General features: G+C 64.0%; 57 protein-coding genes (1 of these 57 cut by a window edge). 22 read left to right on the top strand and 35 right to left on the bottom strand.

The window, feature by feature from the left end; genetic code table 11:
- Nucleotides 1-322 precede the first annotated feature (322 nt).
- Together ACTJK6_RS23685 and ACTJK6_RS23690 are read right to left on the bottom strand one after the other, a co-directional pair.
- Nucleotides 323-1,042 carry a hypothetical protein gene (locus tag ACTJK6_RS23685; protein ID WP_440840294.1) on the bottom strand — a complete coding sequence of 240 codons (720 nt, stop codon included), beginning with the start codon at nt 1,040-1,042 and terminating at the stop codon, nt 323-325.
- 108 nt (nt 1,043-1,150) lie between these two features.
- Nucleotides 1,151-1,723 carry a DUF4337 domain-containing protein gene (locus ACTJK6_RS23690; protein WP_316871913.1) on the bottom strand — a complete coding sequence of 191 codons (573 nt, stop codon included), beginning with the start codon at nt 1,721-1,723 and terminating at the stop codon, nt 1,151-1,153.
- Between the two features lie 298 nt (nt 1,724-2,021).
- Between ACTJK6_RS23690 and ACTJK6_RS23695 the strand changes: the two genes are divergently transcribed.
- Both ACTJK6_RS23695 and ACTJK6_RS23700 read left to right on the top strand, forming a co-directional pair.
- Entirely contained in the window at nt 2,022-3,227 is a 1,206-nt protein-coding gene (locus ACTJK6_RS23695) for a sterol desaturase family protein (RefSeq protein ID WP_414562401.1), read from the top strand.
- Nucleotides 3,228-3,244: 17 nt separating this feature from the next.
- On the top strand, nt 3,245-3,763 hold the full coding sequence (locus ACTJK6_RS23700; RefSeq protein ID WP_260804151.1) for a cupin domain-containing protein: 519 nt from the start codon (nt 3,245-3,247) through the stop codon (nt 3,761-3,763).
- Here the strand turns inward: ACTJK6_RS23700 and ACTJK6_RS23705 are convergent, their stop codons facing one another.
- Nucleotides 3,764-3,895, bottom strand: coding sequence for a hypothetical protein (locus ACTJK6_RS23705; protein WP_260804153.1), 132 nt, complete (start codon nt 3,893-3,895; stop codon nt 3,764-3,766).
- Nucleotides 3,896-4,197: 302 nt separating this feature from the next.
- Here ACTJK6_RS23705 and ACTJK6_RS23710 point away from each other — a divergent pair, with 302 nt between their 5' ends.
- Nucleotides 4,198-5,076 carry a 2-hydroxy-3-oxopropionate reductase gene (locus tag ACTJK6_RS23710; RefSeq protein WP_440840295.1) on the top strand — a complete coding sequence of 293 codons (879 nt, stop codon included), beginning with the start codon at nt 4,198-4,200 and terminating at the stop codon, nt 5,074-5,076.
- 66 nt (nt 5,077-5,142) lie between these two features.
- Here the strand turns inward: ACTJK6_RS23710 and ACTJK6_RS23715 are convergent, their stop codons facing one another.
- From ACTJK6_RS23715 to ACTJK6_RS23785, 15 genes are all read right to left on the bottom strand, one after another.
- A complete protein-coding gene (locus ACTJK6_RS23715) occupies nt 5,143-6,546 on the bottom strand; it encodes an MFS transporter (protein WP_440840296.1) in 1,404 nt (467 codons plus the stop codon).
- A gap of 71 nt (nt 6,547-6,617) precedes the next feature.
- A complete protein-coding gene (locus tag ACTJK6_RS23720; RefSeq protein WP_414562409.1) occupies nt 6,618-7,718 on the bottom strand; it encodes a porin in 1,101 nt (366 codons plus the stop codon).
- A 175-nt stretch (nt 7,719-7,893) separates the two neighbouring features.
- Entirely contained in the window at nt 7,894-8,844 is a 951-nt protein-coding gene (locus ACTJK6_RS23725; protein WP_440840297.1) for a PDR/VanB family oxidoreductase, read from the bottom strand.
- A 21-nt stretch (nt 8,845-8,865) separates the two neighbouring features.
- A complete protein-coding gene (locus ACTJK6_RS23730; RefSeq protein ID WP_232039322.1) occupies nt 8,866-9,828 on the bottom strand; it encodes a VOC family protein in 963 nt (320 codons plus the stop codon).
- 41 nt (nt 9,829-9,869) lie between these two features.
- Complete coding sequence (locus ACTJK6_RS23735) at nt 9,870-11,372, bottom strand: aldehyde dehydrogenase (protein WP_440840298.1); 1,503 nt, start codon at nt 11,370-11,372, stop codon at nt 9,870-9,872.
- A 16-nt stretch (nt 11,373-11,388) separates the two neighbouring features.
- Nucleotides 11,389-12,192 (bottom strand): aspartate dehydrogenase, encoded by an 804-nt coding sequence (locus ACTJK6_RS23740; RefSeq protein ID WP_232040251.1) that lies wholly within the window; start codon nt 12,190-12,192, stop codon nt 11,389-11,391.
- Between the two features lie 32 nt (nt 12,193-12,224).
- Complete coding sequence (locus ACTJK6_RS23745) at nt 12,225-13,952, bottom strand: thiamine pyrophosphate-binding protein (RefSeq protein WP_440840299.1); 1,728 nt, start codon at nt 13,950-13,952, stop codon at nt 12,225-12,227.
- Nucleotides 13,945-14,748, bottom strand: a complete 804-nt coding sequence (locus ACTJK6_RS23750; RefSeq protein WP_440840300.1) for an SDR family oxidoreductase — start codon at nt 14,746-14,748, stop codon at nt 13,945-13,947. Before ACTJK6_RS23750 ends, ACTJK6_RS23745 begins: the two co-directional genes overlap by 8 nt.
- 2 nt (nt 14,749-14,750) lie before the next feature.
- A complete protein-coding gene (locus ACTJK6_RS23755) occupies nt 14,751-15,578 on the bottom strand; it encodes an IclR family transcriptional regulator (protein ID WP_260804160.1) in 828 nt (275 codons plus the stop codon).
- Between the two features lie 12 nt (nt 15,579-15,590).
- Nucleotides 15,591-16,493: an alpha/beta fold hydrolase gene (locus ACTJK6_RS23760; RefSeq protein ID WP_440840301.1), complete on the bottom strand. Its 903-nt coding sequence runs from the start codon at nt 16,491-16,493 to the stop codon at nt 15,591-15,593.
- Nucleotides 16,494-16,497: 4 nt separating this feature from the next.
- The gene (locus ACTJK6_RS23765; protein WP_024974097.1) at nt 16,498-17,034 is read right to left on the bottom strand and encodes a cupin domain-containing protein; all 537 of its coding nucleotides are present in this window, start codon (nt 17,032-17,034) and stop codon (nt 16,498-16,500) included.
- Nucleotides 17,035-17,066: 32 nt separating this feature from the next.
- Nucleotides 17,067-17,840 carry an SDR family oxidoreductase gene (locus ACTJK6_RS23770; protein WP_440840302.1) on the bottom strand — a complete coding sequence of 258 codons (774 nt, stop codon included), beginning with the start codon at nt 17,838-17,840 and terminating at the stop codon, nt 17,067-17,069.
- Nucleotides 17,833-18,900, bottom strand: coding sequence for a Rieske 2Fe-2S domain-containing protein (locus ACTJK6_RS23775; protein WP_440840303.1), 1,068 nt, complete (start codon nt 18,898-18,900; stop codon nt 17,833-17,835). Before ACTJK6_RS23775 ends, ACTJK6_RS23770 begins: the two co-directional genes overlap by 8 nt.
- A 79-nt stretch (nt 18,901-18,979) precedes the next feature.
- Nucleotides 18,980-19,285 (bottom strand): recombinase-like helix-turn-helix domain-containing protein, encoded by a 306-nt coding sequence (locus ACTJK6_RS23780; protein ID WP_260804164.1) that lies wholly within the window; start codon nt 19,283-19,285, stop codon nt 18,980-18,982.
- A 183-nt stretch (nt 19,286-19,468) separates the two neighbouring features.
- Nucleotides 19,469-20,035 (bottom strand): TetR/AcrR family transcriptional regulator, encoded by a 567-nt coding sequence (locus ACTJK6_RS23785; protein ID WP_260804165.1) that lies wholly within the window; start codon nt 20,033-20,035, stop codon nt 19,469-19,471.
- An 89-nt stretch (nt 20,036-20,124) separates the two neighbouring features.
- Here ACTJK6_RS23785 and ACTJK6_RS23790 point away from each other — a divergent pair, with 89 nt between their 5' ends.
- The gene (locus tag ACTJK6_RS23790; RefSeq protein WP_316881854.1) at nt 20,125-20,526 is read left to right on the top strand and encodes an AraC family transcriptional regulator; all 402 of its coding nucleotides are present in this window, start codon (nt 20,125-20,127) and stop codon (nt 20,524-20,526) included.
- Nucleotides 20,527-20,574: 48 nt separating this feature from the next.
- On the opposite strand, the gene ACTJK6_RS23795 is transcribed toward ACTJK6_RS23790, so the two are convergent.
- The 3 genes from ACTJK6_RS23795 to ACTJK6_RS23805 all read right to left on the bottom strand — a co-directional run bounded on the left by ACTJK6_RS23795 (nt 20,575) and on the right by ACTJK6_RS23805 (nt 22,334).
- Complete coding sequence (locus ACTJK6_RS23795; protein WP_316871926.1) at nt 20,575-21,051, bottom strand: nuclear transport factor 2 family protein; 477 nt, start codon at nt 21,049-21,051, stop codon at nt 20,575-20,577.
- A gap of 143 nt (nt 21,052-21,194) precedes the next feature.
- The gene (locus ACTJK6_RS23800) at nt 21,195-21,662 is read right to left on the bottom strand and encodes an N-acetyltransferase family protein (RefSeq protein WP_440840304.1); all 468 of its coding nucleotides are present in this window, start codon (nt 21,660-21,662) and stop codon (nt 21,195-21,197) included.
- Between the two features lie 420 nt (nt 21,663-22,082).
- The gene (locus ACTJK6_RS23805) at nt 22,083-22,334 is read right to left on the bottom strand and encodes a DUF2798 domain-containing protein (protein ID WP_232039310.1); all 252 of its coding nucleotides are present in this window, start codon (nt 22,332-22,334) and stop codon (nt 22,083-22,085) included.
- Nucleotides 22,335-22,440: 106 nt separating this feature from the next.
- Here ACTJK6_RS23805 and ACTJK6_RS23810 point away from each other — a divergent pair, with 106 nt between their 5' ends.
- From ACTJK6_RS23810 to ACTJK6_RS23820, 3 genes are all read left to right on the top strand, one after another.
- A complete protein-coding gene (locus ACTJK6_RS23810) occupies nt 22,441-23,361 on the top strand; it encodes a LysR family transcriptional regulator (protein ID WP_414562429.1) in 921 nt (306 codons plus the stop codon).
- An 81-nt stretch (nt 23,362-23,442) separates the two neighbouring features.
- Nucleotides 23,443-24,393, top strand: coding sequence for an alpha/beta fold hydrolase (locus tag ACTJK6_RS23815; protein WP_440840305.1), 951 nt, complete (start codon nt 23,443-23,445; stop codon nt 24,391-24,393).
- 96 nt (nt 24,394-24,489) lie between these two features.
- Entirely contained in the window at nt 24,490-24,798 is a 309-nt protein-coding gene (locus ACTJK6_RS23820) for a hypothetical protein (protein ID WP_232039307.1), read from the top strand.
- Nucleotides 24,799-24,846: 48 nt separating this feature from the next.
- On the opposite strand, the gene ACTJK6_RS23825 is transcribed toward ACTJK6_RS23820, so the two are convergent.
- Both ACTJK6_RS23825 and ACTJK6_RS23830 read right to left on the bottom strand, forming a co-directional pair.
- A complete protein-coding gene (locus ACTJK6_RS23825) occupies nt 24,847-25,401 on the bottom strand; it encodes a surface-adhesin E family protein (protein WP_440840306.1) in 555 nt (184 codons plus the stop codon).
- Nucleotides 25,402-25,466: 65 nt separating this feature from the next.
- Nucleotides 25,467-26,339, bottom strand: a complete 873-nt coding sequence (locus ACTJK6_RS23830; RefSeq protein ID WP_440840307.1) for a D-amino-acid transaminase — start codon at nt 26,337-26,339, stop codon at nt 25,467-25,469.
- A gap of 164 nt (nt 26,340-26,503) precedes the next feature.
- On the opposite strand from ACTJK6_RS23830, the gene ACTJK6_RS23835 reads away from it, so the two are divergent.
- Together ACTJK6_RS23835 and ACTJK6_RS23840 are read left to right on the top strand one after the other, a co-directional pair.
- Entirely contained in the window at nt 26,504-27,013 is a 510-nt protein-coding gene (locus ACTJK6_RS23835; protein ID WP_440840308.1) for a GNAT family N-acetyltransferase, read from the top strand.
- Between the two features lie 104 nt (nt 27,014-27,117).
- On the top strand, nt 27,118-27,459 hold the full coding sequence (locus tag ACTJK6_RS23840; protein WP_232039303.1) for a hypothetical protein: 342 nt from the start codon (nt 27,118-27,120) through the stop codon (nt 27,457-27,459).
- 18 nt (nt 27,460-27,477) lie between these two features.
- Here the strand turns inward: ACTJK6_RS23840 and ACTJK6_RS23845 are convergent, their stop codons facing one another.
- The 4 genes from ACTJK6_RS23845 to ACTJK6_RS23860 form a co-directional block, all read right to left on the bottom strand.
- Nucleotides 27,478-28,221 (bottom strand): ABC transporter ATP-binding protein, encoded by a 744-nt coding sequence (locus ACTJK6_RS23845; RefSeq protein WP_232039302.1) that lies wholly within the window; start codon nt 28,219-28,221, stop codon nt 27,478-27,480.
- An 11-nt stretch (nt 28,222-28,232) separates the two neighbouring features.
- Nucleotides 28,233-30,059, bottom strand: a complete 1,827-nt coding sequence (locus ACTJK6_RS23850) for a branched-chain amino acid ABC transporter ATP-binding protein/permease (RefSeq protein WP_232039301.1) — start codon at nt 30,057-30,059, stop codon at nt 28,233-28,235.
- 4 nt (nt 30,060-30,063) lie between these two features.
- Nucleotides 30,064-31,116: a branched-chain amino acid ABC transporter permease gene (locus ACTJK6_RS23855; protein WP_440840309.1), complete on the bottom strand. Its 1,053-nt coding sequence runs from the start codon at nt 31,114-31,116 to the stop codon at nt 30,064-30,066.
- Between the two features lie 114 nt (nt 31,117-31,230).
- Entirely contained in the window at nt 31,231-32,115 is an 885-nt protein-coding gene (locus tag ACTJK6_RS23860; RefSeq protein WP_440840310.1) for an IclR family transcriptional regulator, read from the bottom strand.
- A 276-nt stretch (nt 32,116-32,391) separates the two neighbouring features.
- Between ACTJK6_RS23860 and ACTJK6_RS23865 the strand changes: the two genes are divergently transcribed.
- From ACTJK6_RS23865 to ACTJK6_RS23875, 3 genes are read left to right on the top strand one after another with little or no spacing between them, the layout of a single operon-like run.
- On the top strand, nt 32,392-33,351 hold the full coding sequence (locus tag ACTJK6_RS23865; protein ID WP_232039299.1) for an MBL fold metallo-hydrolase: 960 nt from the start codon (nt 32,392-32,394) through the stop codon (nt 33,349-33,351).
- A 2-nt stretch (nt 33,352-33,353) separates the two neighbouring features.
- On the top strand, nt 33,354-35,033 hold the full coding sequence (locus ACTJK6_RS23870; RefSeq protein WP_440840311.1) for an FAD-dependent oxidoreductase: 1,680 nt from the start codon (nt 33,354-33,356) through the stop codon (nt 35,031-35,033).
- 17 nt (nt 35,034-35,050) lie between these two features.
- Nucleotides 35,051-35,254 (top strand): DUF2783 domain-containing protein, encoded by a 204-nt coding sequence (locus tag ACTJK6_RS23875; protein ID WP_440840312.1) that lies wholly within the window; start codon nt 35,051-35,053, stop codon nt 35,252-35,254.
- 92 nt (nt 35,255-35,346) lie between these two features.
- On the opposite strand, the gene ACTJK6_RS23880 is transcribed toward ACTJK6_RS23875, so the two are convergent.
- The 4 genes from ACTJK6_RS23880 to kduI form a co-directional block, all read right to left on the bottom strand.
- Nucleotides 35,347-36,399 (bottom strand): aldo/keto reductase, encoded by a 1,053-nt coding sequence (locus ACTJK6_RS23880; RefSeq protein ID WP_440840313.1) that lies wholly within the window; start codon nt 36,397-36,399, stop codon nt 35,347-35,349.
- Between the two features lie 102 nt (nt 36,400-36,501).
- A complete protein-coding gene (kdgR, locus tag ACTJK6_RS23885; RefSeq protein ID WP_440840314.1) occupies nt 36,502-37,341 on the bottom strand; it encodes a DNA-binding transcriptional regulator KdgR in 840 nt (279 codons plus the stop codon).
- Between the two features lie 83 nt (nt 37,342-37,424).
- Nucleotides 37,425-38,210, bottom strand: a complete 786-nt coding sequence (kduD, locus tag ACTJK6_RS23890) for a 2-dehydro-3-deoxy-D-gluconate 5-dehydrogenase KduD (protein WP_440840315.1) — start codon at nt 38,208-38,210, stop codon at nt 37,425-37,427.
- Nucleotides 38,211-38,214: 4 nt separating this feature from the next.
- Complete coding sequence (kduI, locus tag ACTJK6_RS23895) at nt 38,215-39,051, bottom strand: 5-dehydro-4-deoxy-D-glucuronate isomerase (protein WP_440840316.1); 837 nt, start codon at nt 39,049-39,051, stop codon at nt 38,215-38,217.
- Between the two features lie 280 nt (nt 39,052-39,331).
- Here kduI and kdgT point away from each other — a divergent pair, with 280 nt between their 5' ends.
- Genes kdgT through ACTJK6_RS23915 form a run of 4 tightly spaced genes read left to right on the top strand, consistent with a single transcriptional unit; the run spans nt 39,332 to nt 42,495 of the window.
- Nucleotides 39,332-40,348, top strand: a complete 1,017-nt coding sequence (kdgT, locus tag ACTJK6_RS23900; protein WP_343621343.1) for a 2-keto-3-deoxygluconate transporter — start codon at nt 39,332-39,334, stop codon at nt 40,346-40,348.
- 46 nt (nt 40,349-40,394) lie between these two features.
- Nucleotides 40,395-40,853, top strand: a complete 459-nt coding sequence (locus tag ACTJK6_RS23905) for a nuclear transport factor 2 family protein (protein ID WP_260804181.1) — start codon at nt 40,395-40,397, stop codon at nt 40,851-40,853.
- Nucleotides 40,850-41,608, top strand: coding sequence for an SDR family oxidoreductase (locus ACTJK6_RS23910; protein ID WP_260804182.1), 759 nt, complete (start codon nt 40,850-40,852; stop codon nt 41,606-41,608). The genes ACTJK6_RS23905 and ACTJK6_RS23910 overlap by 4 nt, the downstream gene beginning before the upstream one ends.
- A 38-nt stretch (nt 41,609-41,646) precedes the next feature.
- Entirely contained in the window at nt 41,647-42,495 is an 849-nt protein-coding gene (locus tag ACTJK6_RS23915) for an ureidoglycolate lyase (protein WP_260804183.1), read from the top strand.
- A gap of 3 nt (nt 42,496-42,498) precedes the next feature.
- On the opposite strand, the gene ACTJK6_RS23920 is transcribed toward ACTJK6_RS23915, so the two are convergent.
- A complete protein-coding gene (locus tag ACTJK6_RS23920) occupies nt 42,499-43,416 on the bottom strand; it encodes a LysR family transcriptional regulator (RefSeq protein ID WP_440840317.1) in 918 nt (305 codons plus the stop codon).
- Nucleotides 43,417-43,549: 133 nt separating this feature from the next.
- Here ACTJK6_RS23920 and ACTJK6_RS23925 point away from each other — a divergent pair, with 133 nt between their 5' ends.
- The 3 genes from ACTJK6_RS23925 to fahA all read left to right on the top strand — a co-directional run bounded on the left by ACTJK6_RS23925 (nt 43,550) and on the right by fahA (nt 47,948).
- Complete coding sequence (locus ACTJK6_RS23925; protein ID WP_440840318.1) at nt 43,550-44,950, top strand: MFS transporter; 1,401 nt, start codon at nt 43,550-43,552, stop codon at nt 44,948-44,950.
- Between the two features lie 63 nt (nt 44,951-45,013).
- Nucleotides 45,014-46,360, top strand: a complete 1,347-nt coding sequence (hmgA, locus tag ACTJK6_RS23930) for a homogentisate 1,2-dioxygenase (protein WP_440840319.1) — start codon at nt 45,014-45,016, stop codon at nt 46,358-46,360.
- 316 nt (nt 46,361-46,676) lie between these two features.
- The gene (fahA, locus tag ACTJK6_RS23935) at nt 46,677-47,948 is read left to right on the top strand and encodes a fumarylacetoacetase (RefSeq protein WP_440840320.1); all 1,272 of its coding nucleotides are present in this window, start codon (nt 46,677-46,679) and stop codon (nt 47,946-47,948) included.
- Nucleotides 47,949-47,990: 42 nt separating this feature from the next.
- Here the strand turns inward: fahA and ACTJK6_RS23940 are convergent, their stop codons facing one another.
- Together ACTJK6_RS23940 and ACTJK6_RS23945 are read right to left on the bottom strand one after the other, a co-directional pair.
- Complete coding sequence (locus ACTJK6_RS23940) at nt 47,991-48,629, bottom strand: FMN-binding negative transcriptional regulator (protein WP_440840321.1); 639 nt, start codon at nt 48,627-48,629, stop codon at nt 47,991-47,993.
- Nucleotides 48,630-48,733: 104 nt separating this feature from the next.
- Nucleotides 48,734-49,891 carry an acyl-CoA dehydrogenase family protein gene (locus tag ACTJK6_RS23945; protein WP_440840322.1) on the bottom strand — a complete coding sequence of 386 codons (1,158 nt, stop codon included), beginning with the start codon at nt 49,889-49,891 and terminating at the stop codon, nt 48,734-48,736.
- Nucleotides 49,892-50,004: 113 nt separating this feature from the next.
- Here ACTJK6_RS23945 and ACTJK6_RS23950 point away from each other — a divergent pair, with 113 nt between their 5' ends.
- Nucleotides 50,005-50,925: a LysR family transcriptional regulator gene (locus ACTJK6_RS23950; protein WP_440840323.1), complete on the top strand. Its 921-nt coding sequence runs from the start codon at nt 50,005-50,007 to the stop codon at nt 50,923-50,925.
- On the opposite strand, the gene ACTJK6_RS23955 is transcribed toward ACTJK6_RS23950, so the two are convergent.
- The gene (locus tag ACTJK6_RS23955) at nt 50,926-51,843 is read right to left on the bottom strand and encodes a LysR family transcriptional regulator (protein ID WP_260804188.1); all 918 of its coding nucleotides are present in this window, start codon (nt 51,841-51,843) and stop codon (nt 50,926-50,928) included.
- 124 nt (nt 51,844-51,967) lie between these two features.
- Here ACTJK6_RS23955 and metE point away from each other — a divergent pair, with 124 nt between their 5' ends.
- On the top strand, nt 51,968-54,289 hold the full coding sequence (gene metE / locus ACTJK6_RS23960) for a 5-methyltetrahydropteroyltriglutamate--homocysteine S-methyltransferase (RefSeq protein ID WP_440840324.1): 2,322 nt from the start codon (nt 51,968-51,970) through the stop codon (nt 54,287-54,289).
- Between the two features lie 659 nt (nt 54,290-54,948).
- On the top strand, nt 54,949-55,414 hold the 5' portion of the coding sequence (locus ACTJK6_RS23965) for an ankyrin repeat domain-containing protein (RefSeq protein ID WP_440840349.1). It continues 1,367 nt past the right edge of the window; 466 of the gene's 1,833 nt are visible here — the first part of the coding sequence; its start codon is at nt 54,949-54,951; the stop codon falls past the right edge of the window.

Below are 55,414 nucleotides of genomic sequence, written 5' to 3' on the forward strand. Positions count from 1 at the left end.
CTACCGCCAATCGCCAATCACACAATCGACCGCAAACCCGCTCCACTCCTGCTTCTCCACCACTCAACACCACCACCTCCACTTGCGTTTCGGCGCTGTGTTTTGCAGCGAGGGGCGAATACTAATGTGCGGAAGCGCAGCTGGCAAGCACTTTTGTGAGTCACTCGCAAAAATCTTGCTGCTGACTGGCCTGCGTCGCCATGCGCCGCAGGGTTATGGCGCAGGTTGAGGGGCCGACGAACGCCGCGTCCGGCCAACCTGAGACGCGGATTGGGCCGGGCCATCGCCCGCCGCCCCGTTTCTTATAGAGATGCAGCTGGCATCAATGCTTGCCCGACGCTTGGCACAGCTTCTGGTTGTAGAGAATCGCCTTGCTCATCGACGCGTAATTGTCGGCGTCGCACGGCGGCAGGATCAGTGTTGAGTCCTTCTGTGCCTTGATCGCTGTCGTCTCGGACAGCACAGCGAGGCATTGGGCGTTGTCTCCACGATGGTATTCAGTCACGGCAAGATCACTGCGAGCCTTGTCGCGCTCGATCCAGTCCATGAAGGGATCGCACTCGGAAAGCAGAAAACGCAGCGTTGTGCGGGCTGCATCGAAATCCTTGGCGGCGTATTGCTTGCGGGCCTGGCCGATGCGGGCTTGACGCTGGCGGTCTGTGCAGGCGACCGGCGCACGGCGGTAGTCGCCATCAAACATGGCGCGCATGCCGCAGAAATCTCGGCAGGCCTCGGCGGTGGCGGATGAATCCAGCTTAAGCGCGTCCTTGCTGCCCGACACGGCGATGTGGCACTTGCCCTCATCCTTGTCGACGCCAACGCGACCCCGGAATGTGCCTTCGATCGCGCACGTGTGGCAGTTGCCGCCAATCGTCGAGATGTTGAAGCTGTCGCCCTTGACCGTCATCGTGCCGCTCGCGCTGTCGCCCAGTATGTAGACGTACTCGCCCGGCTCGACGGCTGGCCCGGCCGCCATGGCGCACGCGCTAGCCAACCAGCTTGCAATCATCAACGCGCGCTGCGCCCAAATTACAAGGGCCATGGTGTTCGCTCCAGATTCATGTGGGAGGATGTCTGCTGCAAAAGCGCCATTCTGGTGACTGACTATGCCGGCACGCAAACATCTGGGCGAGCAGCGTGCCGTCGGCCATCAGATATGAAGCAGCGCCAGCACGGCCACGACACCACCGACAGCGGCCACACCGTACGACAGAACCTGCATCCAGCGCCGCCGGGAAAGCAACGTGATAGCCGCCAGCGCGATCGACACCTGAATGGCGACCACCGCTTGCGCCCACCGGTGATGATGGTGCACGGCAAGCTCGCTGGCGTCGTCGGCCTGTTTGGCCAGGCGCTCCTGGTCTTCAGCCTGCCGGCGAATGTCTTCCTTCTCGGCGGCGTAGCGCTGGGCTTCGCGCTTGGCGGCGGCCTGATCGGTGCCGGGCAACTGGGCGGTCAGCTCGGCAATCGCCTGCTTCTGGCCTTTGGCCTGGTAGTAGGCCCAGCGGTTGGCGGCTTCGGTCTTGTGGATGGCAGCTTCATTTTTGGCGAGTAGTGCGGCGTTTTGCGTGGCGCCGCCCTGGTAACCGAAGATGGCGCCGGCCGTCGAGAGAATCGCCGTCATGACGGCAATACGCCCGGCAAAGCTATCGGCGTGGCCACTTTCTGCCGCGTGCTCGAGCGCGTGGTCATGCGCGCCGTGCACGTGAAATCCTTCTGACATGGTTGCTCCTCTTCTAGTCTTGTATCGTCGGTCGCCCATCAAGCGCGGACCTCACAATGCATGGCCTTGCACGGAAAGGCAACGCCATGCGACGCGCATTCAACGTCGCAGATGCAGCTTCCTGACCCTGCCGCGCAGGGAGGAGGCGCGGCAATCGCAAATCATTTATACGCTGAGCAATTGCGCCGTTGAATACACGAAACCGGTCCGTATAATCGCGCAGCAATGCGAATCAGAGCCAATATTCCTTTGGTAATCGCATTGTTAATAAAACAAAACAATACCGCGAGTCAGATCCATGGATGCGTCCCAAAAGCCTTTGGCGCCATTGCCCGAAGAGGAACACCAACCCGTCATCGTCCGCGTGGCCGACGCGACGATCCGCGATGCCAATGCATTGCTGCATGCCAACGGCGGCCTGAAGTTCGGCCGAGGCATGATCGGCACCATCCTGGCGTTGGTGCTGAGCTTTCTGTGTTTGCTGGGCGTACTGGCGTTTCACTTTCCCCAGTATCTGACGACGCCCGAATTGCGACGCGCGTATTCGGTGGATGTGATTCGGCAGATTCTGTTTGTCTCTCTGCTGATTTCGGGCGGGTTATCGCTGGCGAATATCGTGCTGGATAACCGGCGACGCCTGAACGGTCTGGCGTTCCTGTTTGTGGTGATTGCCGTTGCGCTGGGCGGCTCGCGCGTGCCGGTGGGCGATTTTCCGGATCACACGCCGTATATCGGCATGGATTGGTTCATTCTTGACCTGCTCGGTTCGACGGCGATTTTCGTGCTGCTTGAGAAGCTGTTCCCGCTCTACAAGAAACAGCCGGTGTTCCGGGCGGAATGGCAGACGGACATGGTGCACTTCGCAGTGAACCACTTCATCGTGGGGCTGGTGCTGCTGGTGGTGAACTTCCTGATCCACCGCGTGTTCGGGTGGATGGTGCATGCGGACTTCCAGCAAATGGTGCAGCACATCTGGTTCATTCCGCAGTTGCTGCTGTGCATGCTGGTGGCCGACCTGATGGAGTACGTCACGCACCGCGCGTATCACGAAGTGCCGTTCCTCTGGCGCTTTCATGCCGTGCATCACAGCGTGAAGACGATGGACTGGCTGGCCGGCTCGCGTCAACACATTCTTGAACTGATCGTCACGCGGGTGGCTGTGCTTGGGCCATTGTTCGTGCTGGGCTTCGACAAGGCCGTGGTCGATGTCTACATCATCATCGTGGGCTTCCAGGCGGTGTTCAATCACGCCAACGTGCACCTGCCGTGGGGGCCGTTGAAGTACATCTTCGTGACGCCGGATTTCCATCATTGGCACCACTCGTCGGAAGACGAAGCGATCGACAAGAACTACGCCGCGCATTTCGCCTTCATTGACTATCTATTCGGTACCGCGGTCAAATCGAAGAAGGCCTTCCCTGAGAAGTACGGCGTAGTAGGTGACTACATGCCCGACGGCTTCGTCAACCAGCAGCGCTTTCCGTTCCGACGTCAGCAGAACTGAGTCGAAGGTTTCACGTCATGCCCCTCGCCGCCGCTGCTCAGCACCTCATCGCCCGCCTCGGTCTCGAACCGCACCCGGAAGGCGGCTTCTATCGCGAAACCTATCGCAGTGAGGAACGCATCCAGCGAGGCATCCCGCCCGTCGAACGTGCGGCTGCCACCGCCATCTATTACCTCTTGGCGGATGATGCATATTCCGCCTGGCATCGGATCCAGTCGGACGAGTTGTGGCACTTCCATGCGGGGGACTCACTCAATGTGCATGTGTTGGAGGACGACGGAACGGTGAGCACGCATCGTCTGGGCAATGCGGCCGACGACGCGATGGCGGTGTACCAGGCGGTGGTTCCGGCAGGCCGCTGGTTTGCGGCCGAGCGCGTGCCCGGTGAACATGGCTATGCGCTCGTCGGCTGCACCGTTGCGCCGGGGTTCGAGTTCAGCGAGTTCGAACTGGCCGACGATGGCGCGTTGCTGGCAAAGTATTCGGCACATGGCGATCTCATCCGAAGGTTGCTGCCCAAGCCTGCGGTACGTTAGTCAGCACCACACCACGCTTTCATAGCCGACCGTGCGGCGGTAGACGCTGATACCCCGCCACGTGCTGTACTCCATGTACGCGCATGTCAGGACGACGATCCAGTTGGCTGCTGCGGTGGCTGTGGTGGACATATCCCCTCCCCTCTCGGCGTGCCCGATAGCTGTCTTATCGGCACGTTTTCAGTCTATGAGAGGGGGCTTCCAAACCATTGCACGAGCAATGACGCTTCTCGGCCCTTATTTCCGGGTCTCATCTCCGTATGGGCATCGCGCGTCGCAAAGGCCTGCCGGGCGCGGCGCCAATGCATCCTGGAGCGCACAGCATGATAGCCATGGCTGGTCTTCATCGGTGCGTCGATCTACGCTTGTGAGACGCGCTGCGGCGTGACTCACGCTACCCACCCACTTCACCCAGACGCCTTCGGAAGAACATCATGGCTACCATCGGATTCATCGGTCTTGGCATCATGGGCGCTCACATGGCCCGCAACCTGCTCAGGGGCGACCACACGCTGATCGTCAGCGGCAAGCATTCCGTGCCGGAAGATCTGCGTTCGCGCGCGAAGGTGGTCGCCAACTCGGCGGCAGTGGCGCAAGCCGCGGACATCGTCATCGCGATGGTGCCGGACACGCCGGACGTGGCTGATGTGCTGTTTGGCGAGGCCGGTGTCGCGCAGGACTTGGCTGGGGGCAAGCTCTTCATCGACATGAGCTCGATCTCGCCGATTGAAACGCAGGCTTTTGCCAAGCGCGTCGAAGCGCTGGGCGCGGATTACCTTGATGCGCCCGTTTCAGGCGGTGAAGTCGGTGCACGTGACGCAACACTCACGATCATGGTTGGCGGCAAAGCAGCCGCGTTCGAGCGTGCCAAACCGCTGTTCGCCTTGATGGGCAAGAACATCACGCACGTGGGCGACTCCGGTGCTGGTCAGACCTGCAAGGTGGCCAACCAGATCATCGTGGCATTGACCATCGAAGCAGTGGGCGAAGCGCTGCTGTTTGCGTCCAAGGCCGGTGCCGACCCGGCACGTGTGCGCGAGGCGTTGATGGGTGGCTTTGCCTCCTCGCGCATTCTCGAAGTGCATGGCGAGCGCATGATCAAGCGGACGTTTGACCCGGGCTTTCGCATCGAGCTGCACCAGAAGGATCTGAACCTGGCGTTGGAAGGCGCTCGCAAGCTCGGCATCGCCCTGCCGAACACCGCGGCCGCACAACAGCTCTTCAACGTGTGCGCCGCTCACGGTGGCAAGGCATGGGACCACTCAGCCATGGTGCGCGCACTGGAACTGATGGCGGATCACAGCATTGCCTGAGCCAAAACGGGGGCGTGCCCAGGCGAGCACCACCCGCTCCGTTTTACGACCGTCGACGGCGTCGGCTTACAACTCAAGTTGCTCGAGCACTTTCCCTTTGGTTTCGATGCCGAGGAAGTAGATGGTGATCGCGGCCAGTATAGGGACCAATGCCAGCAGCAGGAACGCATTGCTGACGTTGCCCGAGCCGATAGTCGAACCGATCAGCATCGGTGAAAAGATGGCGGCAATCTTCAGCCACGCGCCGCCCATGCCGCAACCGATCGCGCGGATGTTGGTCGGATACAGCTCCGGCGTATAGACATAGGCGGTGATGAAGCCGCACGCCATCAACCCCAGCGCCAACGAGCACAACCCCGCCACCACATAGAGCGACTGCTCGTGCAGCAGCCCAGCCAGCGCCAGCGAGACGCCGCACAGTACGAACGAGACCACCATCACCGGCTTGCGGCCCACCTTGTCGACGATCATCGCGCAGACCAACGAGCCGACCACACCCAGCACCGAAGCCAGCGCCGCCAGGTTGAGCGCCAGTTGCAGTGGCGCGTGATAGATCGTCTTGTATACCGTCGGCAGCCATGTCGACAGACCGTACTGGATGAAACCGCACGTCGCCCACAGCATGGCCACGACCACCGTGCGCCTGATGTACACGGGGCCGAACAGATCGCGCATGCCGCGTTTCGGGTGGCGATGCGACATCTGCTCGAAGGCCGAGGTGTCACCCAGCGGCGGCAGCGGCTCCTTCGATTTGGCTTCAAAGCGCGCCTGCGCGGCGTCAGCTTCGGCCATGCGGCCATTGGTCGCCAGCCAGCGCGGGGACTCCGGCACGGCCTTGGGCAGCGTGAAGAACAGCACCAGCGGTATGCCGCCGAGGAAGTACATCACCTCCCAGCCGAAATGCGGTACCAGCCATGCGCCCAGCGCGTTGGACACCAGCAGGCCGATCGGGAATACCACCTCGTAGAGCAGCACGAAGCGCCCGCGACCATGTGCGCGCGTGACCTCGTTGATGTACGTAGCGGCCACGGGCAGCTCGCCGCCCAGGCCGATGCCTTGCACGATACGCAGCGCTGCAAACACGGCAAAACTGGGCGCCACGCCGCACAGCAGGCTCATCAAGCCGATGATGCCCGCGCTATAGCCGATCATGCGCACGCGGCCAAATCGCTCGGCAAGCATGGGGAACACCAATGCGCCGATCAACTGACCGATGCCGGGCGCGCCAATCACAAACGCAATCTGTGCCGGCGTCAGGTGCCATTGCGCAATCAGCAGCGGCAGCGTAGCCGCGATGACGATCACGTCAAAACCATCGAAGAACGTCGCGAGCCCGATCAGCAGGCGCGCGCGCACGTGCATGCCGTTGCTCTTGAGCCGCTCGATGCGGGCAACGATCTGGCCCAGGCTCATCCCGCCCAGCGGCCCATCGTGATCAATTCCGTTATCAATCAAAACACCTGGCTTCATGTGAAGCTCCTTCCGGAGGAAGTTGATGCGCCACCGGGTCGCTGCCCAGCGGCGCGCGTTGGGTCAGGACGTCAGAACGAGTGATGCACGCCGGTGCTGACAACCAGTTGGTTGCGCTGCGCCGCCACACCGACGCCATTGATGGCAGCGGACTTCGCGTCGCCAGCGGCACGCTGGTAGGTACCCTGAACGTACACCTGCGTGCGCTTGGAGAACGCATACACGTTGCCCAGGCTGAACTGGTTCCAACGGGCACCTTCGTACTTGCTGAAGGTATAGCCCACGTTGAGCGTGTTGGCGGCGCTGTAATGCCAAGCCGTGCCCAGGTCGACGTTCTGAGCGCGGGCATTGGCGCCGCCCAGCGTGATACGCGTTTGCGTATAGACCGCGTTGATCTGCACCGGCAGGCTGCTGAACTGATACAGCGCGCCGGTACCGAATGACTTGACCGAGCTCATCGGCGTCATCACACCCGGCACGAGCGTCGTGCCGAGCGTGTTGGTGATACCCAGGCGACCAGCGATGTCCAGCGCGCGGTCATTGGACGCGGTATAAGCCGCAGCCGCACGGAAGCCGCCGTTGGTGTAGTACGCGCCCAGGCTGTAGCTGCGACTCTTCGACGGCGAACCCGGCACCTCGCCAAAGCCGTACATGCCGCCCAGTTGCAGCCCACCGAAAATCGGCGACACGTAGCGCACGGCATTGTCGATCTGGAACTGGTTGGCCAGGTTGTCGAAGTTGCCGGGGTGGAACAGGTAGAAGTTGGTGAGCTGGAAGCCGTTGCTCAGGCGCCCGAGGTAATCGAACATGAAGTCCGCCTGGTGGCCGAGCTGGATGTTACCCAGGCGGTCGTTGGTGAGGCCCACCCACGCCGCTCGGTTGAACAGCTTCCCGGCCACCACGCTGTTGCCGGTGTCACCCAGAAAACCCGACTCCAGCTGGAAGATGGCCTGCGTACCACCGCCCAGATCTTCCGAGCCGCGCAGGCCGAAACGATCCGGCTGCATGGTGCCGGGGTCCATGCGCAGGGCCGAGCCGCTGGCGGCGCCGCTCTTGAGGCTGTTGATGTAGGCCACGCCTTCATCAATGCTGCCGTACAGCGTCACGTTGCTCTGGGCCGCCGCCGTGCCAGCCAGGCTCATCGCCGCAAGGGCGAACAAAGTTGTCTTCATTTGCTGTTTCCTCCACTGGACAAGGTGTCCGCCCCGCCAGTTGTTATCGCCGTCTTGGTGGACGAGCTGGTTGTGGTGCTTGCTTTGTTTCGTATACGAAACGTCGTTTAAAAGAAAAACACGGCGCAAAAAAGAGGGCGCGGCTGGTCAGGCCCGCGCCTAAGCCATCCTGCGCTTACAAATCAATCACCAGGCGCTTGCCCTTGCAGCCGGATACGCAAACCATCATCGTTTGGTTCGATGCACGCTCGCTCTTGGAAAGCACGCTGTCACGGTGGTCGGGCTGGCCTTCGAGCACGCGCGTTTCACACGATCCGCACACACCTTCCTTGCAGCTGTGTTCAACCTCGACGCCAATCTCCAGCAGCGCGTCGAGCAGCGACTTGCCTGCCGGTACGCACAGCTCAGCGCCATTGCGCGCGAGCTTGACCTGGTACTCCCCGTCCTGCACCGACTCCACACCGGGATCCGCCGCAAAGCGTTCGATATGGACGTTGGTGTAGCCCAGCGCTTCGCAGGCGGCCTCGAATGCCCGCAGCATCGGGCCGGGGCCGCAGCAATAGAAATGCGTATCGGCCGGATGCCCCGCGAGCAACGCTTTCAGATCGGGCGGCCCACCGGCTTCAGAGTCCAGGTGAAAACGCACCGCCTCGCCATGGGCGGCCAGCTCATCGGCAAAGGCCGCTTCGGCACGCGAGCGCGCGCAGTACAGCATCGAGAATGTCTTGCCTTGCTCGGCCAGACGACGCGCCATGCATACGATGGGCGTCACCCCAATGCCACCCGCGACCAACACTGTGCGCGGCGCGGTTTCGTCCAGCTCGAAGTGATTGCGCGGCCCGCCGATCTTGAGCATTGAGCCCACGCGCAACTGCTCGTGCACATAGCGCGAGCCGCCGCGGCTGTTGCGGTCGAGCAGCACGCCGACCACATAGCGGTCACGCATCTCCGGCGCGCCGCACAGCGAATAGCTGCGCACCAGCCCGTTGCCGAGATGCAGTTCAATATGCGCGCCGGGTGCGTACTCGGGCAAGGTCTTGCCGTCGACATCGCGCAGCTCCACGCTCACGATGCCTTGGGCTTCGTAGCGCATGGCATGCACGCGCAGGTTGAGGGGGGAATTCATAGCACGTCTCTCTGCAACGTTTCAGCGCTTTTCCGTCAGGAACTTGCCTTCCGGGCCGACGACGTTTTTCTGCCGGCGTGTGTTGCCGTCAATGCCACCGTCGATGGCCCATTCGGCAAACACAGTCGGGCCGGGCTCGAAATCGCGCGGCTGCCAGTCGGCGTCGAGCTGGTCTTCGTCCGCGTAGTACTCGATCAGGCCGCCGGCCGGGTTCTTGAAGTACCAGAAGTACGCCGACGAAATCGGGTGGCGGCCCGGGCCCAGCTGCGTATCCCACCCACAGCGCGACACATGCATGCCGCCGCCGAACACTTCATGGATATCGCGCACGGTGAAAGCCACGTGGTTGAGCCCGCTCTTGGCCTGCGGCGTCTGCAACAGGAACAGGTCGTGATGGCCGCCTTCGGGCTCGCAGCGCAGGAACGCACCCCGCCCCGGGTAGTGGTCAGATGGCACAAAACCAAGCTTGTCGATATAGAAGCGCTCGGTGGCCGCCACGTCCTTCACGAAGAAGACCACGTGACCCACTTCAATGGGCGTGGCACGTTCATAGATCGGGCTGGGCTGGTTGCGGCGCGGTTTGTCCGTCCACGTGTTCATCGCGGCGCACTGCACGTCGATATCGCGCTTGGTGGTCAGCTGCACGCGCACTGCAAGGCCGTTCGGGTCAGTGCAACCGACCCGGCCGTCGACATGAACGTAGCCTGGCTGATCGGCCAGCATGTCGACCAGGCGGTCGAGTACAGCTTGCGAATCGGCGCCCCAGATCACTTCGCGCAGCGTCGGGCCGGCCTCCATGGCGGGCGGCAGCGTGGCATCGTCGCTACGCTTGACGCGCACGCGGCAGCCGTTGAGCGTTTCGAAAAGCAGGCCGCTGGCGTCTTCCGATTGCAGGGCAAGGCCCCAATCCAGGAAGAACTGCTTGCAGGCGGCGAGGTCGTCGGCACCGTAGACGATTTCGTCGATGCCTCGAATCGTGTTCATCTTCATCTCCTGTGGTCCGGGCGTTTGATTGCGCTTCCGCTTCAGTTGGCGTTGGCCCAGGCCAGCGGTTGTTCATTCAGGCCCCAGTAGAGGCTCTTCTGCTCCATGTACTGCAGGATGCCGAGGCGGCCCTTCTCGCGGCCCAGGCCGCTGTCGCGCCAACCGCCAAACGGCGTCGAGATCGAGAACTGCTTGTAGGTGTTGATCCACACGTTGCCGGCCTGCACCGCGCGGCCGACGCGCCAGGCGCGCTTGTAGTCGCGCGTCCAGATGCCGGCGGCCAATGCGTAGACGCTGTCGTTGGCTTGCTCAATCAATTCGTCTTCATCGTCGAACGGCATGGCGACGAGCACCGGGCCGAAGATTTCTTCCTGGCAAATGCGCGCGCTGTTGGTGAGGCCTTCGATGATGGTCGGCGTGTAGAAGTAGCCCGACTCGCACCCGGCGACGTGCGGACGCAAGCCGCCCGTGCGCAGGTGGCCACCCTCTTCCACGCCCATTGCCACGTAAGATTCGATCGACTCGCGGTGCCGGTCGGTAATCAGCGGGCCCATCTGCGTGGATTCATCGGCCGGATTGCCGACACGCAGGCGTGCTGCGCCAGCGGCCAGGCGATCCATGAACGGTTCATACAGTGAACGCGCCACAAACAGACGTGACCCTGCGATGCACGACTCGCCCGACGAGCTGAAGATGCCGTACAGCACGCCATTGACCGCATGGTCGAGATCGGCGTCGTCAAACACCATCGTCGGCGACTTGCCGCCGAGTTCCAGCGACACCGGCATCATCTTGTCGGCGGCAATGTGCGCGATATGGCGGCCCGTGTTCGTACCACCCGTGAACGACACGCGACGCACCAGCGGATGCTTCGTAATCGCATCGCCAATGACGGAACCCTTGCCCGGCAGCACGCTGATCATGCCCTTGGGCACGCCCGCTTCCTCACAGATGGCGGCAAGCTCCAGCGCCATCAGCGGCGTGACTTCTGCCGGCTTGACGACGACGGCGTTGCCCGCAGCTAGCGCAGGTGCCATCTTTTGCGCCTCGCTGGCGATGGGCGAGTTCCACGGCGTGATGGCCGCCACCACGCCCATGGGCTCATGCACGCTCATCGTCAGGCAATCGCCACGCGCGGGCGTGAGCGCCTCTTCCAGCGTCTCGCATGCAGCACCGAAGAACTGGAACGTGGCGGCAGCGCTTGCCACCAGGGCGCGCGTCTCGTTGATCGGTTTGCCGTTATCCAGCCGCTGGCGTTGGGCCAGTGCTTCGCTGCGCGAGCGGATCAGCTCCGCCACGCGATACAGGACGGCGGCGCGCTCGTGCGGCTTGCGCTGCGCCCAGCCGCTGGACAGAAAGGCGCGGTAGGCACCGGCCACAGCCTCTTCCACATCGGCGACGCTGGCAGCGTTGAGTTCAGCCACCACTTCGCCCGTGGCGGGGTAACGGGTGACATAGCGCTCGCCAGTGCCAAGCCGCCATTCGCCAGCAATGCAGATGGGCAACACGGACGTTGCGGTTGCGTTCGGGTTGGAAACAGTCATGGCGCAATGGCCTCGCTTAAATCGAAACGGCGTGCGCGCGGTTGCCCAGCGCACGCACCACGCTGAACACCGTCAGCGCAGAAGTCTTGGGATTGGCCGCCAGCGGCTTGCCGCGCATCGTCAGCTCGAAGCCGCCAAAGGCGCCGCGCGCCTCGACGTGATGGATGTTCTCGTCCACCGTCGGATCGGCCAGCAGCTTGACGTGCGTGTGCTCAAGCCCGAGGCCCGCCAAGGACAGCGTGGCCGCCACGTTGGCGTTTTTTGGGAACAAACGCGCGGCTTCACGGGCGTTGCCTTCAAAGATCACGGTCGGCTCGCGCAGCGCATCGAGGTCGAACTGCTGATCGGCCGGCGTGTCCTTCCAGGCGCGCGGCGGCTTGCGGCCGGTGTAGACCACCGCATCCAGGCCGCCCACGCGCGCAGCGGCCAGTGCATCGATGGCCCCGATGGCACCCGACAGCAGCTGCACTTGCGCGTTGCCACGGCGGGCCGCGGCTTCCAGCCGTTCGGCCACGCCGGGTTCGGACAGCGCACCCACCGATACCACCAGGCAGTCGATGCCCTGCTCCAACGCCGGCAACACATGCTCTTCAAGCGCATCGTGGCCAGCACATTCGACCAGCAGATCAGGATGGGCGTCCGCCGACAGATGCGTCGTGACACGCGCATTCGGCGCGAACGGGGCGATGGCCTCGCGCGCCTTGTCCATCGCGTGCTCGGGCACGATCACGGCGTCAAAGCACACATCCGGATCGCTCTTGAGCAGTTCCAGTACGCCTTGCCCGATCGCTCCGCACCCGACCATCGATACATGCAGCATGTCCGGCTCCTTGAATTGGCTCAGTTGCGCGTTCACGCCACCACCGTCGTACGCTCGGCGGCCCGTTCGCCCTGGCCATCCTTGGCTTGTTGATTGACGGGCGGCCCTGCAAAGATGGTCTTGAAGCTGCCGATGGAGAGCATGTCGATCTCCATCAGGAACGGCCCCTCGCTGCTGGTGGCTTCCTTCAATGCGCTGCCCACGTCGGCCAGATCCGACACGCGGCGATGGCGCAATTGCAGCGACTGCGCGAGCGCCGCGTAGTCCGGCGTGTGCAGATCCACGTAATGGCGGCGGCCGCCGTACTGCGCGTCCTGAATGTTCTTGATGACACCGTAGCCCTTGTCGTTCATCAGCACGATGACGAGGTTGGCACGCTCCTGCACGGCGGTCGCCAGCTCACCCAGGTTCAGGATGAAGCCGCCGTCACCGGCCAGACAGAACGTGGTCTTGCCCGATCCGGCTGCTGCCGACCCGATGGCCGCGCCAATGCCCATCGCCAAACCCTGGCCGATGCCGCCACCCAGCGCATGCACGCCGGCGCGCGAATCAAAAATGCGGAGTTGGCGATTGCCCCACGTGCTGTTCGACACCGTCACGTCGCGCACCCAGTTGAACTCGCGGCCCACTGCGGCTTGCAACGCCTCCACCAGCTTGGCGTACGGGCCGAGGCCATCGATCAGCCCGCGCACCGCAGTCTCGTGTGCGGCGCGCAGGTCGGCAGCGAACGTCGCATCGATCTGCATCTTCTGTTCCAGCCGATCGGCCAGGCCATCCAGCGCAAGCGCCGAATCGCCGCACACGAAGTAATCGCTGGCGTAGCAACGGCCTTCCGCCGACGCATCCGCATCGATGCGGTACAGCGGGCGCGGCAGCTTGAGTTCGTACTTGAGCGTTTCGTTGCCGCGCAGGCGCGAGCCGACAACGACCATTGCATCGCACGTCTGGTAGAACGCTTCGACCGGCTTATGCAGGTTGAATGCGCCCAGCGAGCGCGGGTCATCTTCCGGCACGATGCCGCGGCCCTGCGTGCTGGTGACCACGCCAAAGCCCAGATCCATCAGGCGCTTGACCTGCTTCGCGGCGTGGCGGGCGCCACCACCGAGCCACAGCATCGGGCGGCGCGCGCGCGACAGGCGTTCAGCCAGTTCGTCCAGCGCGTGGGCCGACGGCACATGCTGCGGCACCTGCAGCGGGCGCAGGTCGTCCGGCATCGGGATCAGCGCGGCTTGAATATCGATAGGAATCTCTACGCTCACCGGGCCCGCCGGCGCCGTCAGCGCGGTCTGTACGGCCAGCTTCATCGTGCTGATGGCGGTATCGGCGCTGCGCACGCGGAAGGCCGCCTTGGAAACGGCCTTGAGCATCGTGAGCTGGTCCGGCGCTTCGTGGATGTACGCGAGGCTCTGGTCCAGATAAGGCGTTTCGATCTGGCCCGTGATGTGCAGCAACGGCGTGCCGGCGGTCAGTGCTTCGACCATGGCGCCCGCGGCGTTGCCAGCCGCGGTACCGGTGCTGGTCAGGCAGACACCGAGGCCGCCCGTGGTACGGGCATAGGCGTCGGCCATGTTGGCGCCGCCGGCTTCACCGCGCGCCATGATGAAGCGGATCTTGCCGCGCTCGCCCATCGCATCGAGGATGGGCATGTTGTGGATCGAGATGACACCAAAAGCGGCCTTGACCTCGCAGGCCTCCAGGAAGGCTGCAATCGCGTGGCCCACCGTGACCAGTTGCGGTTCCTGTTGTTGTCTATTAAGCATGACGGGAGTGTCCTCCGGAGATATCGATGTGGCTGCCCGTGGTGTACGAAGACAACGGCGAGGCAAGGAACAGAATGGCGCGGGCTGCTTCTTCCGGCAGGCCCAGGCGTCCAAGGGGAATATGTTTTTGCGCGGCCAGGCGGCGCGTCCACGCGGCCCAGTCGAGATGGCGATCTTCTTCGGGGCGAGCCTCGAAGCGGCGGCGCCATTGGCCGGATTCCACCAGCCCGATCAGGATGCCGTTGACGCGCACGCCCTTCGGTGCAAATTCGGTCGCCATCGAGCGCACGAGGTTGAGCACACCAGCACGTGCGGCCGAGGTGGCCACCATGTGCGGCTCGGGCTGCTGCGCCAGCAGCGAATTCACGCAGACGATCGCGCCGTGCTCCGAGCGCTCGAGTTGCGGCAGGAAAGCGCGCGTCGGATGGATCACCGAGAAGAACTTGAGATGCAGCTCCTGCGTCCACGCGGCATCGTCGGTATCGGCAAACGTCGAGACGCGGCCCTGGCCGGCGTTGTTGACCAGCATGTCGACGGGGCCCAGCGCTTGCGCCACGGCATCCGCAAACGCGGCCGTCTGCGCGGCGTCGAGCACGTCGCACGTTGCAGCAAACAGCCGGGCGTTTGGGAAGCGGCTACGCAGACCTTGTTCGGCTTGCGCGAGACGTTCGGCATTGCGCCCGCACAGCGCCACGGCGGCACCGGCTTCCAGCAGCAGTTCAACGGTGGCCAGGCCGATGCCGGAGGAGCCTCCGGTCACAACGGCGGTCTTGCCAGTGAGGTCGATCATCGGCATGGTCATTCGCGGAACAGGTTGACGACCTTGCCGCCGGCGGGGCGGTAGTCCAGCAGGTAGGACAACTCGCCGGCGGCGGCGCGCACCTTGTCGATCATCAGATCGAGCTGTGCCGCGTCGATGCGCGGCGACGGAATGGTCGTGCCGAGTGCAGCCACCACCTTGCCGGCGCGATCCAGGACGGGCGCAGCAATCGTCGAGATGTTGGCTTCGAAGAAGCCTTCCTGCAGCACGTAGCCGTGTTCGCGGTCGCGCTGGACCATCTCGAACAGCTCTTCCACCGTGCGCGGCGTGTTGGCGGAAAACACTTCCAGCTGCGGCTCCGGATAAAGCTGGCGCAGCTCAGCCAGCGATAGATCGGCCAGCAGCACTCGACCCAGCACCGTGGCGTGAGCCGGCAGGCGCGTACCGACATTCACCGAACTGGTAAACGGCGTGGGCGCCACCGACTTCGCTACATAGACGATCGACCGGCCATCGCGCACGACGAGGTTGCACGGATAGTGAATCTCGTCACGCAGGCGATCGAGCAGCGGGCGGCCCAGCTCGGTGAGCTCCAGCGAGGCGAGATATTCAAAGCCCAGGCGCAGCACCGCCATGCCGAGACGGAAATCGCGACCGCCGTCTACGCGCTCGATGAAGCCCATCACTTCAAGTGTGGTCAGCAGGCGGAACACCGTGGAGCGCGGCACCTTCAGGCGGCGCGCCAGTTCCGGCGCCGACAGGACGCGGTCTTTGTGGCTGAATTCGCACAGGAGGCGCAGGCCGCGTTCGAGGCCCGGCACGATGTACTTTTCCTGCACGTCTTCTGAAATGAGGTCGTTGCTCATACGTCTTGGCGCTTAGGCGTTTTGAGATTGGGAGAGAACGGCGTGTTCGATCCAGCCTGCGACAGCGTCAGGCGCATCGATATAGGAGGCATGCCCCGCAGCCGGTACCAGCGCAAAAGGCAGACCGAACGTCTTGGCCAGCGCTTCGCAGCCTTGCGGCGGCGTGATGCCATCCACATCGCCGCAAGCGACTTGTGCCGGCGTCGATGCGGGGCGTTTGCGCAGATAGGCACCGATGTCGTCGCCGCTGAGCATCGCCACGGCCTGGCGGTAACCGCCATCGTTGAGGCGCTTCATGTTCCAGCGCACCCAGGCACGCTCTTCATCGGTGGCATTCGGGCGCAGCAGGTGCGCGTGGCGCGACTCCGCCATGCCGGCGATGCCAAGCTGGTCCAGCGTTGAAAGACGCTGCGCTTGCACGGCGCGCGACTTGTCTTCCTGCCCCGGCTGGCCGTAGCCCTGTGCAGGGTTCAGAAGCAAGAGGCACTTCGGCTGCATCGCCGCTGGCGCGGCGGCCACATACGCCGAAGCCATCAGCGCGCCCAGCGAGTGACCGACGATCACATCGGGCGTCACATCCAGCGCGGCAAGCCACGCCTGCAGCCGCACCGCGTAGTCGGCGGCGCTCGGCGTAGCCTGCTCAAGCGGCGTGGAATTGCCGTAGCCCGGCGCATCCCATGCCAGCACGCGCATGTTGTGCGAAAGAACCTGCGCGCAAGGCAGCCATGACGCGGCGCTGGAGCTGATGCCGTGCAACAGCACCACCACCGGCCCGCGCTCGCCCCATTGCCGATAGCCGATGCGATCGCCACGCACGCTGATCGCGGCGGTGTGTTCGGCGAAGTCGCCGCCCAGCACGGCAAGCGCGTCGGCAACACGGAACGGATGGGAAGACATGACAGCCTGCACGCTCATGGTATCAACGCTTGATCTTGGCGAGCGGGTGCTCGGGCGGGTACGTCGGTGTGATCGGCTTCTTGGCGCCGAGCATCACGCACATCAGCGCGTCTTCATCGCCGATGTTGATTTCTTCGCGGTACACGCCGGGCGGCACCGAGACGAGGTCGCGGTCGGTCAGGATGGTCTCAAAGCGCTCACCGTCCTTCTCCAGCACCAGCTTGAGCTTGCCGCGAATGACGAAGAACACCTCCTCCACATCGGTGTGCAGGTGCGACGGGCCTTCGTGACCGGCCGGAATGACCATGGTCGAAAACGTGAAGTGCTCGGCCGGCACCGTGTTGGTGTCAGCCGCCACGCCCGTGCCGCCCGTGCCGAGGTAGCGCATTTGCGCACGGCGGTATTTCGGGTCGAAGTCGGCCTGGAACTTGAGGGCGTCCCAGTCGTAGCGGCGGGTGGAAAAACGCGCCACGCGGCTGTTCATCCAGTCTTCAAACGACGCGCCTTCCGGGCGGTCCCACGTGCGTTGCACTTGCTGTTGTTCGGAGAGATCGCTCATCGAATACCTCTTCTGAATGGTGTGTGGATGCATTACTGCATGACGAAACCGCCGTTGACGGCCAGCGTCTGGCCCGTCACGAATCGGGAAAGGTCGGACAGCGCGAACAGCACGGCGCCGCACACGTCGTCCGGCAGTTGATCGCGCGAGATGGCACGCTGGTCGCGGTACAGCGCATGGCGGTGCGCCGGTACGTATTCGGTGGCTTCCACCAGCGTCAGGCCCGGCGCAATGGCGTTGACGGTGATGCCGTCTGCGCCGCATTCGCGCGCCAGAGACTTCGTCATGCCGATGACGGCGCTCTTGCTCGCCACGTAAGCCAGCAAGTTCGGCGCGCCCCACAGCGGAGTGTCCGACGACAGGTTGACGATGGCACCGCGGCCCGATGCCTTGAGCGCCGGCAGGCAAGCCGTCGTCATCAACCATGTGCCGCGCACGTTGACGTTCATCACGCGGTCCCAGGTCTCGACGTCGATCGACGATGCGTCGCGCCCGCCCGAGTTGGTGATGGCCGCGTTATTGACGAGACCATCGAGACCGCCCAGCGCTTGCACCGCAGCGGCGGCACAGGCCAGAATCGAAGCCGGCTCGGCCAGATCAAGCGCGAAGCCATGCGCATCGAAACCTGCCGCACGCAGCGCCGCCGCTTCCTCCTGCACGCGCTCGCCAAGAACGTCGGCCAGCGCAACCGCGCCACCGGCTTCGGCAATCGCCTTGGCAAAGGCCAGACCCAGTCCGCGCGCAGCGCCCGTCACGAGCACCTTGCGGCCGGCCAGCAATCCGGCAGTTGAATTGCGCTCAGGCATGTTGAGCTTCCGTGGGAACAGGCTTGAGCATGGCGACAGGCGCATCGGCCAGTTCAGCGGCGGCGCGGCGTGCCAGCACGCGGCGGATACGCGTGATGCCGATGTCGTGCTGATACAGCGTCTCGTGATCGCGCGCTTCAGGCGCCATCGATTCGAGCACCACGCGATCCTGCTCCAGCACATCCCAGTGCAGGCCTTCCAGGCGGTTGCGATACAGGAAGCGCCACACGTCGCGCTGCCAGCCCTGTACGTGGCGCGTGCGCCAGAAATAGACGATGCAGTGCTCCTCATCCACCGGCGTCACGATGCCGATGATGGTGAACGGGCCGCCCGGGCCAACCTTCGGTTGATACGGAATCGACAGGCGCAGCCACATCGTGCCGGTCTCGCCAAACTCGGTCCAATCGAAGTTCACGCCGCGCTGGCCGGTCTTCTGGAACATGATCCCGTGGTCGGTTTCCACCACTTCCATCACGGCCTTCTTCTCGCCGCTGGCCATCGAATGCGACACGGCGTGCAGGTAGGCGCCGTGCATCGGATCCATGACGTTGTCGATGGCATAGCGGTAGTTGACGTTCCAGTGCGCGAAGCAGAGGAAGTGGCTGTGCTCGTCGCTGGTCAGCTCTTCAGGCAGCCGCAGCGTGCCGACGGCGTCGTCGAACTCCGACGGGGCCTTGTCGCCAAACCAGAGGAAGATGGTGCCGGCACGCTCCTGCACCGGGTAGCTGCGCACGCAGGTCTTGCCCTCCATGGGGCAAGCGTCGACAGCAGGTACGCTCGTCACCGTACCCTGGCCGTTCACTTCAACGCCGTGGTACCAGCAAGCCACGTGGTCGCCCAGGTTCCAACCCATCGACAGGCGCGCACCGCGATGCGGGCAGCGGTCTTCCAGCGCATGCACCTGGCCAGCGGTATCGCGCCACAGCACGATGTTCTGGCTCAAGCGGGTGATGCCCACCGGCGCGTTCTTCACATTCCACGACGCCGCCACCGGATACCAGTAGTTGCGCAGACCGGTGTTGATGCGCGCTTCCTTCTGCGCTTCCTTGTTGCCTTCCATTGCATGCCTCTTCTGATTGGGTTGAGCCGGGCGCCTCTGCGGGCGACGCGGCGTCGAATCGTGTTGGTGCCAGCCCGGCTCAGGCGCCCAGGCGGCGCATCTCGGCCAGGAATGTGTCTTCCGTCCAGGTCTCGCCGCCGGCGGCATTGCGCGGGCCACGCTCGTTCAGCACGGCGACGATGTCGGCGGGCGTTTGCGCGCCACCCAGGAATGCCGCTTCCAGCGAATCGGCCAATTGGTTCTCATAGGCGGTCGGCTCGGCAGCGCGCGTCTGCCACACCAGATTGGCGACGTGACCAGGGCGCTCGACACGGCCCTTGCCGGCGACGTTGTTCGGAGAAATCGGCTCCCACGGAGCGAGGTCTGGGTTGTATAGCGGTTGCATGTCTGTCGACTCCATCACGTTTCGCTTGTTTTACCTATGAAACGTCTGTTAATATCTGGAACACGGGTGTAACTATAGACCGCGTCTTCGAAATCGAAGATGCGGGATTACCCTATGGTCTCCAAAAAAGGAAGACTGCGTCACACGTCGGCCAGGCGGCCGACAAAAGCTTGGGGCATCGAGCTAGCGCAGGCGCGCGAGCAGACGTCGGCCAGCATCGACGACCGAGCGCTCGCCGGTCATCTGGTACCGCACGATCATCCCCTCGACGCATAGCAGCGCTTCTTCGGCGATCGCCTTTGGGCGCGGATAGCCGAGACGCTTGGCCAACTCCGCCAGATAACTCGCCAGCTCGGCCTTATGCAGGACGGCCTTTTCCACCAACTGCGCGTCACCGGTTTCCGTACCGGATTCGGCAACGAGGTTGATGAACGCGCAACCGCGATACGTTTCGGTGTCGAACCACGTGGCCAACACGTCCGCCAGCACGTCGAGGTCAGCACGCCTGGCAAGGCGCGCTTCCGTCGCCTCACGAAACCACGCCATCCACCGTTCGTGTCGTGCATCCAGGAAGGCTGCGATCAAATCGCTCTTTGACGGGAAATGCCGGTACAGCGACATCTTTGCCACGCCCGACTCAGCGATGATTCGGTCGATGCCGGTGGCACGAAACCCTTCCTGCAGGAACAGCCGCTCGGCGGTTTCCATGATGCGATCGCGGGCGGAGAGGATTTCGGCAGTCTTGGCCATGTCGATGAACGTGAAGGCAATGCTTCAGTATGGTCTTGACAGACAGACCTGTCTACTCAATGATGTAGACAGACCTGTCTCATAAAACCGTGACTTCTGCTTTTCCGACCCCTCATGATGATTGCCGCCCTGCTCGAGCGGCGCTCTCGCCGTTGCCGCTGTGGCGCCTGCGGCTGGCAACGGCTTATATCGAAGAGAACCTTGGCAGGTCGGTCCGGCTGGAAGACGTTGCACGGGCGACGGGCCTCACGCGCATGCACTTTGCTGCCCAGTTCCGCGCGGCCACGGGAGTGCGTCCGCACGCGTATCTTTTGCATCGGCGCATCGAGCGCGCCAAGACCTTGCTGATGAGACTGGACGCTACGGTGGTCGAGATCGCGCTGGAAGTCGGCTTTCAGAGCCAGGCGCACTTCTCGACGGTATTCAAGCGGCTCGCGGGCGATAGCCCGTCGACCTGGCGACGACGCGCGCTGGATCAACTGCATGGCTGAATGCACGACGCCCGGCCAAGACCGGGCGCCTCTTTTTGGCCGACCGCGTCACAAACCCAGCGCAGACAGCCCCGGGTGATCGTCCGGGCGACGCCCAAGCGGCCAGAAGAACTTACGCTCCTCCGCCTGGATCGGCAGGTCATTGATGCAGGCATAGCGGCGCTGCATCACGCCGTGCTCGTCAAACTCCCAGTTCTCGTTGCCATATGAGCGGTACCAGTTGCCGGAATCGTCATGCCATTCATAGGCAAAGCGCACGGCGATACGGTTGGCGCCAAAGGCCCACAGTTCCTTGATCAGGCGGTAGTCGAGTTCCTTGCGCCACTTGCGCGTGAGGAACTCGACGATCTGTTCGCGCCCGTTGACGAACTCGGCGCGGTTGCGCCACTGGCTATCCGGCGTGTACGCGAGCGCGACACGCTCCGGGTTGCGGCTGTTCCAGCCGTCTTCGGCCAGACGCACCTTTTCGGTGGCAGATTCAAAGGTGAACGGCGGAACCGGCGGGCGGGTTTCATTGGCAGACATTGGCAACTCCTTGACAACGGCAATCGTGGAGGCTGCCGCGCCAACGACGCAGCAGCACGCACAGAGTCTGCCCAACCGACTGCCGCACCGATACCAGGAACGCACGGGGTCTTTCGCGAACGCACGATTCCCGCACCGCACGCCTACAGAAATTTGCGATAAACAACGAAGCCGGATTTTTCAGCCACGGTGTCGTAAAGCCTCATCGCAGTGGTGTTCGTTTCGTGGGTCTGCCAGTAGACGCGGGGCAAGCCTGCCTCTGTGGCGCGGCGATAGACCGCCTCGATCAGCGCGCGACCAACGCCCTGCCCGCGTGCGGCTTCGGCGGTGAAAAGGTCTTGCAGATAGCAGCTCATCTGCACCTGCGTGGTACTGCGGTGGAATAGGAAATGCACGATGCCGAGCAATGCGCCCTCCCGCTCGGCAACCAGGGCGTAGACCGGCTCGGCCTCATCGAAGAAACGCTGCCAGGTCGTCTGCGTGACGGTGTCAGGTAAGGCTGTTTCGCCCGCGCGTCCGTAAAAGGCGTTGTAGCCATCCCAGAGAGGTTTCCAGGCAGCGAAGTCGTCTTGGCGGATGGGGCGGATCTGCAGGTCGTCGGGTGTAGGCATGGAGGGCTGAATGGAGCGGGTGGCATCGCTCGCGCATTCTGCCAGCCGGCTGCCCTGCGTGCAGCCAGCCTTCCCACCGTTTGGCTTAGCTTGTGCTTCCGTGCCTCGGTTGCCATGTGGGGCGACGCCATGAGCAGCGCGTGTGCAGCGCACCGCCCTAGGGATTGTCCGGAGACAAGTCGTTGCCGGAAGAAAGTTTGCTGAAAGCCTCGACCCACTAAAGTGCGCTCCATGGCCCGGTCACGACCCGGTACCGGGCAGTGCGATCTCCACGCACATCAGCGTCACTACGATAAGGGTCGGGTGTTGTACCAGCCATACCGCCGGACCACAAGGGATGTCAGTCCGGCGTCCGCTTCAATCGGTCTTTCCTGCTGTCAACCTTGCAGCCCACCGTCCTCCCGGTGGGCTGTTTTCTTTTCAGGGTTGTGCTGGATTGGGCAACACCAGACGCTGCGTCAGCCGCTGCACCATCGGTGCCGCAATCAGCACGATGGTGAACGCAGCCGGCCAGGCCAGCACGAAGGCATGCGCCCAGCGCGCGAGAAAATCAGGGCTGATACCGGCGTTGATCCAGCCGATCCAGCCGGTCATCAACAGCGACATCAGGCCGGACATCAGCCACGCAAAAATGATACGAAGACGTGTGGGAGTGGAAACGGGCATCGACATGGCGGTTCTCCTTGCAAGCCATCAAATGTGATTGACGGTATGCTAGACAACCGCGTTTCGAGAAACTATAGACGTTTATTGAAACTTAAATTCCAAAAATGGAATCATGCTCGACGATTTGGCTCTCTTTGTTTCCATCGTGGACCTCGGCAGCCTGCAGGCCGCGGCCCGCCATGCCAACCTGCCGCCCGCCACGCTCACGCGGCGCCTGCAGAAGCTAGAGACAGCGCTTGGTTGCCAGCTTCTGCTGCGCAGCGCCCGCAGCCTGAAGCCCACGCCGGAAGGCCAGCTCTATTACGAGCAATGCCGCCCGCTGCTGACCGCGCTTGCGCAAACCACGGCCACGCTCGACGACGATCTCAACCAGGTGAAGGGCACCCTGCGCGTGCTGGCGCCGCTGAACCTGTCGCGCGGGCTGCTCGCACCCGCCTATGCGAGCTTCATGGCGACGTGGCCGGAGATCCGCCTGGAGTTGTTGCTCAGCAATCGCAATGAAGACGTATGGCGGCACGGCGCTGATCTTGCCATCCGCGTCGGCCAGCAGGACGACCCGAAGCTGCGGCAGCGCCGGCTGGGCGTCATCGGGATGGTGCTGGTGGCCTCGCCCGCGTATGTGGCCAAGCATGGTGCCCCGACACATCCGCATGAACTGCAACAGCATCAGTTATTGGTGTCGTCGCCGCTGTCGACATGGCGCTTCACCTCACCCGACGGCGAGGAAACCATCGAACTGCAGCCTCATGGCCGCTGCGACCTGAATGACATCGAACTGGGCGTGACGCTGGCGGAAACGGGCCTTGGCCTGCTGTATTGCCCACGCACGCTCTGCCATCAGGCGCTTGAGGCAGGCCGGCTGGTGCGCCTGCTGCCGGAATGGCGTACGCCGCAGCGGCCCATCTACGCGGTGTGGCCGCAACAACAGTTGCCACGCAAGGTGAGGACGCTGCTGGAGCATCTGGCGGCCTTCACCGCAGCCACTCCATTGCTGCAGACGGACGCCGCGCCGAGTGCTTCATACGCTGCTTGAAACGGGTAAAAACACGCGTTGTCGCATCTGCCGATTGCCCCATAGGCTGGAGACTCCCGCGCCAATTTCACTGGAGACCCGATGCACAGCAGCCACGTGGTGCGTTCCGGCAACATTCGCCTGCATGCCCGCATGACCCTGCCCGCCGACGCGTTTGCGCGGCAGCGCCCCGCCATCGTTCTCGTGCATGGCTATCCGGATGACAGTTCCGTCTGGCACGGTGTGCGCGATACCCTGGCGCACGACCGCCGCGTGCTGACCTTCGACGTGCGCGGTGCCGGGTTGTCGGACGCTCCGGCAGATACCACCGGTTACCGCATCCCCGAATTTGTCGACGACCTTGCCGCCGTCGCCGATGCGCTGCTGCCCGGCGAGCGCTTCCATCTGGTCGGGCACGACTGGGGCTCCATCCATAGCTGGGAATCGGTAACGACGGACCGGCTACGCGGGCGCATCGCTTCGTACACATCGATCTCGGGCCCGTGCCTAGACCACGTCGGCCACTGGATGCGCACGCAGCTTGATGCCGGCACATGGACAGCCAAGCGCGCGGTGTGGAAGCAGCGGCTGCAATCGTGGTACGTGGGATATTTCCACCTGCCGCTGGTGCCCGAATGGTCGTGGCGGCTGTGGGTGGCGCGCGCCTGGCCGTGGTGGCTGCACAAGACGGAAGGCATACGCGTCGAAGCGCCGCGGCCGACGCTTGTGCGCGATGCCTGCAACGGCGTGCGCATGTATCGCGCAAATTTCCGCGATCGCCTCGCCCGCCCCCAGGCGCGTGCACCGCATGCCCCCGTGCAGTTGATCGTGCCCACGCGCGATCGCTACGTCAGCCCCGCCGTGACGCGCGCTGTGGAAGCCTGGGTGTCGCACTACTGGCGCCACGAGGTCGACGCCGGCCATTGGCTGCCCCTGCGTCGCCCCGACTGGGTGGCGGACTGCATCGCGCGCTTTGCCAACTATGTTGAATCAGGCCACGAGCCCGCCGAACTCCAGCAGGCCCGAGTGGCCGGCACGCTGGCACCGGCCTGACGCCCCTAGCGCCACTAGAGGATTGCGCCCAACGCAAACGTTGACGCGCGTGTAACACACTGTAATCATCGTCCGCCACCACGCTGACGGCGCGCCATGACCTGGCGCCCGGACGGCTCGAGCCGCCGCTTCGCGCAAACCGCGTTGCCGGCCATCGATACAAGAAACAGGGACAAGACAATGAAAAGCAAGGTCGTGGTGTACGGCCCGCTCTACGGGAAGTGGTACGCAATTTTGGTCAACGACGGTGTGGCCGCCGAATCCAACCAGTTTGGCTCGTACGAAGCCGCCATGGGCTTCGCGTCACGTCGGTATCCGGAGCTTGAGCAGGAGCGACAGCCCTACGCGCGGGGCCGTGAAGAAAGCGAGGACGGAAGCGACAGCCGGGAGGCTGCGCCCATCTGAACGGGAACGTGGCGGGCGGCATTGACACCGCCCTTGCGCACCACAGCGTTAGCGGCCCGCCCCGCAAAAGCGGCCGGCAATCCATTCGAACACGCTGCCTTCGCGCAGCGAGCGGCTTTGTGCCTCGTCGCCGTAGTGGATCTGGTAAAGCGGCTTGCCACTGGCATTGCGCGCGCGATAGAGCGTTTGCGCAATCACCGTGTAGCTATGTCGCGCGCAATCGAGCACCACCTGCTTGACGGAAGAGCGGATCGGCTGCCCATCTGCCGTTTTGATCGTGAAGTCGGGTAGCACGTTGCGCAGCAGTCGGAAGTGCACGGTATGCGAATCGGCATCCGCTTCGGCGCTGGGCTGCGGCTTGACCGATTGCCGGTCGATATACGACACGATGCCATTGATGCTCTCGAACCGGCGCCAGCGGGAATCGGTGCTGGCCGATTCAGGCGCGGGTGTGGCACCGCCCGTCACGGCTTGCGCGGACGCTGTCGGCACTGCCGCCGACGCGGACACGGTTTGTGCGGATACGGGCATCGCTGCCCACTGCGCGGCCACCAGAGCGGTCGCCGCGATGGCGCTTTGCCAGCGCCAGCCTCCTGTTGTCATGGGATATCTCGCCTTGCTACAAAAACTCAGCGGGCGATTCTACCGCGATGGCGCAACCGCTTACATCACATCTGGCCAACGGGCTCGGCAACGTCCACGCCGGCAAAGCGCAGATACAGCGTGCGCAGTGCCTGCGTGAGCGGGCCAGGCTGGCCGTTGCCGATCTGCACGCCATCGATGAACACCACCGGCATCACGAACGTCGACGCGCTCGTATAGAACGCTTCGGCAGCTTGCTGGGCTTCGGCCACGGTAAAGGTGCGTTCCTCCAGCGTCAGGCCATGTTCGCGCGCCAGCGCCAGGATCGACACGCGCGTGATGCCCGGCAGCACGGCGTTCGACAGCGGCCGCGTAATTAACCGCTGATCTGCGGTGATGATGAACGCGGTCGACGACGCGCCCTCGGTCACGCGGTCGCCGTCGGTCATCCAGGCTTCGTGCGCACCGGCGCGGGCAGCGATCTGCTTGGCCATGACCTGCGGCAACAGGCCAACGCTCTTGATGTCGCAACGCTTCCAGCGCAGGTCGGGCACCGTCACCACGGTTGCGCCCTTCTTCGCCAGCGGGCTGTTGACGATGGATTTGACCTGCGTGAACGCCACGGCCGTCGGCGTGATGTCTGTGGGGATGCCGAAATCGCGCTCGGCCACGCCGCGCGTGACCTGCATGTAGACCACGCCCTCTTCCAGGCCGTTGCGCGCTACCAGCTCTTCGCACACACGCGTCCATTCAGCGGCGGTGTATGGGTTCTCGATGCCGATCTCGGACAGCGAGCGCGTCAGGCGGGCGAGGTGCGCGTCGTTGTCGACGAGCTTGCCGCGCGCCACGGCGGTCACCTCATAGATGCCGTCGGCAAAGGTGAAGCCGCGATCCATGACAGAGACAGTGGCTTCGGCGGCCGGCACGTATTGGCCGTTCAGGAAGATGATTCGGGACATGCTGGGAGAAGGAATTCAGGTGCGGGCGGGACTGCCCTGCCAACGAATCTACAGGATACGTGCGCCATGCCGCGAATACCGATGTGTGCCCACGTTATGCGAAAACAGCATGATGCACGGAACCCCTCCGTTAAACTCTGCCGTTTTTCAGCAGTCGCGCGCCAATGTCCCAACTCACCATCCGCCCGATCGTTGCAGACGACCTGCCCGGCATCCTGGCCGTGCAGCAGGCGTGCTACGGCGACGGGTTTCTGGAACCGGGCGATGCGCTTGCCAGCCGCTGGGCGCGCAGCCCGGCCATGTGCCTCGTCGCGCTGCGCGGTCGTGAGGTGGTCGGCTACCTGCTCTCGCATGCGTGGCACGCATGGGCACCGCCCAAATTGCACGTGCCGCTGCCCGACACCGATGCAACGGATGCTTTCTGGTTCGTGCATGACATGGCTATCGCGCCGGAGGGCCGTGGCCAGCGTTTGGGCGAGCGGCTTTACACGATGGCATGCGCCAGCGCCCGGGCTCAAGGTCTGGGCCAATCCCGGCTGGTAGCGGTGCAAGGCGCGGATGGCTTCTGGCGCCGCCTGGGTTATCGGCCTGCTGACATGGACAGCGCCGCGTGGGGAGCCCTGCGCGCCATCTACGGCGAAGACGCTGAATTGATGGAACGCGCACTGCCATGAGCGCCCCTCGCGTCACTCCGCTACAATTTGCAACATCCGTATATCTTCTGTAAGACTGCGCGCGCCCCATTCCACTACAGTGCGGCGTCTTGAGGAATTGCTACATGCATAAGAACTTCGCGCTGTACGTGCTGGCAGCCGCTGCCGCGCTGTCGTCACAGGCGGCTCTGGCCCGCGTCAATGTCGACATCGGAATCGGCGTGCCTGTTGCGCCGGTCTATGTCGAGCCCGCGCCGGTCTATGCTCCAGCGCCGGTGTACGCACCGCCCCCGCCGCCGGCCTACTACGCGCCGCCGCCGGTCTATGTCGCGCCGCAGCCGGTTATCGTTGCGCCTGGCTACTACGACGATGGCCGCGGCCGCGAATGGCAGGAACGCCAATGGCGCGAACAACGCTGGCGCGAGCGTGAATGGCGCAAGCACCATCGTCATGACGACGACGATTGATCCTGCGCACGGCCGCGCTCAGGCGGCCTTCTTCGCCAGGCCCAGATAGGTCTCGATCACGCGCGGGTTGACGGCCAGTTCCTGCGCCGGGCCTTCGAGCGTCATGTCGCCCGTTTCCAGCACATAACCGTAGTCGGCCACCTGCAACGCAGCGCGTGCGTTCTGCTCGATCAGCAGCGTTGCCACGCCGGTTTTGCGCAGGTCGCTGATGATGTGGAAGATCTCTTTGACGATGAGCGGCGCGAGGCCGAGGCTCGGCTCATCCAGCATCAGCAACTGGGGCTTGGCCATCAATGCGCGACCCACGGCCAGCATCTGGCGCTCGCCCCCAGAGAGGGTGCCGGCTTCCTGCATGCGCCGCTCTTTCAGGCGCGGGAACAGGTCGTACACCATCTCCATCTGATCGAGGTAGTTGCGCTCGCCCGCACGCTTGCGGCGGTACGCGCCGAGCACGAGGTTGTCTTCCACGCTCATGGTGGCAAACAGCTCGCGCTTTTCCGGGACGAGGCACATACCGCGTGCCACGCGCTTTTCGACCGGCAGACCGGTCAGGTTGTGGCCGAGATACGAGACCACGCCGCTGGCCGAACCGGAGGTCGGTAGTGCGCCCATGATGGCGCCCAGCATCGTCGATTTGCCCGCGCCGTTCGGGCCGATAACCGTCACGATCTGGCCCGCTCCCACCTTCAGGTTGGCGCCATGCAGCGCCTCCACCTTGCCATAGCGGACGTGCAGGTCCTTCACTTCCAAGATGACAGACATGCGCGCTCTCCTTATTCCACGCCGCCCAGATAGGCTTCCAGCACGGCGGGGTTCTGCTGCACTTCCTGCGGCAGCCCTTCGGCAATCTTGGTGCCGAATTCCATGACGACCAGCCGATCGGTGAGGTTCATGACGAAGTCCATGTCGTGCTCAACCAGCAGCACGCTCATGCCTTCGGCTTTCAGCTTGGTGAGCAGCGCAGCCAGCGCCTGCTTTTCCTTGTAGCGCAGGCCGGCGGCCGGCTCATCCAGCAGCAGCAGCGCCGGATCGCAGCACAGTGCGCGGGCGATTTCCAGAATGCGTTGCTGGCCCAGCGCCAGGCTGCCGGCTTCCTGATACATGCAATCGGCCAGGCCAACGCGTTCCAGTTGGCGGCGCGCTTCAAACAGCAGCTTTTGCTCTTCGGCCTGGTTCATGCGCACCACGCTGGCGAGCACGCCGCCCTGGGCCGCGAAGTCGCCCCGCAGGTGGGCGCCAAGCGCTACGTTTTCCAGCACGGTCATGCCCGAGAGCAATTGCACATGCTGGAAGGTACGGCCGATGCCGCGTTTGACGATCTCGCGCGAAGGCATGCCGCTGATGTGCTCGCCGCGGTAGAGCACCTCTCCACGCGTGACCGGCAGCACGCCTGTCACGAGGTTGAAGGTGGTCGACTTGCCTGCGCCATTGGGGCCGATCAGGCCGATGATCTCGCCGGCTTTCACCTGGAAGCTGACGTCGTTCACGGCAACCAGGCCGCCAAACTCCTTGCGTGCAGAGCGTACGTCGAGGATCAGCTCACCGGCATGCGGCTTCTCGCGCTGCTTGAGCGCCGGTGCGTCGTCGGGTGCACGGGCCGTCGGTGCCGAGGGAAACAGCTTGCGGATGAACGGCCATACGCCGTCACGCGCGTACTGCAGCAACAGCACAAGCAGCACGCCAAACACAATGATCTCGAAGTTGCCGTTGGAGCCCAGCAGCTTCGGCAGAATGCTTTGCAGGCTGTCTTTCAGGATGGTCAGCAAACCCGCGCCAAGCACCGCGCCCCACACGTGGCCCACGCCACCGACCACTGCCATGAACAGGTATTCGATACCGTAGTTCAGACCGAACGGCGTCGGGTTCACCGCGCGCTGCAGATGCGCATAGAGGAAGCCCGAAATGCACGCCAGCACCGCCGCAAACACGAAGATCACCACCTTCATCCACGCCGTGTTCACGCCCATGGCTTCGGCCATCGTGCCGCCACCCTTGAGCGCGCGGATAGCCCGGCCCGGGCGCGAATTCAGCAGGTTCTGCACCGCCAGCACTGCCACGACGACGACGGCCCAGATCAGATAGAACATCTCGCGCCCGGTCTGCAACGATTTGCCGAGCACGTTCAGCACCGGAATGCCGTTCAGCCCGTCGTACTTGCCCAGGAATTCCAGGTTGCCGAACAGGAAGAACAACGAGAGGCCCCACGCAATCGTCGCCAGAGGCAGGTAGTGGCCCGACATGCGCATCGTGATCAGGCCGATCACATAGGCGCTGACCACGGTGATGACGATCCCGGCCAGCAAGCCGATCCACGGCGACACACCATACTGCGTCGTCAGATACGCGGTGCTGTATGCACCAAGGCCGACGAACGCCGCTTGCCCGAACGAGGTCAGCCCGCCCACCCCCGTGAGCAGCACCAGCCCCAGCGCAACGAGGCTATACAGCCCGATGTAGTTCAGCAGCGTGATCCAGAATTCGGGCGTGGGCACGATCGGAATCAACGCAAGCACAACCACAAAGAAGGCGGTCAGCACGCGATTGCGAGAAAGCCAGTTGCGCTGCGCAGGGCCTTCCGAAGATTTGGTCAGCGTGTTCATCGGCTTATTCCTCTTCCTCGACATGCTTGGTGGTGAGCGACCGCCACAGCAGCACGGGAATGATGAGCGTAAATACGATCACCTCCTTGAACGCCGACGCCCAGAACGACGAATACGACTCCAGCAGCCCCACCAGCAGCGCGCCCAGCGCCGCCACCGGATAGCTCACGAGCCCACCCACGATGGCGCCCACGAAGCCCTTCAGGCCGATCAGGAAACCGGACTCGTAGTAGACCGTGGTCAGCGGTGCAATCAGGATGCCGCACAGCGCGCCAAGCGCCGCCGCAAGCGTGAAAGCCAATCGCCCCGCCTGTGTGGTGCCAATGCCGACGAGCCGCGCACCCAGCCGGTTTACCGCCGTCGCCCGCAGCGCCTTGCCCGACACCGTGCGGCCAAAGTAGAAGTACAGCGCCACAATCATCAGCACCGATACAGCCACCACCCAGAGGCTCTGGCCCGACACGGTGAGCGCACCCAGATCAAAGCGCGCATCGGAGAACGGATCCGTGCGCGAACCTTCCGCGCCGAACATCACGAGGCCGAGGCCCACCATCGCAAAGTGCACGCCCACCGAAACGATCAGCAGCACCAGCGTGCTGGCTTCGGCCAATGGCTCGTAGGCCAGGCGGTAGATCATGGGGCCCATTGGAATGACGATCAGCAGTGTCAACGCAACCTGCACAGGCATGGGCGACGTCATCGGTGCAAGCATGCTGGCGGCGATGTACACCGCAATCGGAAAGACCAGGTATTTGACCGCATAGATGGCGCCTGTGCGCAACGCATGCAGACGCAGTTCGGGTTGCAGCAGCGTGCGGCCCATCTCGACGAGGAACGTCAGCACACCCAGCGCAACCAGCATGCTGGCCGACAGCGGCGCCTTGTTGGCCTGGATGGCCGCCAGCGTGAGCGCGCCATACGCCACGAATTCGCCCTGCGGGATGAAGATCACGCGCGTGACGGAAAACACCAGCACGAGCGCCAGCGCCAGCAGCGCGTAGATCGCGCCCGATGTCACGCCGTCTTGCGCCAGGATGGCGGCAATCGACAAGTCCATGAAGCTCCTCGTTCTTGTAGTCGTGGAGTTCGCGCCGGATGTGGACCGGGCAAGGGGGCGCCACGAGTTACGAGATAGTAAATTTCTTACGACAGGATGAAATTGGCGACAACCCTAACGCATCGCCTTGCTCCGCCGGTTGCTGACCTTGGCGGGGCTGACCGCGGGCGCCTGCAGCATGGCAGACAGGCGCATCACGAACGTGCGCAGCGTGTGCTCCAGCTCGCCACCGCGCTGCGCGTGAAACAGGGGTTGCAGATTCAGCGCAATCAACACCAGCACAAGCTGCCCGCGCGCACCAAACACCGGCAGCGACAGCGCGTTCACGCCCGGTAGCAGGCTGCCCGTGACCCATGATGCGCCTTCAGTGCGGACGTCTTCGCACAGACGGTAGTACTCGGTAAGCGAACGCGGCAGCCCGGGCAAGTCGTCGCCAGCACGCTCGTGCAGCTCCCGCTCTACAAGCGGCAGCGTCTGTTCCATCGGCTGATACGCGCCGAACAGGCGGCCGGTAGCGGAATTGAGCATCGGCAACACGTCGCCAATACGCAGGTTCACGCCAGGCGCGCCGCCAGCCTTCTCCCAATGCACGACGGTCGGGCCACGATCGCTCCACACGGCAATGCCGATGGTGTGGCCGGTCTGGTCTCGCAAGCCGGCCAGCAACGGCCGCGTGCGGACGATGGCATCGGAGCGATTGAGGCTGGCCAGGCCCAGGCGAAGCGCAAAGGGCCCGAGTTCGTAGCGGCCGGTCAGCGGATCCTGCGACACGGCCCCCACGCGCTGCAGGCTCACCAGATAACGATGCGCCTTGGATGGATGCATCCCCGCCGCGCGTGCCAAATCGCCGAGCGCCATCGCCCGCATGGCACGCGTCAGCGCCACCAGTAATTGAGAGCCGACCTCGATGGATTGGATGCCCGAGCGGTCACGGCTTGCGCGCGCGTCTTCTGCATCGCCATCGGGTGGCAGGTCGTCTTCGACTTCCGTGATCTCCATGTCTCGGGGCGCGTTGGCTGCGGCTGGGCCGACAAAGTGCTGCGAGCGTAGCACGCAGCTTTGCTTTCACGGCCAGTTTTGATTTTTATGCATTGTAGAAATCATGCTTCTAATCATAATTCACGTATACCCTAGGCGCGTCTCCCGACCCTGCGGTCTATGATTGCCAGCGTTCGGCATGGCTTGGTATCAGTCACCCCCAACCCAGATTTTCCAAGCCCTGCACGTTGAAAACCAATTCCCCCAACCGTAATCAACTACACCAGGAGTGACAGAATGGCCAAAGCCTTCGCCTCGCAAGCCGACCTCGAGGCCAAACAAGTCACCTTCACCCAACTCTCCCCCAACGCTTACGCCTACACCGCCGAGGGCGACCCCAACTCTGGCGTCATCATCGGCGACGACTCGGTGTTGATCGTCGACACCACCGCCACGCCCGCGATGGCGCAAGACCTGATCGCTCGCATCCGCGCCATCACCGACAAACCGATCAAGCACGTGGTGCTGTCGCACTATCACGCCGTGCGCGTGCTCGGCGCGTCAGCCTACTTTGCCGAAGGCGCGCAGAACATCATTGCCAGCCGCGGCACGTACGAAATGATCGTCGAGCGCGGTGAAGCGGATATGAAATCCGAAATCGAACGCTTTCCGCGCCTGTTCGCGGGCGTTGAAACCGTGCCCGGGCTGACGTGGCCGACGCTGGTGTTCGAGCGCGAGCTGACACTGTTCCTGGGCAAGTTGGAAGTGAAGATCCTGCACCTCGGGCCCGGCCACACGAAGGGCGACACGGTGGTGTGGATTCCGTCGCAGAAGGTGCTGTTCTCCGGCGACCTCGTCGAATACGACGCTGCCTGCTACTGCGGTGACGCCCAACTCGAAGAATGGCCCGCCACGCTGGATGCACTGCGCGCGCTCGGCGCCGACAAGCTCGTGCCCGGCCGCGGCCCCGCGTTGCTCAATCCAGCCGAAGTCGACAAGGGTCTCGCCTATACGCGGGATTTCGTGTCCACGCTGCTGCAACGTGGCAAGGAAGCCGTCGCGCAAAAGATGGACCTGAAGGCCGCCATGGCGCACACCCGCGCAGCCATGGACCCGAAGTTCGGCAATGTCTTCATCTATGAGCACTGCCTGCCGTTTGACGTGACGCGTGCCTTTGATGAGGCCAGCGGCATCAAGCACCCGCGCATCTGGACAGCCGAGCGCGACAAGGAAATGTGGGCTGCCCTGCAAGGCTGAACATGAATCCCGACTTCCAGAACCGCGTCTTCCCGTATGCGCCGTGCGCCGAGCAGGAGCCCGGCGCGGCACCGGCGGCCCGCCCCGTCGTCATCGTAGGCGCCGGGCCGGTGGGGTTGGCCACGGCCATCGATCTGGCGCAGCAAGGTGTGGCCGTGGTCGTCGTCGACGACGATTGCATGCTGTCCACCGGCTCGCGCGCGATCTGCTTCTCCAAGCGGTCATTGGAGATTTTCGATCGGCTCGGCTGCGGCGACTGCATGGTCGACAAGGGCGTGAGCTGGAACGTCGGCAAGGTCTACCTGAAGAACGAACTGCTCTACAGCTTTGACCTGCTGCCCGAAACCGGCCACCGCCGGCCAGCGTTCATCAATCTGCAGCAGTACTACGTGGAAGGCTTTCTTGTTCAACGCGCGCAAGCCTTGCCGAACATCGAGCTGCGCTGGAAGAACAAGGTGACGGGCCTCTCACAGGATGCCGATGGCGTGACGCTCACCATCGAGACGCCCGACGGCACGTACGAGCAGCGCGCGCAATACGTTGTGGCCGCCGACGGCTCGCGCAGCCCGGTACGACACATGATGGGCCTCGAAGCGCGTGGCCAGACGTTCAAAGACCGCTTTCTGATCGCCGACGTTCGCATGGATGCGCCCTTCCCCAGCGAGCGTTGGTTCTGGTTTGACCCGCCGTTCCATCCGAATCAGTCAGTACTGCTGCACCACCAGCCCGACAACGTCTGGCGCATCGATTTCCAGCTCGGCTGGGACGCCGACCCCGTGGCCGAGAAGCAACCGGAGCGCGTCATCCCGCGCGTGCGCGCGCTGCTGGGGGAACGCGTCGATTTCGAGCTGGAATGGGTCAGCGTCTATACGTTCTCGTGCGAACGCATGGACCGCTTCCGCCACGGCCGCGTGCTCTTTATCGGCGATGCGGCACATCGGGTGTCGCCGTTCGGCGCACGCGGCGCCAACAGCGGCTTGCAGGATGCCGAGAACCTCGCGTGGAAGTTGCGCATGGTGCTCGACGGCGATGCGCCCGACGCGCTGCTCGACACCTACGCGAGCGAGCGCGAGTTCGCCGCCGACGACAACATCCGTCACTCCACCCGCTCGACCGACTTCATCACACCCAAGAGCGCAGTGAGCCGGCTTTTTCGCGATGCCACGCTGCGCTTGGCCAAGCACTATCCGTTTGCGCGGACGCTGGTCAACAGCGGTCGGCTGTCCATGCCGACCGTGCTGGAAGGCTCTTCATTGCAAACAGAAGATGAAGCGCCCTTCGCCTGCGCACTCGTGCCCGGCGCGGTCGCACTTGACGCGCCGGTGCGCAATGCCGATGGCCGCGCCGATTGGCTCCTCAGTCATCTGCACGGCGGCTTCATGGCGCTACGTTTCTGCGGTGCGGGAGAACACGTCGATGCGCTGCCGCTGCCCACGCTGGCAATCTTCCCGGTTGGCGGCATGGGCACGGTCTCTGCCAACGTGACCGCGCTGGAAGACATCGACGGCCTGGTCGCGCAACGCTATGACGCGCGCCCCGGCACGACCTACCTGATCCGCCCAGACCAGCACGTCTGCGCACGCTGGCGCGCGCTTGAGCCTGCCAAGCTGGCCGCTGCGTTGCTTCGTGCCACCGGGCAAACCGCGCCTGCGGAAACGCCGCACGCCACTGTCTCCGCCTGAGCTGAATACCGACCGCCATGCCGCTGAACACGCAACCCAACCTACCGCGCCCCGATGACTTTTACGAAGCGCTGATCGACGCGCATCGCAACCTGGACGACGAGCACAGCGCGATGCTCAATGCACAGCTCATCCTGCTGCTCGCAAACCATATCGGCGACATGGCGGTATTGCGTGAAGCGCTGGCGGCGGCGCGACTTGCATTGCCGGCGGCAACCTGAGCGCAGCGTGCGCAACGGCGCGCGCTCCATCATCAGGTGGAGCGCGGCAACCCGCACCGCGTGTTCAAAGGCGAACGTTTTGAGCCGGCAGACTAGCGACCGGCCTGCCGCATTCCGGCAAGCTGGCCACGCCGGTACTCACCTTGCCGCTCCAGCATCCAACCCGGGTATTCGGGCGGCAGCTTGCTCAGCTCATCGAGCTGCGCCAGTTCGTCCGCCGTCAGCTCAACCTTGGTGGCCGCGATGTTGTCGTCGAGCTGCTCGATCTTCTTGGCGCCCACGATCACGGTGGTCACTGCACGCTGATGCAGCAGCCACGCGAGCGCAATCTGCGCGACCGACACACTGCGCGCAGTGGCCATGACGCGCATGGCATCGACACAGGTGTAGGCACGCGCACGATCCACCGGCGGGAAGTCGAACTTGTTGCGGCGGCTGTCTTGCTCGCCGTGCTGTTCGCGCGTGTATTTGCCGCTGAGCAGGCCGCCAGCCAGCGGGCTCCATACCATCAGGCCGAGGCCTTCGCTTTTGAGCATCGGCACCAGTTCCCGCTCGAGGTCGCGGCCCGCAACCGTGTAATACGCCTGCAGGCTTTCGAAACGTGCGCAGCCGAGCCGCTCGGCAATCCCCAACGCCTTGACGATCTGCCACGCCGCCCAATTCGATACGCCCACATAGCGCACATGGCCATGCTGGACGAGCGTGTCGAGCGCACGCACGGTTTCTTCGATGGGCGTGGCCGGGTCGAAACCATGGATCTGATAGAGATCGATATGGTCGAGCTGCATCCGTTTCAGGCTCGCTTTGATGCCGTCCACGATGTGCAGGCGTGAGGCGCCGCGTGCGTTCACGCTGTCGCCGGTCTGGCCGAACACCTTGGTGGCGACGACCACGCTGTCGCGCGGCACTTTCAGGTTCTTGAGCGCCTGCCCCGTCATCTGTTCAGCGACGCCGTTGGCGTATACATCGGCCGTATCGATGAAATTGATGCCGGCGTCGAGCGCGCGCCCGATCAGGCGCTCAGCGTCGGCTTGCTGCAAATCACCGATGTGCTGCCATATGCCGTCGTTGCCGCCGAAGGTCATCGTGCCCAGGCACAGCTCCGATACAAACAGGCCAGTCCGGCCCAGTTGGTTGTAACGCATGTGATCGACTCCAATACGGTGGGAATGGAATGCTGAGCGCACAGGCTCAGATGCGGGAAACAACGCAGAGGATAGGACGGACTGGCTAATCCTGCAGCGCCCTCAGTGGGAAGCAGGATGGTGGCCCAGGCGCGAAGAGATGGCCGCACCGGCCTGCTGCAGCAGCGCGACGTAGTGCGCTTTGGTGTCGGCGCCGCAACGCATGGTCGGGAACGAGATCGACAGCCCCGCAATCACGCGGTCAAAACGATCGAACACCGGCACGGCAATGCACAGCAGACCGTCTTCCTGCTCTTCGTTGTCTTCGCCAAAACCTTGCTGGCGCACGCGCGGCAGGATGCTCAGCACGGCCTCTGCAGAGGCGAGCGTCTTCTGCGTGGACTTCTTGAACTCCACCTTCGACAGCACCTCGCGTGCCTCTTCCGGCGGCATGTACGCCAGCAGCACCTTGCCGATGGCCGTGCTGTGCAGCGGATTGCGCCGGCCGATGCGCGACTGCATGCGCAAGCCGTAATCGGCGTCGATCTTGTGGATATAGATAATGGCGTCTTCGTCAAACGCGCCCAGGTGGACGGCCTCGCGCGTGAGCTGACCGATGCGCCGCATCTCGGTGTCAGCCTCACGGACGAGGTCGACGCTTTCCAGCGCCTTGGCGCCAAGCTCGAACAGGCGGATGGTCAGCCGGTATCGATCGGTGTCGCCTTCCTGCGCGACATAGCCGAGGCCTTTGAGCGTCTGCAGGAAGCGGTGCACGGTCGTCTTGGACATACCCAACCGCTGCGACAACTCGCTCGGGCCGACGGCGCCAAGCTCGCCCATCGCGGCCAGGATGGTGAACACCTTGTCGACCGCCGAGACCGACTCGGCCTTATCGGCACCGGCATCAACGGGTTCATTGGCGGACGGGTCTTCCGGCTTCCGTTGCCGGGGCGTGGCTTTCATCTCTCGTGGTTCCGTGATTTCAAAATCTGGAGAGAGCATAACCGGTCTCATACCGCGTTCCACCTATCCACTTGCCGACTTGACTATCGCGCCAGCCAGCCGCCGTCCACCGCCAGCGTGTGGCCGTGCACGTAGTCCGATGCGGCCGAAGCCAGAAACACCACCGCGCCCGCCAAGTCGTCCGGCACGCCCCAGCGCCCGGCCGGAATGCGCGCGAGGATCTCTTCGCTGCGCTGCCGGTCTTCACGCAATTGCGCTGTGTTGTCGGTTTCCATGTAACCGGGCGCGATGGCGTTGACGTTGATGCCGCGCCCCGCCCACTCGTTGGCCAGCAGCCGGGTCAGCCCCAGCACACCGCTCTTCGATGCCGTATAAGACGGCACGCGAATGCCGCCCTGGAACGACAGCATCGATGCCACGTTGATGATCTTGCCGCGCCCGCCTTGCTGCACGAACTGCCGCGCCACCGCTTGCGAGAGAAAGAACACGCCCTTGAGGTTGACGTCGATGACTGCATCCCAATCGGCTTCGGAAAATTCGAGCGCATCGCAGCGGCGGATGATGCCCGCGTTGTTGACGAGGACGTCGACGCGGCCGAAGGTGTCCATCGCGGCTTCGACAATGCTGCCGATCGGCGCCAGCGAAGACAGATCGGCTCGCACGTCGACAAACCGCCGCCCAGCCGCTTCCACGCGCGCGGCTGTCTCCGCCGGGTCTGAGCGGTTGGCGCCGACGATGTCGCAACCGGCGGCCGCGAGCGCCGTCGCCATGCCCGCGCCCAACCCCGTGTTACTGCCGGTGACGATGGCCACCTTGCCGCTCAGGTCGAACAGGCTTGCGCTCTGGAGATAGGGATTCTCGAGCCGCATGGTGTCAGCGCAGGTCTGCAATGGCGATGTGATCCATGTCGTGGAACACCTGGTTCTCGCCGACCATGCCCCAGATGAAGGTGTAGGCCTGCGTGCCCACGCCCGAGTGGATCGACCAGCTGGGCGAGATCACGGCCTGCTCGTTGTGGACGAGGATGTGACGCGTCTCCTGCGGCTCGCCGAGCATGTGGAACACGGCGGCGTTGTCCGGCAGGTTGAAATAGAAGTACACCTCCATGCGGCGCTCGTGCGTGTGGCACGGCATCGTGTTCCACAGGCTGCCGGGCTCGAGCTTGGTCATGCCCATCGAAAGCTGGCAGGTGGGCAGCACGTCCGGCACGATGAACTTGTAGATCGTGCGCCGATTGCTGGTGGCCGGATCGCCCAGCGTTTCGGGCGACGCCTGCGCCAGCGTGATCGTGCGCGTGGGATACGCCGTATGTGCCGGCGCGCAGTTGATGTAGAACTTGGCGGGCCGCGCCGCATCGTCGCTGCCGAAGACGACGTCCTGACCGCCCTGGCCGATGTAGATTGCCTCTTCATTGCCAACGGCGTACCGCGTGCCATCCACCTCCACCCAGCCCGGGCCGCCAATGTTGATCGCGCCCAGCTCGCGGCGCTCCAGCAGATGGCTTACGCCCATCGACTTGGCGAGCGATGCCGGCACCTCCACCGGCCGCGTTGCCGGCCACGCACCGCCCACGATGATCCGGTCGATGTGGCTGTACGTGAGCTGAAGCGCATCGCGCTCAAACACCTGTTCCACCAGAAACTGCCGGCGCAGCCCGGCCGTGTCGAGAGTTTTTGCGTGTTCGCTGTGGATTCCTTGCCGCACTTCCATGCCGTTTCTCCGAAGGGAATGCACCGGCATTCATCGCGCTGCCGGCTGTTCTGGGTTGGATTGAAGCACAAAAAACGCAAACACGGAACGTCGATCCACATTTTTCGAATGAGACCCAGATCAAGCGGGACCAAACTGCACCGCACACATTTGCGCCCCAGGGTAAACGATAAATCCCTGAAATCAAAAAACATGGAACATCGTTCCATATCATCCGCTATAGTCACTCCACGATGTTGGACCCTGACCAACCGAGCCCATAGAGGCTCATGGAGGAGACGTGAAGATCAAGAAGGCGATTGACCGCATTCCGGGCGGCCTGATGCTCGTGCCGCTGCTGCTCGGTGCATGCGTGCATACGTTCGCGCCGGACGCGGGGAAGTACTTCGGCTCGTTCACCAACGGCCTGATCACCGGCACGGTACCGATCCTGGCGGTGTGGTTCTTCTGCATGGGCGCGACCATCGACCTGCATGCCACCGGCGTGGTGCTGCGCAAGTCCGGCACGCTGCTCGTCACCAAGATTGCCGTGGCGTGGCTGGCAACGCTGGTGGCTGCACAGTTCATTCCGGACGAAGGCATCAAGACCGGCATCCTTGCCGGACTGTCGGTATTGGCGATCACCACGTCGATGGACATGACCAACGGCGGGCTCTACGCCGCCGTCATGCAGCAGTACGGCACCAAGGAAGAAGCCAGCGCATTCGTGCTGATGTCGGTCGAATCCGGCCCGCTGGTCAGCATGTTGATCCTCGGCGCAACGGGCATCGCGGTGTTTGAGCCCAGGCTGTTCGTGGGCGCGGTGCTGCCGTTCCTGATCGGTTTTACGCTGGGCAATCTCGACAGTGAACTGCGCGAACTGTTCGGCCGCTGCGTGCATCCGCTTATTCCGTTCTTCGGCTTTGCGCTGGGCAACGGCATCGACCTGCACGTGATTGCCAAGAGCGGCCTCCCTGGCCTCTTGCTCGGCCTTACGGTGATCGTCATTACCGGCGTGCCGCTCATACTGGCGGACAAGTTCATTGCGGGCGGCAATGGCGCCGCAGGGCTGGCGGCATCGTCCACAGCCGGAGCGGCGGTCGCCAACCCGGCCATCATCGGCGAGATGATTCCCCGGTTCAAACCCCTGGTGCCGGCCGCCACGGCGCTCGTCGCCACGGCCTGCCTCGTCACGGCGATTCTCGTGCCGATCCTGACCGCGATATGGGTGCGGCGTGTGGGTCGCGCTGCGCCGTTGCCCGAGCCGGAAACCGCCAGCCTGCCACCACAGGCCGCGCACCGCGAAGCCCATTTCTGACCACGCCTGCGATGCACCGCACACACCCTCAGAGAGGAGATTGCCCATGCTGTTGTACACGTTTGTCCGCCGCATTGCGGGCGTTGCAATGACCGCCGCGCTCGCTGCCGGTAGCGCCTTCGCCCATGCGACCACCGATGCCGACACGGTTGCGCAAGCCGTCGAGCGCATGCGCGTTGCCATGGTGGCCAGCGACGGCGCCACGCTCACCGGGCTCATCGAAAACGACCTGACCTACGGCCACTCGTCGGGCAAGCTGGAAGACCGCGCAGCCTTCCTCAAGACGCTGGACGGCACGAATTCATTCAAGTCGATTGCGCTGACCAACCAGACCGTGCAGATCAACGGCGACAACGCGTGGGTGCGTCACGTGTTCGACTCCGTCAACAACCTGCCCGACGGCAAGACCAGCACCGCGCATATCGGCGTGCTGCAGGTGTGGAAGAAGCATCCGGACGGCTGGCGCCTGTTTGCGCGCCAGGCCTATCTGCTGCCCAAAGAATGAGCGGCGCCGCTTTTCCCGCGCGCCTGGCAGGCAAGACGGCGCTCGTGACAGCCGCTGCGCAAGGCATCGGCCGCGCCTGCGCCGAGCGCTTCGCCCGCGAAGGTGCCCACGTCATCGCCACCGATCTGCGCATCGACGCGTTGAACGATGTGCCGTTCGACGTCCGCCGGCTCGACGTGCGCGATACCCAGCAGGTCAATGCGCTCGCCGCCGAGCTTGGCGGCATCGACATCCTTTTCAACTGCGCGGGCTTCGTGCACGCCGGTTCGGTGCTGGAGTGCGATGAGGATGCGTGGGATTTCTCGTTCGACCTCAACGTCAAGTCGATGTACCGCACCCTGCGCGCGCTCCTGCCGGGCATGCTGGAACGCGGTGGCGGCAGCGTCATCAACATGTCGTCCGCCGCGTCGAGCATCAAGGGCGTGCCGAACCGCTTTGTGTATGGCGCATCGAAGGCGGCGGTAATCGGGCTGACCAAATCCGTGGCGGCAGACTTTGTGGCGCGCGGCATCCGCTGCAATGCGATCTGCCCCGGCACGGTGGTGTCACCCTCCCTCGTCCAGCGCATCGATGAGCAAGCCCGCACGCAAGGCAAACCGCGCGCGGAGGTCGAAGCGGCGTTCGTCGCACGCCAGCCGATGGGGCGCCTCGGGCAGCCGGAAGAGATTGCCGCGCTGGCCGCCTATCTGGCTTCCGACGAGGCCGCCTTTACGACGGGGCAAGTCCACCTGATCGACGGCGGCTGGTCAAATTGATACCTTGATGCCTTTCCCCCAACCGATTTGAACCTTTCATGAAACTGCTGCGCTTCGGCCCCCACGGCCAAGAGAAACCCGGCCTGCTTGATGCAACCGGCACCCTGCGCGATCTGTCGGGCATCGTCGACGACATTGCAGGCGATGTGCTGTCGGACGTATCGCTCGCCAAGCTGCGCGACGTGGACCCTGCCACGCTGCCGGCCGTCAGCGGCCAACCCCGCATTGGCCCGTGCGTCGGGCGTGTCGGCAAGTTCATCTGCATCGGGTTGAACTACGCCGACCACGCCGCGGAGTCCGGCTTGCCTGTACCGTCCGAGCCGGTCGTCTTCAACAAGTGGACCAGCGCCATCTGCGGCCCGAACGATGACGTCGAAATCCCGCGCGGCTCCGTCAAGACCGATTGGGAGGTCGAGCTGGGCGTGGTCATCGGCAAGGCCGCCAAGTACATCGACGAAGCCAACGCGCTGGACTACGTGGCCGGCTACTGCATCGTCAACGACGTTTCCGAACGCGAATGGCAAATCGAGCGCGGCGGCCAGTGGGACAAGGGCAAGGGCTTCGACACGTTCGGCCCGCTGGGCCCGTGGCTGGTCACGCGCGACGAGGTGCCCGACCCGCAGGCGCTAGACCTCTGGCTGGAGGTGGACGGCCACCGCTATCAGAACGGCAATACGCGAACGATGGTGTTTGGCGTGGCCCAACTCGTGGCGTATCTGAGCCGCTGCATGAGCCTGCAGCCTGGCGATGTCATCTCGACAGGCACGCCGCCGGGCGTGGGGCTGGGCATCAAGCCGAATCCGGTCTACCTCAAGCCAGGGCAGACCATGCGCCTGGGCATCGCCGGCCTGGGCGAACAGTTGCAACGTACGGTCTCCGCCGGTTGACGCCTAGCCTTCCAGTTCGGCAAAGCGCTGCGCGACGAGATTGCGCAGCCACTGGTTGCCGGCGTCCTGATGGAAACGCCGGTGCCAGAACACGTTGGTCTGCAACGCGGGCAGCTTGAGCGGCGGTGCCACGAACTCCAACCCAAACGGCGGCGCCGCGCGCTCGGCCAGCTTGCGCGGCACCGTCACCACCAGATCGGTCGTGCTGACGATGTACGGCACCGCCACGAAGTGCGGCACCGAAAAGCGCGCCGACTGCGTGATGCCCGCCTTGTCGAGCAGCGGCCCGATCGCGTTGTAAGGGCTGGCCGAACTTGCCACCACCAGGTGTGACGCTGCGCGAAAGCGCTCCAGCGTGAGCTTGCCCTCCGACAGCGCATGGCCGCGCCGGAACATCGTCACGTAATCCTGCCGGAACAGGCGACGCTGGAAGAGGCTCTCCCCGGAAAGATCATCGAAGGCGCCGATGGCAAGGTCGATGGCGCCGGCCTCCATCTCCGCCTTCATGTCGAAGCCGCCCGCACGCAGGGTGTCGATGCGCACGCCGGGCGCCTGCTCGGCACACAACTGCGCCAGCACCGGCATGAAATACACCTCGCCAACATCGCTCATGGCAATGGTGAAGGTGCGCGTGGAAGTGGCCGCATCAAAGTGCGTGCGCTGGCCGAAGGCGCGTTGCAGCGTGTCGAGCGCGGTGGCCACCGGTTCAGCCAATTGCTCGGCAAGTGCGGTCGGCATCATGCCGCGCGGGGTGCGGACAAAGAGTTCGTCGTCGAAGGTCTGGCGCAGGCGCGACAGCGCGTTGCTCACCGCCGGTTGCGACAGGCCCAGCCGCTCGGCCACGATGGAAATGCGCTTTTCGCGCAGGATTTCCTGAAACAGCACCAGCAGGTTCAGGTCCACGTCCCGCAGATTGAGCATGGCGGTCGCCCCACATTCACAATATCAATAGCACTCATTCTCGCATTGATATTTCAAATTTTCACCCAATCCGGACAATACGCGCATACCAAAAATCCAGAACAGAGCGGCAACGCCGCCACCGGAGACCACCATGCGCCCTGCTCCCATCGCTCATGAAGCGCCATCCGCGCCTATCGACCTCGCCCGGCTGATCGATCAGGGCAAGGTCAGCGGATTCCAGATCCTGTTGCTTGCCATCTGCGGCCTGTGCCTGATCATCGACGGCTTTGACGTGCAGGCCATGGGCTATGTGGCGCCCGCCATCATCAAGGACTGGAACATCACCAAGGCGAGCCTCGGGCCGGTGTTCGGCGCGGGGCTGTTCGGCATGCTGGTCGGCTCGCTGGTGTTTGGCGTGCTGGGCGACCGCTTCGGGCGGCGGCCGGTGCTGATCGTTGCGACCTTCTTTTTTGCAGCGTGCATGCTGGCCACCACGCAGGTGGAAACGGTGAACGCCCTGCTTATCCTGCGCTTTGTCACCGGCCTGGGGCTGGGTTGCATCATGCCCAATGCGATGGCGCTGGCCGGCGAATTCAGCCCCGCGCGCTCCCGCGTGACGTGGATGATGCTGGTGTCGTGCGGCTTTACCGTGGGCGCGGCACTGGGCGGCTTTGTGAGCGCGGCGCTGCTCTCCCGCTTTGGGTGGCAGGCGGTGTTTCTGGTGGGCGGCCTGGTGCCGCTTGGCATTGGCGTGATGATGGTGCTGTGGCTGCCGGAGTCCCTGCAATACCTGGTGCTCAAGGGTGATCCGCAAACGCGCCATCAACGTCTGGCGCGCTGGCTGAGCAGGCTCGCCCCGCAACTGCAGGTGAATGCACAGACGCAATTCGTGGTGCCCGAGGCGGCTGCGCGTGGCATGCCGGTCTCTGCGCTCTTCACGGAAGGCCGCGCCAAGGTCACGCTCGTGCTGTGGGTCATCAACTTCATGAACCTGATCGACCTGTATTTCCTCTCGAACTGGCTGCCGACGCTGATTCGCGATGTGGGGTATCCGACGGATACCGCCGTGCTGGTGGCGACCGCGCTGCAGGTGGGCGGCGTGATCGGCACGCTCACGCTGGGCCGGCTGATCGATCGCCTGGGCTTTGTGCGCGTGCTGGCCGTGTGCTTCCTGATCGCCTGCGTCACCGTTGGGCTGATCGGCCATGTGGCGGCTGCGCTGCCCATGCTGGTGGCGGTGGTGTTCGTAGCCGGCTTCTGCATCGTCGGCGGGCAGCCGGCGGTAAATGCGCTGGCCGCCACGTATTACCCCACCACGCTGCGCGCCACCGGTATCGGCTGGAGCCTGGGCGTGGGCCGTATCGGCTCCGTAATCGGCCCGGTGATTGGCGGGCAACTGATTGCGATGCAGTGGAGCGGCCCGGCTTTGTTCTCGGCCGCTGCGGTGCCGGCGATGGTGTCGTTCGGCATGGTGCTGGCGCTTACGCTGGCCGCCAGTGGCCCGGACGCCGCTCGCTTTGCCTCGGGTCGCCCAACCGGCAAGCCCGCCTGATGGCTCGGTAACGACTACGCTTTCCCTGAAGACGCTCCTGACTTTTTCTCCAAGGACTTCACCATGAACATGCTCGCCCCGACGGCCAAGAACGCATTCACCCCCGCGTCGCTGGACCGGCCCGCTTACCAGAGCGGCTTCGGCAACGAGTTCGCCACCGAAGCCCTGCCCGGTGCGCTGCCGCACGGCCAGAACTCCCCGCAGAAGGCGCCGTATGGCCTGTATGCGGAACAGATTTCCGGCACGGCGTTCACCGCCCCGCGCGCGCACAACCGCCGCTCGTGGCTATATCGCATTCGCCCGGGCGCCGTGCATCTGCCGTTCGAGGCCATGGCGCAGGGCCGCTTCCACAGCAGCTTCAACGAGGTGCCGCCCTCGCCCGACCAGTTGCGCTGGGACCCGCTGCCCGCACCGGCTGCCGGCACCGATTTCATCGACGGCATCGTCACCTTCGCCGGCAATGGCGGGCCCGACGCGCAAACCGGCTGCGGCATCCACCTATACGCAGCCAACGCGTCGATGACCGACCGCTTCTTCTACAACGCTGACGGCGAGCTGCTGATCGTCCCGCAGCAAGGCCGACTGCGCCTGCTGACGGAGATGGGCGTGGTTGATGTCGAGCCGCTGGAGATTGTCGTCGTCCCGCGCGGCGTGCGCTTCCGTGTCGAATTGCCCGACGGCGACGCGCGCGGCTACATCTGCGAGAACTTCGGCGCGCTCTTCCGCCTGCCGGACCTGGGCGTCATCGGCTCGAACGGCCTGGCCAACCCCCGCGACTTCCTCACACCGCACGCGTGGTACGAAGACCGCGAGGGCGCCTTCGAACTCGTCGCAAAATTCCAGGGCAGCCTGTGGACCGCGAAGATCGGCCACTCGCCGCTGGACGTCGTAGCCTGGCACGGCAATCTCGCGCCGTACAAGTACGACCTGCGCCTGTTCAACACCATCGGCTCGATCAGCTACGACCATCCGGACCCCTCGATCTTCCTGGTGCTGCAAAGCCCGTCCGCCACGCCGGGTGTGGACACGATCGACTTCGTGATCTTCCCGCCGCGCTGGCTGGCCGCCGAAAACACGTTCCGCCCGCCCTGGTTCCACCGCAACGTCGCGAGCGAATTCATGGGCCTGATCCAGGGCGTGTACGACGCCAAGGCCGAAGGCTTCGTGCCCGGCGGCGCCAGCCTGCACAACTGCATGAGCGGCCACGGCCCCGACGCCGACACGTTCGAGAAAGCCAGCAACGGCGACACCACCAAGCCGCACAAGGTCGACGCAACGATGGCCTTCATGTTCGAGACACCAGCCGTGATCCGCCCCACGCGCTTCGCAGCGGAATCGGCGCAACTGCAGGCCAAGTACTTCGAATGCTGGCAAGGCCTGAAGAAACATTTCGACCCGACCAAGCGTTAAGCACAATCGACGAATTCACATTGACGCCAAGGCGAGCATCCAGAAGGTGTGGCCGTACCCTGCCCTAGATGGCGCCTTGAATTTCTGTTGCAGAGAGGAAAAAGGAAGGGAAACTGTCTGAGCGAAGCGAGTTTTTCCCTTCCCCTCTCTGCGACATAAATTCAAGGAATCTTTCGCCATCTCGGGCGCGCCTTTCTTTGCTTACTTTCTTTGGCAAGACAAAGAAAGTGAGTCGCCCCCGGCAGGGGGTGAAACAGCAGATGCGCCAGCAACGTCAAGCAACAACCGACTCAACAAACAAACCATCGCCCCCATCATGACCACCCGACAACTAAGCTGGCTAGAATCCGCCAACACCCCCGACACGCACTTCCCCCTGGAAAACCTGCCCTTCGGCATCTTCTCCACCAAAGAGAACCCGTCGCCACGCGCAGGCGTCGCGCTGGGCGATCAAGTCATCGATCTCGGCGTGCTGGATGACGCCGGGCTGCTGCCCGCATCCACACGCGGCACGTTCCGCACCGGCAAACTCAACACCTTCATCGCACTAGGCAAGCCCGTGTGGGCAGAAACGCGCAAGAAGCTGCAAGCGCTGTTCAGCGTGGCCGACACGCACGTACGCGACAACGCCACGCTGCACGCTCGCGCGCTGGTGCCGCAGGCGCATGCGGTGATGCATCTGCCCATCGACATCCCGGGCTATACCGATTTCTATTCATCGAAGGAACACGCCACCAACGTCGGCCGCATGTTCCGCGACCCCGAGAACGCGCTGCTGCCCAACTGGCTGGAAATCCCAATCGGCTACAACGGCCGCGCCAGCTCCGTGGTGGTGAGCGGCACCCCGCTGCACCGCCCGATGGGCCAGATCAAGCTGCCCGATCAGCCGCGCCCGATCTTCACGGCCTGCCGCAAACTGGACTACGAACTGGAGATGGCCTTTGTGGTCGGCAAGCCGAGCGCGCTGGGTGAGCCGGTTTCCGTCGACGCGGCACCGGATCATATGTTCGGCGTCGTGCTCCTCAACGACTGGAGCGCGCGCGACATCCAGCAATGGGAATACGTGCCGCTCGGCCCGTTCAACTCGAAGGGGTTCGGTACATCGATCTCGCCATGGATCGTGACGATGGACGCGCTGGAGCCGTTCCGCGTGGCCAACCCGGCGCAATCGCCTGAGCCGCTGGAATACCTGCGCCAGAGCCATCCCAACGCTTACGACATCGCTCTCGAAACTGCGCTGCGCCCCCACAGCGGCGAACGGACCACCATCGCCCGCACCAACTTCCGCGCGATGTACTGGACGATGGCGCAACAACTTGCGCACCACACCGTGTCCGGCTGCAACGTGCGCGTGGGTGACCTGATGGGCTCCGGCACCATCAGCGGCACGACGCCGGATTCGTACGGCAGCCTGCTGGAGCTGACGCTCAACGGCAAGCAGCCGCTTGATCTCGGCAACGGCACCACGCGCGCGTTCCTGGAAGACGGCGACGAAGTCATCATGACCGGCTGGTGCCAGGGCGATGCCTATCGGGTTGGCTTTGGGGAAGTGCGCGGCGAGATTCTGCCGGCGCGCGGCGTGAAGTAACGCAGTGCGGGGCGGCGGATGAGCAGTCCGTCGCTCCCTCTTTTATTCCGTCTTGGCAGCGGCGCAAGCGAGCATCGCATCGCTGATCACGCGCTCGCCGTTCGCCTTGAGCGCCTCGCCGGCGCCCACGATGTCCCGTGTTTCCTTGTTCTGGCTCAGCTTGAGTTTGCCTTCGATGCGCGTGATCTCGATCTCGATGCCGACAATCATCTTGAGCAGCGCGTCGGTGTAGTCGGCCGGGGCATCGGACATCTTCCACGGCGTGGGTTGCGATGCCTCATGCGTGCGCGTCAGGCGAGCCACCACACCGCGTACAAAACGCTCATCGTCCCGCACGGTGATGCGGCCATGCGCATGCACCACACGGTAGTTCCACGTCGGCACCTGCCTGTGGGCTTCGTGCTTGCTCGGATACCACGTCGGCGAAATGTACGCATCGCCCGCGCGGAAGATGACGAGCACCTCATCGCCGTTGGCGACGTCTTTCCAGACCGGGTTGGCGCGTGCCACGTGAGCATGCAGCATGCCAAGCTCGCCCTCTTCCGGCAGCAGCAGGAACGGAATGTGATTCGCGTCCAACCCATGCTCGCCATGCGTGACGAGCGTCCCGAACGGGTTCTGCGCGATCAGGTCGTGCAACGCGTTGGGGCGCGATTCTTCAAAATGGGCGGGAATGTACATGGCGACTCCGGCAGCGACCGTGCAATCGAACAGGAAAACGCCCATTCTGAGCCAGAACGTGGCTCCAAAACAGAGCCAAATTCAGGCGAATTATTAGAGCCAGCCTAGTCGCGCAGCAGGTTCTTGGCGATGATGAGCTGCTGGATCTGCGTGGTGCCTTCGTACAAGCGCAGCAGGCGCACATCGCGATAGAAGCGCTCGGCCTTGTACTCGGCAATGTAGCCCGCGCCACCGTGAATCTGCACCGCGCGATCGGCCACGCGGCCGACCATCTCCGTACAGAACATCTTGGTGCACGACGCCAGCATGCTGACTTCGTGGTCCTGTTTACCGACGGGCTTGGCGTCGTAGCGGCGCGCGCAGTCGCGCACCATCGACATCCCGGCGTACAGCTCCGCCTGGCTGTCGGCCAGCATGGCTTGGATCAACTGAAAGTCTGCGATGGGCTGGCCGAACTGCTTGCGTTCCCTGGCATACGCCACTGCATCAGCAATCAGCCGGTGCGCCATGCCGCACGCCAGCGCCGAGATGTGCAGGCGGCCGCGGTCCAGCACCTTCATCGCCGTCTTGAAGCCCTGGCCCGCCACGCCGCCAATGATGTTGACCGCCGGCACGCGCACGTTGTCGAGCATCACATCGCATGTCTTGGTGCCGCGCTGCCCCATCTTCTTGTCGGGCTTGCCGAGCGTGATGCCCGGCGTATCGGCTGGCACGATAAAGGCCGAGATACCGCCCGCGCCTTCGCCACCCGTGCGCGCCATCAGCGTGAATGCCCCGGCGCGCGGCGCGTTGGTGATGAAACGCTTGGTGCCGTTGATGACGTAGTGATCGCCGTCCAGCGTGGCGCGCGTTTGCAGCGATGCAGCATCTGACCCCGCATTCGGCTCCGTCAGCGCAAACGAGATGATCAGCTCGCCGCTGGCAATGCGCGGCAGGTAATCGGCCTTCTGCGCATCGGTGCCGTCCATCAGGATGCCCTGCGAGCCGATGCCGACGTTGGTGCCGAACACCGAGCGGAAGGCCAGCGCGGTGTGCCCGAGGTCGTACGCCACCTCGCACTCCTGGGCCATCGCCAGGCCAATGCCGCCGTACTCCTCCGGAATCGACAGGCCGAAGAGGCCCATCTCTTTCATGTCGGCAACGATGTCGGCGGGCACGTCATCCTCTTCCTCGAGGATGTTTTCCGCCGGCACGAGCCGTTCCTGGATGAAGCGCTGCACCGATTGCTGCAGCAGGCCGAAGGATTCGTCGTCGAGCGCCATGTCGCTGGTTCCTGTGGGATATTCCGGCCGATGTTACCGGGTTGGGACGTTTTGACAATCGGGTCCGGAATCAACAGAATGTCGAGTCTCATTCACCAATCTGGCGTGCCGTCATGGACCTGAATGCGCTCAAGCTGTTTGTGGAAATCGTCGACGCGGGCAACCTGTCGGCGGCGGCGCGCCGGCTGCAGACCACGCGCTCCAACGTCAGCCACCGGCTGAAGGCGTTCGAGCGTGCGCTGGGTGTGCAACTGCTGCGTCGGACCACCCGCCGCGTGGAGCCGACGGAGGTGGGCGCCGGCATCTACGAACACGGCCGCAGCATCCTGCGCGAAATGGCCGCCGCCGATGCGCTGGTCTCGTCGCTGGGTAAGTCGCTGCAAGGCAGCGTGCGCCTGTCGGTGCCGACGGGGCTGGGGCACCTGCTGGTGTCACCACTGCTGGTGGCATTCAAGCGTGCGTATCCGGACATCCGTCTTGATGTGCGGTTCGACAACCGCGTGTCCGACCTGATTGGCGAAGATGTGGACGTGGCGCTGCGCATCGTCTCGAACCCGCCGGAATCGCTCGTCGCCACGCTGCTTGATGAAGTTGACTGGGTGCTGTGCGCGGCGCCGGACTACCTGGCTATGCACGGCGTGCCGAAAACACTCGAGGCGTTGGCCGAGCACACCATCGTCAGCGCGCCGGCCGTCGGACAACCGTTGCGGCTATCGGCGCAACTGGGCGATGAACGGACGCTCGTGACGCTCGACCCCGGCGTCTCATCCGACAACTACCTGTTCCTGCAGGCCGCCGTGCGTGCGGGCAACGGCCTGGGAATCCTGCCCTATTACGCCGCTGCCGAAGACTTGCGCGACGGGCACGTCAAACGCGTGCTGCCCGGCTACCGATTCAGCGTGTTCGGCAGCCGGCTGTACATGCTGGCAATGCCAAGCCGGTATCGGACGCTGGCCACGCGGCATTTGTTGGACTTTCTCAAAGAGGGGCTGCAAGGCAAGCTGCCGCGCCTGCCCCTGAAGGAACGCGCCTGATTACGCGTCTAGCGGCATCAGCCCCGGCAACTGCGCAAAGCAGATCGACTTGGCCGTCTCGATAAAGTCCTGCGCAAACGGTGCCTGTGCGTAGTCGCGCGTCATGGCGGCGTAGAGATCGCTCCACAGGCCTTCCTTGCCGACACGCTTGGCCACCACGTATTCGTAATCGACGTAATTCTTGATGCCCCAGCTCGGCAGCGCGGCCAGCCCGCGGCGGCTGGCAACGAGTTGCAGCACAGCAATGGTCAGCTCCGCCGTTCGGCGGTTGAATGCGATTCCGGCTGGCGTCAGGACCTGCCGGATCAGATCGATGCGCTCTTCGGGCACGGGGTACGTGATGAGCGTCTGGTCCGTAAAGTCCTTTGCTTCCAGCCACTTCTTGTTGCGCAGCGCGTGGTCAACCGGCAGCACGGCGAGGATCTCGAAGCGGAACAGCGGCGCAAACACCACGCCACGCCGCATCTTGGCGTCGGAGCCGATGATGACGTCGGCGCGGCCGTCCTTGAGCAGCGCCAGCGGATCGGTGTGGAAACCCGACACAAGGTCCATTTCCACTTCCGGCCAGCGCTGGCGGAAGGCGTCCATTACAGGCATCAGCCAGTCAAAGCAGGTGTGGCATTCGAGCGCGATGCGCAGCGTGCCGGCCGCGCGGCCCTTGATGCGCTCAAGATCGCGCTCTGCGGTCTGGATATCGGCGACGACCTTTTGCGCGAGTTCGAGCATGCGCTCGCCGGCCTCGGTCAATTCCACCGTCTGCCCCTTGCGGCGCACGACGGCCAGCCCGTAATGCGACTCCAGCGCGCGCAATTGATGCGACAACGCCGATTGCGTGAGGTGCAGCCGCTCGGCGGCGCGCGAGACGGAGCCACCGTCGGCCAAGGCGATCAGCGTGCGCAGATGGCGGATTTCGAGCATGTTGGTGCGGCTTCCAATATATGAATACGATTCAACGTTATCGAAAATAATATCATTTGATTCATGGACGAGGGTCGCCGATCATCGCAGGACTGAAAAACGAATCGCCTCTCCTGCGACCACCATGACGACCATCCATACCCTCGGCTACCCGCGCATCGGCGCACAACGCGAGCTGAAGTTCGCCCTCGAATCGTTCTGGAAGGGCGCATCGTCCGAAGACGACCTGTGCGCTACTGGCCGTGCCCTGCGCGAGCGCCACTGGACTGCCCAGCGCGACGCGGGCCTCGACTTTGTGACCGTGGGTGATTTCGCCTGGTACGACCAGGTGCTGCAGACGGCTGCCCTGCTCGGCGCCCTTCCCACGCGCTATGGCTTTGACGCCGAGCAACTGACGCTGGCGCAATCGTTCGTGCTGGCGCGCGGCAATGCCGACCATGCGGCCATGGAGATGACGAAGTGGTTCGACACCAACTACCACTATCTCGTGCCCGAACTCACGCCGGACCTCCACGTTGGGCCCGGCGCCGAATGGCTGTTCGACGAAGTGCGCGAGGCTCAGGCCGCCGGGCACCGCGTGAAGGTTGTGCTCATCGGGCCGGTGACGTTCCTGCATCTGGCCAAGGCGCGCAACGGCCTGACTGACAAGCTCGCCCTGCTGCCGCAAATCCTGCAGGCCTACACGGTCGTGCTCAAACGCCTGGCCGCACTGAACGTGGAATGGGTGCAGATCGACGAACCGGCGCTGGTGCTGGACCTCCCGCAAGCGTGGGTAGATGCATTCAGCCCCGCTTACCAGGCGCTGGCCGCCGCCAAGGGCCCGAAGCTGCTGCTGGCGACGTACTTTGAAGCCGCCTCCCACCACGCTGCACTGATCAAATCCCTGCCGGTCGACGGCGTGCACCTGGACCTCGTGCGTGCACCCGAGCAGCTCGGCGCCTTCGCACCGTGGCCTGCTGACAAGGTGCTCTCCGTTGGCGTGGTCGACGGCCGCAACATCTGGCGCTCGGATCTGGCACGCGTGCTGGAACGTGTGGCGCCGCTGGCCGAAGCCTTTGGCGATCGCCTGTGGGTGGCGCCGAGCTGCTCGTTGCTGCACGTGCCGGTCGATCTGTCGGCCGAAAGCAAGCTCGACGACGAACTCAAGGGCTGGCTGGCCTTCGCGCGCCAGAAGCTGGACGAACTGGCGATCATCAAGCTCGCGCTGGTCGAAGGCCAAGCTGCCGTGCTGAAGGCGCTCGATGACAACCGCGCCGCCATCGCCTCACGTACAGAATCGCGCCGCGTGCACAACGCAAGCGTGAAGAAACGCGTGGCCGCGATCCGCGCAGAAGATGCCGACCGCGCCGCACCCTACGCAACGCGCGCTGACGCGCAGCAAGCCCGCCTGAACCTGCCGTTGCTGCCGACCACCACCATCGGCTCGTTCCCGCAGACGGCCGAGATTCGCCAGGCGCGCGCGCAACACAAGCGCGGCGAACTCCCTGCACTGGACTACCTGCAACGCATGCGCGCCGAAATTGCCGACGTCGTACGCCGCCAGGAAGCGCTGGGGCTCGACATGCTCGTGCACGGAGAAGCCGAGCGCAACGACATGGTCGAGTACTTCGGCGAGCTGCTGTGGGGCTACGCCTTCACCGCCAATGGCTGGGTGCAGAGCTATGGCTCGCGCTGCGTGAAGCCGCCGGTCATCTACGGCGACGTGTACCGCCCCGAAGCAATGACGGTTGAATGGTCCAAGTACGCACAGAGCCTGACCGCCAAGCCGATGAAGGGCATGCTGACCGGCCCCGTGACGATGCTGCAGTGGTCCTTCGTGCGCGACGACCAGCCGCGCGAGCAGACCGCACTGCAGATCGCCCTGGCCCTGCGCGATGAAGTGTGCGATCTGGAAGCCGCTGGCATTGCCGCCATCCAGATCGACGAGCCGGCTTTCCGCGAAGGCCTGCCGCTGCGCGCGTCTGACGTGCCGGGCTACCTGGAATGGGCGGCACGTGCATTCCGCGTGTCGGCCTCCGGCGTGCGCAACGACACGCAGATCCACACGCACATGTGCTATTCGGAGTTCAACGACATCCTGCCGGCCATCGCGTCGATGGATGCCGACGTGATCACCATCGAGACATCGCGCTCGAACATGGAACTGCTCGACGCGTTTGGTGAGTTTGCGTACCCGAACGAGATCGGCCCAGGCGTGTACGACATCCACTCGCCGCGCGTGCCGCGTGTGGAAGAGATGGAAGCGCTGCTCGATAAGGCCGCGCAGGTCGTGCCGGTGCAACGCCTGTGGGTGAACCCCGACTGCGGTCTCAAGACCCGCGGCTGGCCGGAAGTGGAAGCAGCGCTGCAAGGTATGGTGGAAGCCACGCGCCGCTTGCGCGCCAAGCATGCGAATGCGCAGCACGCTGGCAGCAAGCGTGCGCAAACAGAAACCGCATCAGCCTGATCGTCGCACCTCCCCCACAAAAACGCCGGCTGGAGACATCTAGCCGGCGTTTTTTTTGATTCCCTTCCAACAACATGCGCCAGGTGCCACCGGGCTGTTGCAGCGGGACGATTGTCAACCAACAAGGCAGCGCCGCTTCGCGCACGCACTCACCATTTCGCAACACGGTATGCGACTGACACGTGCAGAAAACACTATTGAATCCAGTGATTCGTGTTTTCTAATATCGATGGGACGATCCCATGAAAAGCCCGGTCTCCCTTGTTCGCACTTGGCTCGCTTCGTCTGCGCCCACAAACCGCGTTGCCGATGTCCGGCAAGCACCGGAGCAGACGAGCAGCACGGGGCGCAGCGCTCGCAAAGCTTCGCCTCAACTTAGCCGGCTGCCCGCACGCAGGCACACAGGAACACCGCCAGCCATCAGCGCCGCCTCTACAAGCAGCCCAAAGGTTTCGGGGCGCACGTCCGCCGACCCGGAGCTACACGACGCCATCAAGGCGATTCGTGCAGGCGCGCAATGGTCATCAAGCACAAGCCGCCGAGAAACAGCGTCGGCAACGTCGCCCAATAATCAGGGCGCCGCACCGTCGATTCCACCCGGCGATGGCTGGGGCATGACGTTCCTGCATCAGGCCGAGCATCGCGCAGAGGTGCTCGACATGGTCTGGCAGCACGACTTTTCATCTGAGCGCCTTGACGAGATTCTCGCCAAGCATCCCGACCTCGTGAATGCCGTTGACCACCATGGCGACCCGCTGCTCGTGAGCGCGCTGGGCTGCGACAACTTCAGGCTGGCCAAGGCGCTGGTCGCGCACGGCGCGAATGTCAACGCGCAGGACAGCGTTGGCAATACGCCGCTGCATACCGTGGCAGGACGCGACACCGCGCTTTTGGAGCAATTGCTCGAAGCCGGTGCCGATGTGCACGCGACCAACAATCAAGGCGCAACGCCGCTGTTTAACGCGCGCTCTGCGCAAGCCGTCGATATGCTCGTCCGTGCGGGCGCGCCAATCGATGCCCGAGACGCGCGCGGCAATACGGCGGTCATGCGGCTCGCCCAGGCTGCGAACAAAGACACGGTGCTCGCCATGCTGGCGCATAACCCTGATCTGCGCACGCCAAACG

Source organism: Ralstonia sp. 22086 (assembly GCF_052045975.1).
Lineage (GTDB): Bacteria > Pseudomonadota > Gammaproteobacteria > Burkholderiales > Burkholderiaceae > Ralstonia > Ralstonia wenshanensis.

Coding starts and splice junctions, on each gene's coding strand:
- ACTJK6_RS23685 (WP_440840294.1), bottom strand. CDS start 1,042: ATGGCCCTTGTAATTTGGGCGCAGCGCGCGTTGATGATTGCAAGCTGG.
- ACTJK6_RS23690 (WP_316871913.1), bottom strand. CDS start 1,723: ATGTCAGAAGGATTTCACGTGCACGGCGCGCATGACCACGCGCTCGAG.
- ACTJK6_RS23695 (WP_414562401.1), top strand. CDS start 2,022: ATGGATGCGTCCCAAAAGCCTTTGGCGCCATTGCCCGAAGAGGAACAC.
- ACTJK6_RS23700 (WP_260804151.1), top strand. CDS start 3,245: ATGCCCCTCGCCGCCGCTGCTCAGCACCTCATCGCCCGCCTCGGTCTC.
- ACTJK6_RS23705 (WP_260804153.1), bottom strand. CDS start 3,895: ATGTCCACCACAGCCACCGCAGCAGCCAACTGGATCGTCGTCCTGACA.
- ACTJK6_RS23710 (WP_440840295.1), top strand. CDS start 4,198: ATGGCTACCATCGGATTCATCGGTCTTGGCATCATGGGCGCTCACATG.
- ACTJK6_RS23715 (WP_440840296.1), bottom strand. CDS start 6,546: ATGAAGCCAGGTGTTTTGATTGATAACGGAATTGATCACGATGGGCCG.
- ACTJK6_RS23720 (WP_414562409.1), bottom strand. CDS start 7,718: ATGAAGACAACTTTGTTCGCCCTTGCGGCGATGAGCCTGGCTGGCACG.
- ACTJK6_RS23725 (WP_440840297.1), bottom strand. CDS start 8,844: ATGAATTCCCCCCTCAACCTGCGCGTGCATGCCATGCGCTACGAAGCC.
- ACTJK6_RS23730 (WP_232039322.1), bottom strand. CDS start 9,828: ATGAACACGATTCGAGGCATCGACGAAATCGTCTACGGTGCCGACGAC.
- ACTJK6_RS23735 (WP_440840298.1), bottom strand. CDS start 11,372: ATGACTGTTTCCAACCCGAACGCAACCGCAACGTCCGTGTTGCCCATC.
- ACTJK6_RS23740 (WP_232040251.1), bottom strand. CDS start 12,192: ATGCTGCATGTATCGATGGTCGGGTGCGGAGCGATCGGGCAAGGCGTA.
- ACTJK6_RS23745 (WP_440840299.1), bottom strand. CDS start 13,952: ATGCTTAATAGACAACAACAGGAACCGCAACTGGTCACGGTGGGCCAC.
- ACTJK6_RS23750 (WP_440840300.1), bottom strand. CDS start 14,748: ATGCCGATGATCGACCTCACTGGCAAGACCGCCGTTGTGACCGGAGGC.
- ACTJK6_RS23755 (WP_260804160.1), bottom strand. CDS start 15,578: ATGAGCAACGACCTCATTTCAGAAGACGTGCAGGAAAAGTACATCGTG.
- ACTJK6_RS23760 (WP_440840301.1), bottom strand. CDS start 16,493: ATGAGCGTGCAGGCTGTCATGTCTTCCCATCCGTTCCGTGTTGCCGAC.
- ACTJK6_RS23765 (WP_024974097.1), bottom strand. CDS start 17,034: ATGAGCGATCTCTCCGAACAACAGCAAGTGCAACGCACGTGGGACCGC.
- ACTJK6_RS23770 (WP_440840302.1), bottom strand. CDS start 17,840: ATGCCTGAGCGCAATTCAACTGCCGGATTGCTGGCCGGCCGCAAGGTG.
- ACTJK6_RS23775 (WP_440840303.1), bottom strand. CDS start 18,900: ATGGAAGGCAACAAGGAAGCGCAGAAGGAAGCGCGCATCAACACCGGT.
- ACTJK6_RS23780 (WP_260804164.1), bottom strand. CDS start 19,285: ATGCAACCGCTATACAACCCAGACCTCGCTCCGTGGGAGCCGATTTCT.
- ACTJK6_RS23785 (WP_260804165.1), bottom strand. CDS start 20,035: ATGGCCAAGACTGCCGAAATCCTCTCCGCCCGCGATCGCATCATGGAA.
- ACTJK6_RS23795 (WP_316871926.1), bottom strand. CDS start 21,051: ATGTCTGCCAATGAAACCCGCCCGCCGGTTCCGCCGTTCACCTTTGAA.
- ACTJK6_RS23800 (WP_440840304.1), bottom strand. CDS start 21,662: ATGCCTACACCCGACGACCTGCAGATCCGCCCCATCCGCCAAGACGAC.
- ACTJK6_RS23805 (WP_232039310.1), bottom strand. CDS start 22,334: ATGTCGATGCCCGTTTCCACTCCCACACGTCTTCGTATCATTTTTGCG.
- ACTJK6_RS23810 (WP_414562429.1), top strand. CDS start 22,441: ATGCTCGACGATTTGGCTCTCTTTGTTTCCATCGTGGACCTCGGCAGC.
- ACTJK6_RS23815 (WP_440840305.1), top strand. CDS start 23,443: ATGCACAGCAGCCACGTGGTGCGTTCCGGCAACATTCGCCTGCATGCC.
- ACTJK6_RS23820 (WP_232039307.1), top strand. CDS start 24,490: ATGACCTGGCGCCCGGACGGCTCGAGCCGCCGCTTCGCGCAAACCGCG.
- ACTJK6_RS23825 (WP_440840306.1), bottom strand. CDS start 25,401: ATGACAACAGGAGGCTGGCGCTGGCAAAGCGCCATCGCGGCGACCGCT.
- ACTJK6_RS23830 (WP_440840307.1), bottom strand. CDS start 26,339: ATGTCCCGAATCATCTTCCTGAACGGCCAATACGTGCCGGCCGCCGAA.
- ACTJK6_RS23835 (WP_440840308.1), top strand. CDS start 26,504: ATGTCCCAACTCACCATCCGCCCGATCGTTGCAGACGACCTGCCCGGC.
- ACTJK6_RS23840 (WP_232039303.1), top strand. CDS start 27,118: ATGCATAAGAACTTCGCGCTGTACGTGCTGGCAGCCGCTGCCGCGCTG.
- ACTJK6_RS23845 (WP_232039302.1), bottom strand. CDS start 28,221: ATGTCTGTCATCTTGGAAGTGAAGGACCTGCACGTCCGCTATGGCAAG.
- ACTJK6_RS23850 (WP_232039301.1), bottom strand. CDS start 30,059: ATGAACACGCTGACCAAATCTTCGGAAGGCCCTGCGCAGCGCAACTGG.
- ACTJK6_RS23855 (WP_440840309.1), bottom strand. CDS start 31,116: ATGGACTTGTCGATTGCCGCCATCCTGGCGCAAGACGGCGTGACATCG.
- ACTJK6_RS23860 (WP_440840310.1), bottom strand. CDS start 32,115: ATGGAGATCACGGAAGTCGAAGACGACCTGCCACCCGATGGCGATGCA.
- ACTJK6_RS23865 (WP_232039299.1), top strand. CDS start 32,392: ATGGCCAAAGCCTTCGCCTCGCAAGCCGACCTCGAGGCCAAACAAGTC.
- ACTJK6_RS23870 (WP_440840311.1), top strand. CDS start 33,354: ATGAATCCCGACTTCCAGAACCGCGTCTTCCCGTATGCGCCGTGCGCC.
- ACTJK6_RS23875 (WP_440840312.1), top strand. CDS start 35,051: ATGCCGCTGAACACGCAACCCAACCTACCGCGCCCCGATGACTTTTAC.
- ACTJK6_RS23880 (WP_440840313.1), bottom strand. CDS start 36,399: ATGCGTTACAACCAACTGGGCCGGACTGGCCTGTTTGTATCGGAGCTG.
- kdgR (WP_440840314.1), bottom strand. CDS start 37,341: ATGAAAGCCACGCCCCGGCAACGGAAGCCGGAAGACCCGTCCGCCAAT.
- kduD (WP_440840315.1), bottom strand. CDS start 38,210: ATGCGGCTCGAGAATCCCTATCTCCAGAGCGCAAGCCTGTTCGACCTG.
- kduI (WP_440840316.1), bottom strand. CDS start 39,051: ATGGAAGTGCGGCAAGGAATCCACAGCGAACACGCAAAAACTCTCGAC.
- ACTJK6_RS23905 (WP_260804181.1), top strand. CDS start 40,395: ATGCTGTTGTACACGTTTGTCCGCCGCATTGCGGGCGTTGCAATGACC.
- ACTJK6_RS23910 (WP_260804182.1), top strand. CDS start 40,850: ATGAGCGGCGCCGCTTTTCCCGCGCGCCTGGCAGGCAAGACGGCGCTC.
- ACTJK6_RS23915 (WP_260804183.1), top strand. CDS start 41,647: ATGAAACTGCTGCGCTTCGGCCCCCACGGCCAAGAGAAACCCGGCCTG.
- ACTJK6_RS23920 (WP_440840317.1), bottom strand. CDS start 43,416: ATGCTCAATCTGCGGGACGTGGACCTGAACCTGCTGGTGCTGTTTCAG.
- ACTJK6_RS23925 (WP_440840318.1), top strand. CDS start 43,550: ATGCGCCCTGCTCCCATCGCTCATGAAGCGCCATCCGCGCCTATCGAC.
- hmgA (WP_440840319.1), top strand. CDS start 45,014: ATGAACATGCTCGCCCCGACGGCCAAGAACGCATTCACCCCCGCGTCG.
- fahA (WP_440840320.1), top strand. CDS start 46,677: ATGACCACCCGACAACTAAGCTGGCTAGAATCCGCCAACACCCCCGAC.
- ACTJK6_RS23940 (WP_440840321.1), bottom strand. CDS start 48,629: ATGTACATTCCCGCCCATTTTGAAGAATCGCGCCCCAACGCGTTGCAC.
- ACTJK6_RS23945 (WP_440840322.1), bottom strand. CDS start 49,891: ATGGCGCTCGACGACGAATCCTTCGGCCTGCTGCAGCAATCGGTGCAG.
- ACTJK6_RS23950 (WP_440840323.1), top strand. CDS start 50,005: ATGGACCTGAATGCGCTCAAGCTGTTTGTGGAAATCGTCGACGCGGGC.
- ACTJK6_RS23955 (WP_260804188.1), bottom strand. CDS start 51,843: ATGCTCGAAATCCGCCATCTGCGCACGCTGATCGCCTTGGCCGACGGT.
- metE (WP_440840324.1), top strand. CDS start 51,968: ATGACGACCATCCATACCCTCGGCTACCCGCGCATCGGCGCACAACGC.